This window comes from Paenibacillus polygoni (genome assembly GCF_030263935.1).
Taxonomy (GTDB): Bacteria; Bacillota; Bacilli; order Paenibacillales; family Paenibacillaceae; genus Paenibacillus; species Paenibacillus polygoni.
Map to the genome: position 1 here is coordinate 3,760,835 of NZ_CP127162.1, position 57,671 is coordinate 3,818,505.

Annotated in this window: 51 protein-coding genes and 1 other RNA gene (2 of these 52 running past the window's edge); 3 read left to right on the plus strand and 49 right to left on the minus strand. The window is 44.3% G+C overall.

Annotated elements, in window-relative coordinates:
• A protein-coding gene (locus QPK24_RS18025; protein WP_285743525.1) for a S8 family peptidase crosses the window boundary here: on the plus strand, positions 1–728 show its end. The gene continues 1,156 nt to the left of window position 1, outside the view; the window shows 728 of its 1,884 coding nt (coding positions 1,157–1,884); its start codon lies beyond the left edge, outside the window; its stop codon occupies positions 726–728.
• 69 nt (positions 729–797) lie between these two features.
• Here QPK24_RS18025 and QPK24_RS18030 read toward each other — a convergent pair whose 3' ends face one another.
• The 31 genes from QPK24_RS18030 to QPK24_RS18180 form a co-directional block, all read right to left on the minus strand.
• Positions 798–1,046, minus strand: a complete 249-nt coding sequence (locus tag QPK24_RS18030; RefSeq protein ID WP_285743527.1) for a hypothetical protein — start codon at positions 1,044–1,046, stop codon at positions 798–800.
• Between the two features lie 193 nt (positions 1,047–1,239).
• Positions 1,240–1,640, minus strand: an RNA gene (rnpB, locus tag QPK24_RS18035) — RNase P RNA component class A.
• 70 nt (positions 1,641–1,710) lie between these two features.
• Complete coding sequence (locus QPK24_RS18040) at positions 1,711–2,826, minus strand: Nif3-like dinuclear metal center hexameric protein (RefSeq protein WP_285743529.1); 1,116 nt, start codon at positions 2,824–2,826, stop codon at positions 1,711–1,713.
• Positions 2,802–3,569 (minus strand): tRNA (adenine(22)-N(1))-methyltransferase, encoded by a 768-nt coding sequence (locus QPK24_RS18045; RefSeq protein WP_285743531.1) that lies wholly within the window; start codon positions 3,567–3,569, stop codon positions 2,802–2,804. Before QPK24_RS18045 ends, QPK24_RS18040 begins: the two co-directional genes overlap by 25 nt.
• Before the next feature lie 212 nt (positions 3,570–3,781).
• On the minus strand, positions 3,782–4,912 hold the full coding sequence (gene rpoD / locus QPK24_RS18050; RefSeq protein ID WP_160034146.1) for an RNA polymerase sigma factor RpoD: 1,131 nt from the start codon (positions 4,910–4,912) through the stop codon (positions 3,782–3,784).
• Positions 4,913–4,956: 44 nt separating this feature from the next.
• Positions 4,957–6,777: a DNA primase gene (gene dnaG, locus QPK24_RS18055; protein WP_285743533.1), complete on the minus strand. Its 1,821-nt coding sequence runs from the start codon at positions 6,775–6,777 to the stop codon at positions 4,957–4,959.
• A 45-nt stretch (positions 6,778–6,822) separates the two neighbouring features.
• On the minus strand, positions 6,823–7,278 hold the full coding sequence (locus tag QPK24_RS18060) for a YaiI/YqxD family protein (RefSeq protein WP_285743535.1): 456 nt from the start codon (positions 7,276–7,278) through the stop codon (positions 6,823–6,825).
• 202 nt (positions 7,279–7,480) lie between these two features.
• Positions 7,481–9,556: a glycine--tRNA ligase subunit beta gene (gene glyS, locus QPK24_RS18065; RefSeq protein ID WP_285743537.1), complete on the minus strand. Its 2,076-nt coding sequence runs from the start codon at positions 9,554–9,556 to the stop codon at positions 7,481–7,483.
• Positions 9,549–10,436, minus strand: a complete 888-nt coding sequence (gene glyQ, locus QPK24_RS18070) for a glycine--tRNA ligase subunit alpha (RefSeq protein WP_160034137.1) — start codon at positions 10,434–10,436, stop codon at positions 9,549–9,551. The genes glyS and glyQ overlap by 8 nt, the downstream gene beginning before the upstream one ends.
• Positions 10,437–10,789: 353 nt before the next feature.
• A complete protein-coding gene (recO, locus tag QPK24_RS18075; protein ID WP_285743540.1) occupies positions 10,790–11,542 on the minus strand; it encodes a DNA repair protein RecO in 753 nt (250 codons plus the stop codon).
• 36 nt (positions 11,543–11,578) lie between these two features.
• Positions 11,579–11,731, minus strand: a complete 153-nt coding sequence (locus QPK24_RS18080; RefSeq protein WP_160034134.1) for a YqzL family protein — start codon at positions 11,729–11,731, stop codon at positions 11,579–11,581.
• A 135-nt stretch (positions 11,732–11,866) separates the two neighbouring features.
• Positions 11,867–12,769 carry a GTPase Era gene (gene era, locus QPK24_RS18085; protein WP_285743543.1) on the minus strand — a complete coding sequence of 301 codons (903 nt, stop codon included), beginning with the start codon at positions 12,767–12,769 and terminating at the stop codon, positions 11,867–11,869.
• 39 nt (positions 12,770–12,808) lie between these two features.
• Complete coding sequence (locus QPK24_RS18090) at positions 12,809–13,216, minus strand: cytidine deaminase (RefSeq protein WP_285743545.1); 408 nt, start codon at positions 13,214–13,216, stop codon at positions 12,809–12,811.
• Between the two features lie 37 nt (positions 13,217–13,253).
• Positions 13,254–13,619 carry a diacylglycerol kinase family protein gene (locus tag QPK24_RS18095; RefSeq protein ID WP_285743547.1) on the minus strand — a complete coding sequence of 122 codons (366 nt, stop codon included), beginning with the start codon at positions 13,617–13,619 and terminating at the stop codon, positions 13,254–13,256.
• Positions 13,619–14,113 carry an rRNA maturation RNase YbeY gene (gene ybeY, locus QPK24_RS18100; protein ID WP_285743549.1) on the minus strand — a complete coding sequence of 165 codons (495 nt, stop codon included), beginning with the start codon at positions 14,111–14,113 and terminating at the stop codon, positions 13,619–13,621. Before ybeY ends, QPK24_RS18095 begins: the two co-directional genes overlap by 1 nt.
• Positions 14,114–14,200: 87 nt before the next feature.
• Positions 14,201–16,429, minus strand: a complete 2,229-nt coding sequence (locus QPK24_RS18105; RefSeq protein ID WP_285743551.1) for an HD family phosphohydrolase — start codon at positions 16,427–16,429, stop codon at positions 14,201–14,203.
• Positions 16,430–16,446: 17 nt separating this feature from the next.
• Positions 16,447–17,418 carry a PhoH family protein gene (locus QPK24_RS18110; protein ID WP_160034122.1) on the minus strand — a complete coding sequence of 324 codons (972 nt, stop codon included), beginning with the start codon at positions 17,416–17,418 and terminating at the stop codon, positions 16,447–16,449.
• A 6-nt stretch (positions 17,419–17,424) separates the two neighbouring features.
• Positions 17,425–18,630, minus strand: coding sequence for a sporulation protein YqfD (gene yqfD, locus QPK24_RS18115; RefSeq protein WP_285743553.1), 1,206 nt, complete (start codon positions 18,628–18,630; stop codon positions 17,425–17,427).
• Positions 18,627–18,920, minus strand: a complete 294-nt coding sequence (gene yqfC / locus QPK24_RS18120; RefSeq protein WP_285743554.1) for a sporulation protein YqfC — start codon at positions 18,918–18,920, stop codon at positions 18,627–18,629. The genes yqfD and yqfC overlap by 4 nt, the downstream gene beginning before the upstream one ends.
• A gap of 125 nt (positions 18,921–19,045) precedes the next feature.
• On the minus strand, positions 19,046–19,567 hold the full coding sequence (locus QPK24_RS18125) for a hypothetical protein (RefSeq protein WP_285743556.1): 522 nt from the start codon (positions 19,565–19,567) through the stop codon (positions 19,046–19,048).
• Positions 19,568–19,580: 13 nt separating this feature from the next.
• On the minus strand, positions 19,581–20,591 hold the full coding sequence (floA, locus tag QPK24_RS18130; RefSeq protein ID WP_285743558.1) for a flotillin-like protein FloA: 1,011 nt from the start codon (positions 20,589–20,591) through the stop codon (positions 19,581–19,583).
• A 95-nt stretch (positions 20,592–20,686) separates the two neighbouring features.
• Positions 20,687–22,063, minus strand: a complete 1,377-nt coding sequence (locus tag QPK24_RS18135) for an NfeD family protein (RefSeq protein WP_285743560.1) — start codon at positions 22,061–22,063, stop codon at positions 20,687–20,689.
• A gap of 127 nt (positions 22,064–22,190) precedes the next feature.
• Positions 22,191–22,634, minus strand: a complete 444-nt coding sequence (locus QPK24_RS18140; protein WP_160034110.1) for a GatB/YqeY domain-containing protein — start codon at positions 22,632–22,634, stop codon at positions 22,191–22,193.
• Positions 22,635–22,649: 15 nt separating this feature from the next.
• Positions 22,650–22,823 carry a 30S ribosomal protein S21 gene (gene rpsU, locus QPK24_RS18145; RefSeq protein WP_005547957.1) on the minus strand — a complete coding sequence of 58 codons (174 nt, stop codon included), beginning with the start codon at positions 22,821–22,823 and terminating at the stop codon, positions 22,650–22,652.
• A gap of 144 nt (positions 22,824–22,967) precedes the next feature.
• Complete coding sequence (locus QPK24_RS18150; protein ID WP_213530118.1) at positions 22,968–23,327, minus strand: histidine triad nucleotide-binding protein; 360 nt, start codon at positions 23,325–23,327, stop codon at positions 22,968–22,970.
• 159 nt (positions 23,328–23,486) lie between these two features.
• On the minus strand, positions 23,487–23,906 hold the full coding sequence (locus QPK24_RS18155) for a hypothetical protein (protein WP_285743564.1): 420 nt from the start codon (positions 23,904–23,906) through the stop codon (positions 23,487–23,489).
• A 189-nt stretch (positions 23,907–24,095) separates the two neighbouring features.
• Positions 24,096–27,527, minus strand: a complete 3,432-nt coding sequence (locus tag QPK24_RS18160) for an AAA family ATPase (RefSeq protein ID WP_285743566.1) — start codon at positions 27,525–27,527, stop codon at positions 24,096–24,098.
• Entirely contained in the window at positions 27,524–28,708 is a 1,185-nt protein-coding gene (locus QPK24_RS18165) for an exonuclease SbcCD subunit D (protein ID WP_285743568.1), read from the minus strand. The genes QPK24_RS18160 and QPK24_RS18165 overlap by 4 nt, the downstream gene beginning before the upstream one ends.
• A gap of 30 nt (positions 28,709–28,738) precedes the next feature.
• Entirely contained in the window at positions 28,739–32,881 is a 4,143-nt protein-coding gene (gene addA / locus QPK24_RS18170) for a helicase-exonuclease AddAB subunit AddA (protein WP_285743570.1), read from the minus strand.
• Positions 32,878–36,390, minus strand: coding sequence for a helicase-exonuclease AddAB subunit AddB (gene addB / locus QPK24_RS18175; protein WP_285743572.1), 3,513 nt, complete (start codon positions 36,388–36,390; stop codon positions 32,878–32,880). Before addB ends, addA begins: the two co-directional genes overlap by 4 nt.
• A gap of 302 nt (positions 36,391–36,692) precedes the next feature.
• A complete protein-coding gene (locus QPK24_RS18180; protein ID WP_285743574.1) occupies positions 36,693–38,060 on the minus strand; it encodes a class I SAM-dependent rRNA methyltransferase in 1,368 nt (455 codons plus the stop codon).
• 131 nt (positions 38,061–38,191) lie between these two features.
• On the opposite strand from QPK24_RS18180, the gene QPK24_RS18185 reads away from it, so the two are divergent.
• Positions 38,192–39,157 carry a Na/Pi cotransporter family protein gene (locus tag QPK24_RS18185; RefSeq protein WP_285749418.1) on the plus strand — a complete coding sequence of 322 codons (966 nt, stop codon included), beginning with the start codon at positions 38,192–38,194 and terminating at the stop codon, positions 39,155–39,157.
• A gap of 104 nt (positions 39,158–39,261) precedes the next feature.
• On the opposite strand, the gene QPK24_RS18190 is transcribed toward QPK24_RS18185, so the two are convergent.
• The 18 genes from QPK24_RS18190 to gpr form a co-directional block, all read right to left on the minus strand.
• Positions 39,262–39,699 (minus strand): NUDIX hydrolase, encoded by a 438-nt coding sequence (locus tag QPK24_RS18190; protein WP_285749420.1) that lies wholly within the window; start codon positions 39,697–39,699, stop codon positions 39,262–39,264.
• A 95-nt stretch (positions 39,700–39,794) separates the two neighbouring features.
• Complete coding sequence (mtaB, locus tag QPK24_RS18195; protein ID WP_285743575.1) at positions 39,795–41,147, minus strand: tRNA (N(6)-L-threonylcarbamoyladenosine(37)-C(2))-methylthiotransferase MtaB; 1,353 nt, start codon at positions 41,145–41,147, stop codon at positions 39,795–39,797.
• Positions 41,148–41,149: 2 nt separating this feature from the next.
• A complete protein-coding gene (locus QPK24_RS18200; RefSeq protein ID WP_285743577.1) occupies positions 41,150–41,920 on the minus strand; it encodes a 16S rRNA (uracil(1498)-N(3))-methyltransferase in 771 nt (256 codons plus the stop codon).
• A gap of 190 nt (positions 41,921–42,110) precedes the next feature.
• Positions 42,111–42,788, minus strand: a complete 678-nt coding sequence (locus tag QPK24_RS18205) for a site-2 protease family protein (protein ID WP_285743579.1) — start codon at positions 42,786–42,788, stop codon at positions 42,111–42,113.
• A gap of 3 nt (positions 42,789–42,791) precedes the next feature.
• Positions 42,792–43,754, minus strand: a complete 963-nt coding sequence (gene prmA / locus QPK24_RS18210) for a 50S ribosomal protein L11 methyltransferase (protein ID WP_285743581.1) — start codon at positions 43,752–43,754, stop codon at positions 42,792–42,794.
• A gap of 166 nt (positions 43,755–43,920) precedes the next feature.
• The gene (locus tag QPK24_RS18215; RefSeq protein WP_160034086.1) at positions 43,921–44,118 is read right to left on the minus strand and encodes a YfhD family protein; all 198 of its coding nucleotides are present in this window, start codon (positions 44,116–44,118) and stop codon (positions 43,921–43,923) included.
• A 35-nt stretch (positions 44,119–44,153) separates the two neighbouring features.
• Complete coding sequence (locus QPK24_RS18220) at positions 44,154–44,516, minus strand: hypothetical protein (RefSeq protein ID WP_213530145.1); 363 nt, start codon at positions 44,514–44,516, stop codon at positions 44,154–44,156.
• A gap of 139 nt (positions 44,517–44,655) precedes the next feature.
• Positions 44,656–45,780, minus strand: coding sequence for a molecular chaperone DnaJ (dnaJ, locus tag QPK24_RS18225; protein ID WP_285743586.1), 1,125 nt, complete (start codon positions 45,778–45,780; stop codon positions 44,656–44,658).
• Between the two features lie 150 nt (positions 45,781–45,930).
• Positions 45,931–47,772: a molecular chaperone DnaK gene (gene dnaK / locus QPK24_RS18230; protein ID WP_285743588.1), complete on the minus strand. Its 1,842-nt coding sequence runs from the start codon at positions 47,770–47,772 to the stop codon at positions 45,931–45,933.
• Positions 47,773–48,073: 301 nt separating this feature from the next.
• The gene (grpE, locus tag QPK24_RS18235) at positions 48,074–48,670 is read right to left on the minus strand and encodes a nucleotide exchange factor GrpE (protein WP_285743590.1); all 597 of its coding nucleotides are present in this window, start codon (positions 48,668–48,670) and stop codon (positions 48,074–48,076) included.
• A gap of 196 nt (positions 48,671–48,866) precedes the next feature.
• The gene (gene hrcA, locus QPK24_RS18240) at positions 48,867–49,898 is read right to left on the minus strand and encodes a heat-inducible transcriptional repressor HrcA (protein ID WP_285743592.1); all 1,032 of its coding nucleotides are present in this window, start codon (positions 49,896–49,898) and stop codon (positions 48,867–48,869) included.
• A gap of 132 nt (positions 49,899–50,030) precedes the next feature.
• Positions 50,031–50,192 carry a hypothetical protein gene (locus QPK24_RS18245; protein ID WP_285743594.1) on the minus strand — a complete coding sequence of 54 codons (162 nt, stop codon included), beginning with the start codon at positions 50,190–50,192 and terminating at the stop codon, positions 50,031–50,033.
• 188 nt (positions 50,193–50,380) lie between these two features.
• On the minus strand, positions 50,381–50,845 hold the full coding sequence (locus tag QPK24_RS18250) for an N-acetyltransferase (protein WP_285743596.1): 465 nt from the start codon (positions 50,843–50,845) through the stop codon (positions 50,381–50,383).
• Positions 50,846–50,920: 75 nt separating this feature from the next.
• The gene (gene hemW, locus QPK24_RS18255; protein ID WP_285743598.1) at positions 50,921–52,102 is read right to left on the minus strand and encodes a radical SAM family heme chaperone HemW; all 1,182 of its coding nucleotides are present in this window, start codon (positions 52,100–52,102) and stop codon (positions 50,921–50,923) included.
• Positions 52,103–52,509: 407 nt separating this feature from the next.
• Positions 52,510–54,324, minus strand: coding sequence for a translation elongation factor 4 (gene lepA / locus QPK24_RS18260; protein WP_285743600.1), 1,815 nt, complete (start codon positions 54,322–54,324; stop codon positions 52,510–52,512).
• 124 nt (positions 54,325–54,448) lie between these two features.
• The gene (locus QPK24_RS18265; protein WP_285743602.1) at positions 54,449–54,808 is read right to left on the minus strand and encodes a hypothetical protein; all 360 of its coding nucleotides are present in this window, start codon (positions 54,806–54,808) and stop codon (positions 54,449–54,451) included.
• Positions 54,809–54,837: 29 nt separating this feature from the next.
• Positions 54,838–56,124 (minus strand): stage II sporulation protein P, encoded by a 1,287-nt coding sequence (gene spoIIP / locus QPK24_RS18270; RefSeq protein WP_285743604.1) that lies wholly within the window; start codon positions 56,122–56,124, stop codon positions 54,838–54,840.
• Positions 56,125–56,388: 264 nt separating this feature from the next.
• Positions 56,389–57,390 (minus strand): GPR endopeptidase, encoded by a 1,002-nt coding sequence (gene gpr / locus QPK24_RS18275; RefSeq protein WP_285743606.1) that lies wholly within the window; start codon positions 57,388–57,390, stop codon positions 56,389–56,391.
• Between the two features lie 198 nt (positions 57,391–57,588).
• On the opposite strand from gpr, the gene rpsT reads away from it, so the two are divergent.
• Positions 57,589–57,671, plus strand: the beginning of a protein-coding gene (gene rpsT, locus QPK24_RS18280; RefSeq protein ID WP_160034046.1) for a 30S ribosomal protein S20. Its footprint extends 187 nt past the window's final position; 83 of the gene's 270 nt are visible here — the first part of the coding sequence; the start codon lies at positions 57,589–57,591; its stop codon lies off the right edge, out of view.

A 57,671-nucleotide genomic window follows, 5' to 3' on the forward strand; every position in this document is an offset into this window, starting at 1 on the left:
CGCATGTCGCTGGTATCATCTCTGCCAAAGTGAATAACAATGAAGGTGTGGCAGGAATGACCTGGTACAATAAAGTAATGCCGGTCAAAGTACTTGACTCATCCGGGTCTGGAACAACTTATGCCGTAGCTGAAGGAATTATATGGGCTACAGATCATGGTGCAAAGGTCATTAATATGAGCCTCGGAAATTATGCGGATGCTGAATTTTTACATGATGCTATCAAATACGCCTATGATCGCGATGTCGTTCTTATTGCAGCAACCGGTAATGATAATACGGAACGCCCGGGATACCCGGCAGCGTATCCTGAAGTTTTTGCGGTATCTGCAACAGATGCGTCAATGAGACGAGCTGATTTTTCTAATTACGGAGATTATGTTGACGTGGTGGCACCGGGAGCAAGTATCGCAAGTACCTATCCTGGGAATCAGTATGCTGCCTTGTCTGGCACATCCATGGCAAGCCCACATGTGGCTGCTTTAGCTGGACTTATTCGCTCCGTTAATCCCGACCTCAGTAATGAAGAGGTGATGGATTTAATGCGTTCAAGCGTCATCGATCTTGGAGATCCAGGATATGATAAATATTTCGGATATGGACAAATTGATGTATATAAAGCGCTCGAAAAAGCAGGAGCAAATGTAAAGAAAGATAGTCCTCTTCAATTCTGGCCGCAAAACTTACGAAATAAAATGGAAGACACCGTGAAAAAATATGTAAAATAGCTCCATTCATAAATAAAAAAAGAGCAGACGAGGTAGCCTAAGCCTCTGGTCTGCTCTTTTTCATTCGTACTATCTACGGCGATTTCTACCGCAGCAATTACCAACGTTGCCCATTTGTCCTTCTTGATCAGTTTCTGCAACAGCCCATTCATGAACTGGAACAGGAATAACATGATGTTTGTTGATGATCTCTACAGGGTGAATGATCGGTTGAATCGCTTTGTGATAGTGATTTTTCACAACATGAACCGGTTCACAAACAATTGGCTTTAAGACTGGACAATGCTTTTTCATATGGTGATGACCTTGATAACTCATAACTCAACAACTCCTTCTCTTGTGATAATATAATCTATTCGAAATCATCTTATCGGATTGGATGTTTGTCTCCTAATGACAAAAATAGATGTAAAAATAAAAAAACGGCAGAATGTCAATCCTTTTTGCGGATCAACACTGCCGTTTGTATTTGCATCATGATTCTCATTGTTAATGTTAAGCTGTTGTCAGTTAGGAAAGTTTTCCGTAAGCCGGGTTCTGTACTCTTCGTGGTATCACGGGAACTACCCTCCCACTTCAAGCGACAATCATCTATCTAGGCCATTCATTGCTGAACAGCTCAAGCGACCAACCTAGACACACCTCGGGCTAAGGCCGTCACAAGTGACTGTGTCTCTTTAGGTCTTGCTCCAGATGGGGTTTACCAGGAACGAAGTCACCAGCGTTCCTCGGGGTCTCTTACACCTCGGTTCCATCCTTGCCTGTGCTGGCATAAACCAGCCATCGGCGGTCCATTTCTGTGGCACTATCCTTCAACTCGCGCTGACTGGACGTTATCCAGCATCCTGCCCTATGGAGCCCGGACTTTCCTCTCGTGGCAACAAGGCCACCAGCGATTGTCTGTTAAACTTTCCAAAACAACATTACATATTATACTCGGAACTCTTGCTTCATACAAGTACAATTCCTGGGATTTATCTGTTTACACAAATTGAAATGGTTCTGTGTTGATTTCGGAAGCATGTACTTTTGTTTCATATTGATGCTGTTCAAGTTTAGAACGCAGCCATTTGGCTGTATTAGGCTTCATAATTTTCTCTATATTATGTCCTGGATCAATAATTGCAATGCCTGCCATTAAAGCATCTTGAGCGGTATGGTAATCGATGTCTCCTGTTACAATTACGTCCGCACCTTTGAACAGGGCAAGGTTAACATACCGGCTGCCTGAACCTCCAAGCACAGCTGCTTTCTTCACAGTACGATTTAAATCACCGACCACTCGGACGGTACTGACATCGAATTGTTCTTTCACTGTATCTACGAGTGTCTGCAGCGAGACAGGTTCAGCTAATTTTCCTACTCTGCCTAGACCAAGTGATCTTCCCTTCAGATCCATATGGTAGAGGTCATAAGCTACCTCCTCATATGGATGGGCTTTTAACATTGCCTGAACGACTTTGCTCTTTACAGAAGCAGGAACGATTGTTTCAATCCGCACCTCTTCTACACGCTCCATTTGACCTTCTGAGCCAATAAAAGGCTTAGTTCCTGCTCCAGGTACAAAAGTCCCTACACCGTCTATATTGAAGCTGCAGTGGCTGTAATCACCGATCGCACCGGCTCCTGCACCAAGAATAGCCTGCAGTACTTTTTCATGATGCGTCTTTGGTACAAATACCACCAATTTATATAAGTTTTCTGTATGCAAATCCTCAAGAGGAGAACTATTTTGAATTCCGATCGCCTCAGCCATCCAGTCATTAATTCCGCCTTCAGCGACATCCAGGTTTGTGTGACTAATGTATACCGCAATATCATGCTTTATCAGCTTTTCATATAATTTACCCATCGGAGAATCGGTAGTAAGCGATTTTAATGGCCGAAATATAATCGCATGGTGCGCAATAATTAAATCAGCCTGAATGCGGATCGCTTCATCAATAACCTCTTCTGTTACGTCAAGAGCAACAAGAACGTTCTTGATTTCTTTCTGGAGCGTTCCTAGCTGCAGTCCAATTCGATCATCAGGGACAGCCAGGTGTTTTGGTGCGAGCTGTTCCATATATGAAATTACAGTTTGTCCTTTTGCATACATAACAGTACCTCCTCAATCCGCTTCAACCTATTTTGAATTTCTTCGGCTTTTTCTTTTGCAGCAGGTAGATCTGAGTTAGACAAAGATTTTAGTACATGCTTTAGCTTGTCCATTTCCCAGTGCCATTTTTTAATAAAGACAGGACCTCCTTGTTCTACTAAAAAAGGACCCATCGCAATTAGCTCTTCCTTGCTCAGTTCGATTTCATTTTCGCGAGTACCGATTAATTTTGGTTCATAAATCTCCTCATTAGCGATATGAGAGAAATAAGCGGGTACGGCAGCAATAACTTCATAAATTTTTCCGTCTTCTTCAATAATTCGCTCTGCTTCAACAACAAAATCATGTTCATATAACCATTTACGGAGTATATCTTCTCCAACGTTAGGCTGCAGAATAAGCCGAGTGACACCTTTCAGCCGATGAATGCCCCGATCTAGGATTGCAGCAATCAGCGCTCCCCCCATACCTGCAATTGTAACTGTATCTACTTCTCCTGGTTCGATGACATCAAGGCCATCTCCTCTGCGCACTTCAATTTTCGCAGAAAGTCCTGCGCTTGCCACTTGTTTCTTTGCAGCTTCAAATGGACCTTCGTTCAGCTCGCCCGCAATCGCCTTCACAGCTTGACCGCTGCGAACACAAGCTACCGGCAAAAGTGCATGATCTGAACCAATATCAGCAAGTATCCGTCCCGGGTCCATTAGATCATGTAATAACTGCAATCTTTTTGACAATTTCACTTCACAACACCATCCATATTTACTTGGTTTACAGTCCAAGAGGACCTTCGCAGTAATGCATTCTCATTTGCAATCAGACAAAAAAAGAGCTAAAATAATGTTTATTAGCAAATTCAATACATTAGTTCCAAAAACAAGAAAACTTGTTCGTATTATTTATAAATAAAGAGGACCTCCTGCCACATCACACAGCAGAAGGCCCACTATTTCAACTATTCAAGAAAATCTTTCAGGCGTTTGCTGCGACTTGGATGGCGTAGCTTACGCAATGCTTTTGCTTCGATCTGACGAATCCGCTCACGTGTAACACCAAACACTTTACCTACTTCTTCAAGTGTTCTTGTACGTCCATCATCAAGACCAAACCGCAAACGAAGCACATTCTCTTCACGCTCAGTCAGCGTATCCAGCACATCTTCCAATTGCTCTTTAAGGAGTTCATAAGCTGCTGCATCTGCAGGAGCAAGTGCTTCCTGATCCTCGATAAAGTCTCCCAAATGAGAATCATCTTCCTCACCAATCGGTGTTTCCAGTGAAACCGGTTCTTGTGCAATCTTCGTAATTTCTCTTACTTTTTCTACACTCAGATCCATTTCAGCTGCAATCTCTTCCGGTGTTGGTTCGCGCCCTAACTCTTGAAGGAGCTGACGAGATACACGAATCAATTTGTTAATGGTTTCTACCATATGCACGGGAATACGAATGGTACGAGCCTGATCGGCAATTGCACGAGTGATCGCCTGGCGAATCCACCAAGTTGCATACGTACTAAATTTGAAACCTTTGTTGTGGTCAAACTTCTCAACCGCTTTGATTAGTCCCATGTTACCTTCTTGAATGAGATCTAGGAAAAGCATACCACGGCCCACATAACGCTTCGCAATACTTACAACGAGTCGTAAGTTCGCTTCTGCGAGGCGGCGTTTTGCTTCTTCGTCTCCATTCATAATACGCTTAGCGAGTTCAACCTCGTCATCTGCGGATAGAAGTGGAACACGGCCGATTTCTTTCAAATACATACGCACCGGGTCATTAATTTTGATACCTGGAGGTAAGCTTAAATCATCATCAAAACGGAAATCATCGCTATCATTGTTTTCGGAGTCTTCACTTGGACGAAGCGGGTTCTCCTCATCATTTTCATTCACTACATCGATTCCCAAATCACTGAGCTGTTCATAAAACTCATCCATTTGTTCCGGATCTTGATCAAATGGAGAAAGTTTCTCCATGATCTCTTTATAGTTTAATGACGCCCTCTTTTTACCTTGTTCAATCAGTTGGTCTTTTACTTGATCCAGCGTCAATTCTGTCTCTAGTTCAGTATGCTGATCATTCGCCATATTCCGACTCCCTCCTCCCTAGAAACATGCTATGCTAAAAACAATCACTGTCTCTCTAGGGTTATAATCTCACTTGCAATTTGTGCTGCACGCAAAAAGTCTCCGGATCGTTCGGCAGCAATCATTTCTTCTTTCTTCTGATCAATCTGCCTGAGTACAGGGTATTTAAGAACCTCTCGTATACAATCATCAAGGGCACTCTGATCCCACTGACCAGGAGCATCCATCATGGTGATTGAGCTCACTGTTTTTTCCAAGCGATCATCCTGAAGGGATAACATAAACAGTCCTGTATCCGGCGCTTTTCCTTGTGCGTAATAAGCATATAGATAAGCAGCAATTGCTGCATGATCGTTAATGTTAAAAGCCTCGCCTAAATGTTCGTTGACGTACCTTGCAGCTTCTTCGTCTTGAAGCATCCAGGATAGAAGCCTTCTCTCGGCCGCATGATAGGCAGGAAGAAGATTCGGTGTAGGAATCTGCCTATTTTGTTGCCTACCATTATTCCACCTTTTATCAATATTATCCCCAAAATGCTCGTTTTTTTGTATTTGTTGTCTTTCGAGGTTACATTCCTGCTTTAGAGTCTCGAAATCAACATCTACTTCAGATGAAAGTTCCCGAAGATATACTTCCCTTTCTGTTGGTGAAGAGAGGGGAGCTATCAGTTTGATGGCCTCCCTTGAATAAGCAATTCGACCACCTTCTTCTAGCAGTATATGGTTTTTCTTCAGGTTTATAAGCTTAAATTTTATCGGAGACACTGCACCCTCAATAATTTGATGGGTAAAGCGGTCACCGCCATGCTTTCGAATGAATTCATCCGGATCAAGTCCATCCGTTAGAAGCGCAATCTTGACGACAAGACCAGCGGATTCTAGGATAGGCAAGTTTTTTAGTGCAGCAGCTTGTCCGGCTTTATCACCGTCATAACAAATAATTACCTCATCACTGAGTGATTTAAGCATTCGTGCTTGGTTTTCTGTTAATGCGGTTCCCATTCCGGCCACACCATTAAGAATATCATGCTCCCACGCGGAGATTACGTCCCCGTATCCTTCAAACAAAATGGTCTGCCCTTTCTTACGAATGGACGACTTCGCATCATACATGTTATAGAGGATCCGACTTTTATTAAATAATCTCGTTTCGGGTGAGTTTAGATATTTGGGCTGGCCATCTCCCATGGTTCGTCCCGCAAAAGCAATAACCTTGCCGCTGCTGCTTTTAATTGGAAAAATAATACGATCTCGAAAACGGTCTACATATCCCCCGCCTTCATGTCGAGAAGAAATGAGTCCGCCCTTCTCCATTTCGGGAAGAGAGAAAGAACGTTTCTCAAGAAATTGAACCAGTGTATTCCATCCTGCAGGAGCATAACCAATCTGAAAATGATCAATTGCCTTATCGTTCATACCCCGACCACGCAAATATGTTATCGCTGCTTTTCCGTACTCCGTATTTTTGAGTAGATAATGGTATAATTTCGCAGTAAGTTCGTTCGCTTGCAGCAAACGCTCCGTTTCCGGATTGTGGTGCGCAACATCACGTCCATGCCAATCCCCAAGAGGGATATGACTTTCTTCTGCCATTGACTTTACAGCCTCGGGGAAGGTTAATCCTTCGATTTCCATCCTAAATTTGATGGCATTTCCACCCTTGCCGCAACCGTAGCAATAGAAAATCTGGCGTTCTGGTGTAACTGTAAACGAAGGGGTATTCTCTGAATGAAACGGACAAAGACCCTTCATGTATTTGCCCTGCTTGGTCAGATGTACAAATTTACTTACCGTGTCTACGATATCATGTTGCTGAAGAACTGATTCGATAACACTTTCCGGTATGTTACCCTGTCCGGCACTCATCCTAACCACCTTCATCTCTTAACACGTAAATATAATTCGCTAAACTCACACAAACTCCTGCAAATCTTTCAAAAGTTTTGTCAGTTTATGTTGAAATGTCCTGCGATCCTCATCTGTCAGCGGCTTTGGACCTTTCCCATAATGACCCCTTTTTCTTGCTTTTGCATGAGTATGTCTAGAATCAAGCAGAAAATCAATGTCCTGATTATCAATTATTTTTCCTCGAAAAGTAATAACACTGCAGTTCTTGGCTAGAGCCAGTGCAGCAAGTCCATAATCTTGAGTCACAACCACATCATGTGCACGTATATGATTCGCAATGTATAGATCGGCACTCTGATCGCTGCGATCTACTTGAATTACCGTTACCCCTTCTGCTGCCTCTAATCGGTGATCAAATGAAGATACCATCAGCACATGCATGTCAAACCTAGGAGCGGTTTCTGCAATCTCACGCTTTACGGGGCAAGCATCACCATCGACAACAATTCGCCTTTGCATATCTCCATCACCCGTCTCTTTTTAAATTCAGTCCGGGATATTATTATATACGCCTGAGACCATCCTAATTCCTGCCCAGGCATCAAATACAGCAAACAAAGAAAATAACACAGGACAGCGATATACGCTGCCCATTAATATATCCTTTTTTCCTATATCTTGTTTTGATAATCTCAACGTTCAGTATAGACCCTGATGATTATTACCAAACCAATTTGGAGAAATCAGCGAATGATTTCAAGTCTTGATCGATAGACGCGAGTAAGCCTAAGCGATTCGCACGAACAGCTTCGTCTTCTGCCATAACCATAACCGAATCGAAGAATTCGGTGATAGGCTCTTTCCAGGAGCTAGCCAAACTTAAGGCCTTCTCTGCATCATGACGAGCAATCGCTTCTTGGTAAGCAGGAGAAGTCGCCTTCCATGCATCATATAGTTTACGCTCTCCATCTTCCACAAATACCTCTTCACTAACCGAAGCATTAGAAGCTTTGGCAGCCAAATTACCTACACGGTTAAAGGAGTCTACTGTTGTTTTGAAATCTTCTTCAGAGACAACAGCATTCATCAAAGCAGCTCCGCGGCGCGTAACGGATACGATATCATTGTACTGAGCACTAATTACCGCATCCACTACATCATAACGCATGGTTTCAGACAAGAGCTTTTTGACCCGCAAACCAAAGAACTCCTGTAAGTCTTTACGTATTTCATCAGCTGGACGTTTCATCACTCTCATACTTTCGTGAACTCCGATGCCAATCTCAAAAATAGCATCCAAAGTTATAGGCAGTTCATGTTCATAAGCGATCTGTACGATACCTGCTGCTTGACGACGCAGAGCATAAGGATCTTGTGAACCCGTTGGAATAATACCGATCGAGAAACATCCTACGATGGTATCTATCTTATCAGCAATACTTACGATAGATCCAATCATCGATGCCGGAACTTGGTCAGAAGCTGATCTTGGCTGATAATGTTCAAAGATTGCTCTAGCTACCTCGGCGCGTTCCCCTGCTTTCAAAGCGTAATCTTCGCCCATAACCCCCTGCAATTCTGGGAATTCATAGACCATCTGTGTAACAAGATCAAATTTACAAATATCAGCTGCTCGGCTTACCGATTCCACCTGATCTGCCGGGATATCCAGCTTCGCTGCGAGTGCATCAGCAATTTTGCGGATGCGGCGGACTTTATCACCAACCGTACCCATCTCTTCTTGGAAAACAATGCTCTCAAGTTTGGATACTGCATCTTTAATTTGTAATTTTTGATCTTCTTCGTAAAAGAATTTCGCATCGGACAAACGTGCACGAAGCACTTTCTCATTCCCTTTTGCAATCACATCAAGCGATTCTTTTCCGCCGTTACGTACTGTGACGAAGTAAGGAAGCAATGTACCTTTATCATCAAACACAGGGAAATAACGTTGATGTTCACGCATCGAAGTAATCAGCACATCCTGCGGAATATGAAGGAATGAAGATTCAAACGTTCCGTATAACACTGTTGGCGTCTCAACGAGGAACAAGATTTCTTCAAGCAAATCTTCTTTTACACCAATGGTCCAGTTCTTCTCTTTAGCGAGCTCTTCAATTTGTTTCACAATCATTGCACGACGCTCTTCAATATCGACAATTACATGCTCAGAACGTAATGCTTCAACATAAGCAGAGGGCTCTTTAATCTCGATTTCTTTTCCTAAGAAACGGTGTCCTCGTGTAATATTGCCCGAAGTAACGCCCGCAACTTCTATAGAGACTACATCTGACCCAAAGAGTGCAACCATCCAGCGGATCGGACGAACAAATTTGAAATCATAAGAAGCCCAGCGCATAAATTTAGGGAATGTCATCGCATGTAAAATTTGCAGCAATCCTTCAGCAATCACTTCAGAAGTTTCCGTGCCTTTGCTGCTTTTCGTTGCGTAGATATACTCCACTCCGCCCAGTTCTTTAAACGTAAACTGCTCTGGAGAAACACCCTGGCTTCTCGCAAAACCAAGCGCTGCTTTGCTCCAATTTCCGTTTTCATCAACCGCAATTTTGCGTGAAGGTCCTTTTACTTCTTCTTCAATATCCTCTTGCTTTTCAGCAACGTCTTTAATAATGACAGCCAAACGACGCGGTGTCGCATAAGCTTCTACAGCACCATGGTTTACCCGAATACTGCTAAGCCATTTTTCCATCCGGTCCTGCAGCTGCTCAATCGCTCCGCGCACAAATCTTGCAGGCACTTCTTCCAGACCAATTTCAAATAGTAGATCTTTAGACATGATCCGCACCTCCTTGCTTAATCAATGGGAATCCGAGCTTCTCGCGCTCCGCTAGATACGTTGCAGCGACTTGACGTGCGAGATTACGTACTCTCGTAATATAGCCCGTCCGTTCCGTTACACTAATTGCTCCGCGGGCATCCAGCAGGTTAAACGTATGAGAGCATTTGAGCACATAATCATAAGCTGGGAATACCAGATCCTGATCCATTGCCTTTTTTGCTTCTTCTTCATACATGTTAAAGAGCGTAAATAACATACGAACATCCGATACTTCAAACGTATATTTAGAATGTTCCACTTCCGGTTGATGGAACACGTCCCCATATTTCACATCGCCTACCCACTCCAGGTCAAATACATTGTCTTTGTCCTGGATATAGGATGCCAGACGCTCCATACCATAGGTAATTTCAACAGAAACAGGACTTGTTTCGATCCCGCCGACTTGTTGGAAATAAGTGAACTGTGTAATTTCCATACCGTCGAGCCATACTTCCCAGCCGAGACCCGCACAACCAAGAGAAGGATTCTCCCAGTTATCTTCTACAAAACGGATATCATGCTGATTCGCATCAATACCGAGGGCCTTAAGACTGTCTAAATACAGTTCCTGAATATTGTCAGGAGAAGGTTTGATAATGACTTGGAACTGGTGATGTTGGTACAAACGGTTCGGGTTTTCTCCGTATCTTCCATCCGAAGGACGTCTTGACGGTTCCACATAAGCTACTTTCCATGGTTCAGGTCCGATGGAACGAAGGAAAGTCATTGGGTTCATTGTACCTGCGCCCTTTTCCGTATCATATGGCTGAACAATAATGCATTCCTGGCCTGCCCAGAACTCTTGCAGCGTTAAAATCATTTGCTGAAAATTCATGTACTTCTCTCCTTTTTCATCAGCTGTAGGACAGCAAAAAACCCCCGCCCTACGCCTGTTTTATACAGACGTAGGGACGAGAGTTAATCCCGCGGTTCCACCCTACTTGATTACCTCAAAGCTCAGAAGGAGCTTTAAAGCAATCCACTTTTCCGTATCATGTTCTGCTCACGAGTGCCGTTTCCTAAACAAAACCTGCCGGACTCTCACCTGCACCGACTCGCTAGTTAAGGTTTGTCTGTTCAGTACTTTCTCGATCAACGCATGTCTCAAAGAGACTATTATGGTTCATAATAACTTAGTGACAATGCGCTTGTCAAGGAAACATCCAGAATGGACTTTTGAATCACATTCTATAAACCGTACTTTTCCATTTGATCAAGAAAATGACGTGATTTTAATTTCAAGGCTAATTGTTGATCCATAAAAGCACGCATGATCACTTTAATTTCAGCCTTTGTCTCTTCACGTACAGAGATATTGCCAAGCCGCTGTAAATCCAGCGCTGAAAATAAGCGTAACAGTTTTAATGCCCTAGGGGTTATGTTCATGGCCGGTGGATCAAAGTGTTTACACGCACGGCATAGAACGCCTCCAAGACCCGGACTAATAAAATATTCTTCGTCCGGCCTCTCCCGTCCGCAGGAAATACAAGCTTGGAGCTCAGGTGCATATCCAGTGGATTGTAATATTTTCATTTCATAAAGATGAATAATAATAGCCGGATCTTTATCTTCTTGAAGAGCCCCGAGGCAAGCCTTTAATTGTTTGAACCAAAAGGTCCCTGTTTCATCATCCTGCAGCACACGATCTAATAACTCACAAGCATAAGAGGCAAATGCTGCCTTTATAATATCCTCACGGAGTAGATGGTGAGATTCAATAATTTCGCCTTGATTTAAGGTGCCCAGTCCCTGATTCCGAAAAAACACATATTCCCCATACGTAAACGGCTGTGTCAGGGCAGCATGACGGCTTTTTGCCTTCTTAGCTCCACGAACAAGAACTCCTACTTTACCTCCATTTTCGGTGCAAAGCGTAATAATCTTGTTCCCTTCGCCGTAGTCCATACTGCGGATGACGATCCCTTCCACCCTGTATAGCATGTTTCGTCCTCCACAAGCCACTCCTGCCGCACTTTACTAAGATTCGATCTGAATCGCATCAAAAGGTTCAACCTCCCCTTCAGCTTCGATTCCTACCTCATCCAAGGCAGATGCACAAGCTTCTTTGTACAGCAAGTAAGCATCAACATCTCCAGTCTTTGCAAAATACGTCCACGAAAAATCTCGCATAAGTATTCATCCTCTCTTGTGGAAATGACTTGATAAGCATCTAAGAGATAGGATGATACAAGGGAGATCTTTCTATGCACAAAACAGCACTGGAAGTGTACGGCAGAAAAGGCATTTCTCAAATATTCGAACTATTTACGCGTCTCGATGAAAACCTAAATCACGGAGAACACGGTCTTGATTCCGCCAGTCTTTTTTCACTTTTACCCAAAGTTCCAAAAATATTTTGGAACCGAGAAGTCTTTCAATATCTTGACGAGCTCGTTTCCCTACTTCTTTAAGAAGAGCGCCTTGTTTACCGATAATAATCCCTTTTTGAGAATCACGCTCCACATAAATCACAGCAGATACATACACTGTCCCGTTTTTCTCAGCACGCATATCTTCAATGGTAACAGCAATGGAGTGAGGAACTTCTTCACGTGTCATATGCAGAATTTTTTCACGAACAAGCTCAGCAATGACAAACTGTTCCGGATGATCTGTAATTTGATCTTCAGGATAATACTGAGGACCTGCCGGCAAATACTTCTTAACTTGATCAAGAAGTGTATTTACGTTATTGCCAAGCTTGGCTGAAATCGGTACGATCTCGGCAAACTCATGCAGCTTGCTGTATTGTTCAATTAGAGGCAAAAGAGCTTCAGGCTCAATTTGATCGATTTTGTTTAACACAAGGATGACAGGCGTTTTTACATCTTTCAACTGTTCGGCAATAAAGCGGTCGCCGCCGCCCATTCCATCTGCAGCATCCACCAAAAATAGAACCGCTTCTACTTCTCGAAGCGTATTAAGTGCCGTCATATTCATGAAATCGCCTAGTTTAGATTGACGTTTATGAATACCTGGTGTGTCTAAGAAAACGATTTGCATATTGTCTGCGGTATATACCCCATGAATTTTATTTCTTGTAGTTTGCGGTTTATCAGACATAATGGCAATTTTCTGCCCGATGACTTGATTCATTAAGGTGGATTTACCTACATTCGGTCTGCCGATAATGGCTACAAAACCCGATTTAAATTCTTTTTTTGACATATTTCCTCCACATTAGGGCTATAGCCCTGTACATTGATTTTATACTTTCGCAAGATCTTGAGGGCCGAATGCACCTGGCAGTAGTTCGGAGACGGTTGTTTCCATCATGTCACCCTTCAGGTTTCCTAAATAAACAGGCATATCTGATTCACACAATTCAAACATCACCTGACGACATATACCGCAAGGAGAGATCGGACCTTCTGTATCTCCTACGATTGCTATTGCTTTAAACTTTCTAGGCGCATGGCCGCTTGCGATGGCACTAAACACAGCCGTTCGCTCTGCGCAGTTACTTGGACCGTAAGCTGCATTTTCAATATTACAACCATGATAAATATGGCCATCTTCCCCGACCAGTGCAGCACCCACTCCAAAGTGAGAGTACGGGATATAAGCTTTCTTTCGAGCTTCAATGGCTTCTTTCATTAAACTTTGCTTATCCATATATCTTACCTCTTTCTAGAACGAAATGTTATTTATTTTAGAAAGCCCATGTTATCAGCGGCTCCCAAAAAACAAATATTGCAATAATGACGGCAAAAACCGCCGCCAGCAGCACAGCTCCAGCAGCGGTATCTTTAGCGGATTTTGCGAGCAAATGAAACTCAGGGGAGGCAAGGTCTACGACCCGTTCAACAGCGGTATTCAGCAGCTCTGTAACCATCACACCAGCAATTGCCACACAGATGAACATCCAGTCTACCTGCGAGATATGAAAAAACAGGCCTGCAACAACGGCAAGGAGAGCACAAGCCGCATGAACACGCAGATTTCGCTGCGTTAGAAAACTTTCGATTAAGCCCTCCACTGCGTTACGAAATACATCACCCCATGAGCGCTTCTTCATTACCGACTGAGCCCCACCTCAGCAAGAACTTTTTCCTGTTTTCCCATCATTTCCGCTTCACTAGCTTCGTCCTGATGATCATAACCTAACAAATGAAGAAAACCATGCACAAACAAAAATCCGATCTCACGATCAATAGAATGACCGTATTCCTTACTTTGAGCAATCGCGGTCTCCACTGAGATTATAATATCTCCAAGGATTTCAGGGAGATCTATAGCTTCATTCTCACCAAGATCATAAATAATATCCAGTTCTTCATCAATCGATTCGTTCATCGCAAAAGAAAGTACATCGGTAGGACGATCGATTCCCCGATACTCCTTATTTAGCTCATGAATCTCCTGATCTGTTACAAAAGTGAGGGCTACCTCACCATCTGTAATCTTCTCCATCTCGGCAGCTTTTTCAAGCAGTTTTTCTAAAGTCCCAATCAATTCTTCCGTAATCTCAACAACTTCTTGGTTATTGTTCCATACGAGCTGCACACTCATTTTCGTATGCTCCTTATCTTTATACTCTATTGTTATCTTAATAAGCGGTTAAGTCTGACGCTAAGACTTTTCAATGCTGGCTCTGACTTAACTTTTTGGTTTCTTTATTTCTTCCGGATATTCGATTCGAGAATGGAAAATACCCATTACCGCTTCTTTTAACGTCTTCGCCACAATATCCAGCTCACGCATGGTCAAATCGCAATCATTCAGCTGATGATCATCGAGCCTGCTTTTGATAATCTTCTCAATCATCGTTTCTACCTGTTCTACCGTCGGTTTCCGTAAGGAACGAACTGCGGCTTCCACGCTGTCTGCAATTCCTACAATAGCTGCTTCTTTGGACTGAGCTTTAGGACCTGGATATCTGAAATCTTCTTCCGTAAAATCAGGTTCTACTCCTGCCTCTTCCGCCTGCTTTATCGCCTTTTGATAGAAAAAGTGCAAGAAGGTTGTTCCATGATGCTGCTCTGCAATATCTCGGATTCGTTTAGGAAGTTTATATTCTTTTTGCATCTCCACACCATCTCTTGCATGAGCGATAATAATGGACTTACTCAGCTTAGGATCGAGTGTGTCATGCGGATTCTCCATATTGTTCTGATTCTCGATAAAATAAATCGGCCGTTTTGTTTTTCCAATATCATGATAATAAGAGCCCACTCTGCATAAGAGTCCATCTGCGCCGATCGCTTCAGCAGCTGCCTCAGACAAGTTACCTACCATCACACTGTGATGATAAGTTCCCGGTGTTTCTGTAAGCAGTTTGCGTAATAACGGGTGATTCGGATTCGACAACTCTACGAGCTTCAAAGCGGATAAAATTCCAAATGTAGATTCAAAAAACGGCATGAGACCAATGGCAAGAATCGCCATCAGAATTCCACCTGCAAAAGCAAAACCTACTCCGTACAGCGCATTCGTACGATCCCAGTCACCATCTCCAAGAATCGAAAGCATGAAGACCACAAGAGATCCGATCAAAGACACCATAATACCGCTTTTCAGTAAAGTGGAGCGCTGGCTTGCCTTGTCTGTAGCAAAAATAGCAACAAAGCTGACAATGACAGTAAATAATCCAAAATTAAAGTCGAAATTTTCGTTTTGCTGCGTATTTAGTATGATACTGGCCACAATCCCAAAAATAATAGCAGAAATATAGGCCAAAGGTATATCGAGCAGCAGGGTAATTAACATGACGCCAATCCCTACCGGAGCCAAGTATCCAACAAATACTCGACCATCTGTCTGAAGAAAAGCAACTAAATGCATACTGCCTATCGTAATCACAAATACACATAACAGCATGAGCAGTTGTGCATTATTGTACTTAAATTCTGGATTACTCATTTGCTGCATGTACATAAGGATGCCTAATGACAAAAACAGCGACAGTAACAATAAACCAAACTGCGGCCAATAATTCACTTCATCACGCAAAAGTTTATTATCCGAAAGCAGCTTGTACACTTCTTCGGTAATAATTTCCCCTTTGGCTACAAGCGTTTCCCCTTCTTCGATGTACACAGGCGGCGTATTCTCCCGCGCTTTCGCTTTGGCTTCTTTCGTCGCTTCTTCATCGTAGAATTTATTTGATGTAATCACAAATCGGGTAAGTTCCTGTACCACTTCACGAGAGGTACGATCATTAAGCGAGCTTGTATTAACCATTTCCGCTACTTTTGCACGTGGAATAGATGCATCCGTAATCTGGTCCACCATAAGCCGAGAGACAAGTTCTCTTGCCACAGGTTTCATCTCTTTAATCTGATCCGAAGACAATCTGGCTATTTTGATATAAGTCTCTTCTGGAATACGGTAAGACTGACTTTCGGTTACTTTACGAATTTCTTCAAGCAGCGGATCGGAATAAATACCGGAACTTCGATTATTGTTAATAAAATTCGTTACGGAGTCCCTGAGTCGCTGCGGAATTTCTTGCTTATAGATTTCAATCTTATCGTCACTTGATATATCATCCTGATTTAAACGGTCAATACGATCAAGTATGGATGTAATTAAACTTTCATTACGTAAAGAGACGTATTGGTAGATCGGCTGAACACTTTCAGCCGCCTGTTCCTGTGCGAGCGCGCGTGCTTGATTATCTTGGATCTGCATCGGCGCTTTAATTTCTTTTTCACTACGTGTTCCCTGCTGAATATCATAACGCTCAGGCAACAGACTCGGAGACAAACTAACATAGAACAGAATGAGCATAAACAAAAACAGAAGATAGCGGGCTCCCCTGCTATTCTTCCATCCCATTTTCTTATTCTGAAAAGACTTGTCTTTAGACAATTCCTTAGGGGTCACCAGGAAACAATCCCTTTCTATTCTTGATTTTCTGCAGCTCGGTCGTAAGCAGTGATGATTTTTTGCACAAGGGTGTGCCTTACCACGTCCGTTTCAGCAAAGTAAACAAATCCAATCTCTTCCACACTCGATAGAATTGATTTTGCTTCTATGAGTCCTGATTTCTTACCTCTAGGCAAGTCGATTTGTGTTACATCTCCGGTGATTACCATTTTGGAACCGAAACCGAGACGGGTCAAAAACATTTTCATCTGTTCCGGTGTGGTATTCTGCGCTTCATCCAAAATAATAAAAGAATCATCCAGTGTACGGCCGCGCATGTACGCCAGTGGTGCAATCTCTATGAGACCGCGTTCCAAGGCTTTGGCCGTTTGATCGGGACCCATGACATCATACAGTGCATCATACAGCGGACGCAGATAAGGGTCGACCTTTTCCTGAAGATCTCCCGGCAGGAAACCGAGATTCTCCCCTGCTTCGACAGCAGGCCGGGTTAATATAATTCTCTTCACAGAGCCTTCTTTTAACGCGGCTACCGCGAGAACAACAGCAAGATAGGTTTTCCCTGTTCCCGCAGGTCCGATTCCAAATACGATGTCCCGTTTCTTGATGGTTGTAACATAATGTTTCTGCCCAATCGTCTTTACACGAATGGGTTTACCGCGAAAGGTAGTTGTAATTTCACCTTTAAATAAGTCAAGCAGCTGATCGGCTCTGAAATCTTTGGCAAGTTCGGTTGCGTACTGGATATCTCTTTCGGAAAGAATGTATCCATTACGAATTAATTGCAATAATACTTCAAATAGCTGTTCCATTTTCTCAACTTCATTTCCGTCGCCCCGAATGGTGATTTCGGCTTCACGTGAATCAATCGTCACTGGAATTTCGGACTCCATGAGTTTAAGGAAAGTGTCCTGTGGTCCAAATAGAGATTGTCCTTCACCTGCGTTCTGAAGAGAGATGCGTATGCTGCGATTATGTTCTGTCAAATAATCTCATTCTCCTTGATCTTCAACTTGGTTATAAACGAGCGGTAATTCCACCGCGATACTTTCTTCTACTTCGAAAAGCACTTTCATATAAACTTTACCATTCTCTTTCTTCTCATGCAAAATTTTTTCGCTAATAATCTTCGTACCTTTTCCGTTTTTCGCTAAAATATCATTTCTTGCTGCTTTCAGACCTTGCTCTTTCACAAACTCTTCACCAAGAGACTGCTCTTTATACAATGTTTCACGGTCAATTTCCGTCATCCAGCCCACCGGAAGTTTAAAAGAGCGCCATTTCAGCGGGTCCACTTCGGTAATGGTCTCGAATTTGCTGTATGGAGTATCTCCATAGCCCCAGAACTGGATTGCTCGATTGCCGAGCACAAGGAAACGACGTTCTTTGGACTCGCCTGTATAAGTGATCTGCTTTTGCAGCAAAGGTACTTCAATATTATATTCATGCCAAACCAGCCCCTTTACTTCTCCTTTGGCTACGACACTCTGCGTGTTCTCTTCATCTCCAAGAATACCTGATATAAGTACAGCACCCTTCTTGACGCGCATATCCTTCTGAACTACGGGTCTGCCTTGCTCTGCATAAATTTCTGTGATTACTGCATCCGTCTTACTGATCAGGTGTCTTGGACTCATCAGCGGTTTCTTCTCCGGTTCGTCTGCTTCAACGACCTGTATTGTAACTTTAGTTCCTTCCCGGTTTACCCCGATCCACGAAATTGCAGGGAGCTGCTTTACCATATCCTTGGCCAGCTCGTCCTGTTCCGGTAACCGAAATGAGAATTGAAAAGGATATAACCCTTCTTTGCGAGCTACTTCCAAAATTTCTTCTTCTGGTATTTTGATATTCCCTTCTACTTTGACGTCCCATATCAATGATGACATGCCATACAATAAAACGAAGAATAAAATGGCCCCCGTTACAAACAGTTTCCGTTTCAGTACTCTTGCCATGAAAAAAGGGAGCCCAATACGCTGCTTTACCCGTACCCGGCAGCCTGTCCGTTTTAGAAGCGGGCGAAGCTCAAAGAAATCGTTCACCAGAATATTCATACTGGCACTGCGATTACCTATTGCTTTGATCTCCCATACATTCAGTCCATGCTTCGCCATTTCATTAATCATGGCTTCGATGTCGCCCCCGAGAAGTACAATATGAACAGTTCCCCTAATATTGGCCAAGCTCGGTGTTCTCACTTGACATCCTCCGTTCCTATATACTGAATATTTTTAATATGGCCTTCTACCGCTACTTCTTCAGGCATAATATTCCGAATGACAAGCTCTGCACCGCTTACCTCAAGACGTCCTACAGACAGGTCGAGTACAAGTTTATCGTTGGAAAAATGTACAACACCGCGATGGTTCTCTATGTATAATTGCTTACTTCCGATTAGGGTTAGCCTCGGCATGTCAAAAAGAACATCCTGCGGCAAATCGAGTACTTCGCTGGTCCATTTGCGCAAATTGCGACTGATCCGGGTCATTGAGCTGGTCTTCCCCCTTCCTGTACTCTAATTCATATGCAGGAAAAGAGAGCTTTATGAGGATTTCATGACAAAAAGCCGCCTTTCTCCATAAAGAGAAAAGACGGCCTTTAGGTAAATCAATTTTAATACTTATTGCGAGAATGATAAGGACGTTTTGCCCGCGGCGGTCCTAATACTTCTGCCCAAATTATCCCTTTACGAATATCAGATGGGTCAGCAAATAACTTTTCCTGTTCATTCGGTTTCTGAGCAGATTGTGCCCTGGAAGCTGCAGCACGCCGTGCGGCTCTTGCTGCTCTCTCAGACTCTTCTTTTATTCTTTCTAACCGCAGTCTCTCTGCTTCAAACTGTCTGCGCTGTTGCTCCATCACATCATGCTGAGATAATTCTTCATCGAAAGTATCTTCTGCAGCATTAGGGAAGTGTGAAGAGGGAGAGTCCGCAGCAGGAGTATCATAAGGATTGTGATACTCTCCATCACGGGAATCAACAGGATCGATAGGAAGTGTAAACTCTCTTGAAGAAGGTCTTTCCGATCTGCCATTTCCTCTCGATTTATTCGCTTTATTCAAAAATGAAATGAGCGCAAAGCCAATCACAAATACGAAGTAGATGTTGCTAAATAACCAGTCCAGAAGGTTCATCTATTTCACCACCTTATCTGTTTTGGTTATGATCATCCTGGTTTCTCTTGCTTTCTTCCGGCTTCGCAATAGCACCGCGCATCTCTGTATCTGCCTCGATATTGCGATAGTTCATATAATCCATGACTCCGAGTTGTCCGTTTCGGAAAGCTTCTGCCATCGCGAGCGGCACATCAGACTCTGCTTCTACAACACGTGCTCTCATCTCAATAACACGCGCTTTCATTTCTTGTTCTTGAGCAACAGCCATCGCACGTCTTTCCTCTGCTTTTGCCTGCGCAATTCGTTTATCTGCTTCTGCTTGTTCTGTCTGCAGATCAGCCCCGATATTTTTACCAACACTTACATCGGCAATATCAATAGAGAGAATCTCAAATGCAGTACCTGCATCCAGGCCTTTCTCAAGTACGGTACGAGAGATACGGTCTGGATGCTCAAGTACGTCTTTATGTGAAGCAGAAGCACCGTTCGTACTTACAATCCCTTCGCCTACACGCGCAATAATGGTTTCTTCACCTGCACCACCGACGAGGCGATCAATATTAGCACGAACTGTTACACGAGCTTTAACTTTCACTTCAATTCCGTCTTTTGCTACCGCAGAAACGACAGGAGTCTCAATTACTCGTGGGTTAACACTCATTTGAACCGCCTGAAGCACATCACGACCTGCAAGGTCAATCGCTGCAGCACGTTCAAATTCAAGTGGAATGTTCGCACGCTGTGCAGCGATCAAGGAGTTAACCACTCGGTCTACGTTACCGCCTGCGAGATAGTGACTTTCCAGTTGGTTGATATTAAGACCAAGTCCGGCTTTTGTAGCTTTAATGAGCGGGTTTACAATTCGGCTCGGTACAACCCTTCTCAGTCTCATAGCAACGAGGGTAATAATGCTTAATCGGACACCGGACGCAAGCGCCGAGATCCAGAGCATTACAGGGAAAAAGCTAAAGAACACACTTAATATGATGACCGCAACAACGGCAATTAACAGAATAGCTATCCAACCTGATTCAAATACCATGTAGTAAATTCCTCCAACAAATTAATTTTTTAAAACAAACTCATGCCATCTTATCTTACAGTTACAGATATTTAACAGCAGTTTTTTAACAGCAGTTATTTGACGACGTTAAACTCTCTTTCACTTTGTTTCTTCACCACAACACGCGAACCTTCCACCTTGTACACATAAATAGGTTCGTTTACAAGAATATATTCCCCTTCTGTTACCACATCTACACGCTCTGTCCCAATGACAGCCGTACCCGAAGGGCGAAGCGGAGTCACACTTGTACCTTCCATTCCAATCAGGTCTTCTCTAGTTCTAACCGAAGAATATCCTCTATCAGCCGTCATGTTATCATTCAGAATAAAACGATTCCATATTCCTCTCTCCTTGAACACAATGGCGACAATGATCACAAGTGCAATCGCAGCAGCTGCCGCAATCCCTAAGGAAACAAGTGCGGTACTTGTATCGTACGCGGCTCGTACGACCCCTGTAATAAGACTTCCGGCACCAAGTACACCCAAAATACCAAAGCTTGGAACAAATAGTTCAGAGATAAGGAGTGCAATCCCGATGATAAATAGGAACCACGTTTCTGATCCGCCGATCCCTGCCACATAACTTCCACCGAAATAAAGGACAAAACTCAAGAAACCAACAATACCCGGTACTCCAAATCCAGGAACAAATAGTTCAATCAGTATTCCAGCGATCCCAATGAATAATAGAATTGTTGAGACAACAGGATGCGTAAGGAAACTCGAAATCTTCTCAAATGTCGTCTGTTCCATCGTATAGATTTGATCCGGCGAGTAATTTAGCCATGCAGCTACTTCGGCAGGCGATGAGACGATTTTGTCAGCATAACCCACTTCGAGCGCTTCCTTCGCTGTTAGAGAGATCACTTCGCCTTTTTCTTTGGTTCTACTAATTTCAGGCATTTCAACAACCATATTCAGATCGGTCATCCCGCCTGCAATCTCTTTTTTACGATCATTCTTTTCAGCTGCCGCCTGCATGTTTGACTTCCAGGTAGCTACGAGTTTGGGATCATCAATATAATTATTGCTCCCATCAACCAAAGCTGCCGCACCAATCGTACTTGCCGGAGACATTGCAATATAATCCGAGACTAAAGCAATATAACTGCCTGCTGAGGCTGCATCTCCGTTAATAAAAGCTACGGTAGGAATCTCACTTGCCTGAATCATATCTCCAATTTCTTTTGTCGTTGCAACGAGTCCGCCAGGCGTATTAATCTGAAGAACAATCAGGCCTGCCTGTATTTCTTCCGCTTCCTTGAACCCGCGTTCCATGAATTTTTGAAGCCCGCGTTCAATAGGCTGATCTACAGGAATGACATATACCGCACCATCTTTCGCAGCAGCCTGAATTCCCTGTGGTTGAACAAAAGCAGAGACGAGAGTAACAAAGAAAGCGATTAAAATAACAACCGGAAATTTCCAATTTTTGATTTTATTCATTATTTGTTGTACCTCCCTTCTATACCATCCTATAATACCCAACACATAATGTATATTACGTATGTAAACCATTTACGTTTCAAAAAAGAAAAAACACTCCCTGAGTTAGGGAGTGTTTACGGTTATGTTATTGCAGAAATTGTTGAACTGCTTGGCTCACCAGCTTGCCATCTGCTTTGCCTTTTACTTTCGGCATCAGGGCTGACATGACTTTCCCCATCTCGGCTTTCGAAGAAGCACCGGTTTCCTGGATGGTCTGCTGTACAATGACTTTAATTTCTTCTTCGCTAAGCTGTGCGGGAAGGTACTGACTGATTATATCAATTTCCGCTTTGGCATTCTCCGCAAGTTCTGTGCGACCCGCTTTATCAAATTCTTGGAGGGCATCTTTGCGCTGTTTGATTTCACGACTGAGGATATCAAGCACTTCGTTGTCATCCAAAGGTCTTTTCAAATCTATTTCAAGATTCTTAATCGTCGAACGAACCAATCGAATGGTGGAGAGTTTGAACTTGTCCTTACTCTTCATCGCTTGCTTCATATCTTCGTTCAATCGTTCGCTAAGATTCATGTTGTTATAATCCTCCTAAAACTTTCTCTTACGAGCAGCCTCGGACTTTTTCTTACGCTTTACGCTTGGCTTTTCATAATGCTTACGTTTCTTCACCTCAGCCAAAACACCATCTTTAGCGATAGAGCGTTTAAAGCGACGAAGTGCAGCATCAATAGTCTCGTTTTTACGAACTTTAGTTTCAGACACCAGTTTTCCCTCCCTCCGACCAGACCGTCCAAGAGCATATAACACGGTTCATCAAACTTAATTATAGGTGAAAATTCGTTAACGTGTCAACCTATATACCAATATCGTTTAAAAACAAGGTTTTTATTCGCTTGATCTACGAATTTAACTGTGAGAATTGGAAATTCCAGTGAGTGCACCAAGACGCGCTCCGCCTAGCACATGGTAATGAAGATGATGGACAGTTTGTTCTCCATCTTTCCCGCAATTATTAATTAAACGATACCCAGATTCTGCAATTCCAAGCTGTTTAGCAGCTTCTTGTGCAGCCTTGTGGATCTCAGCAACGAGTCCAAAGTCTTCTCCCGCCACTTCATTCATGGAAGCAATATGCTTTTTCGGAATAACCAAAACATGTACTGGAGCAGCCGGCTGTATATCATGAAATACAACCACATGTTCATTCTCAAGCACCTTATTAGAAGGAATGCTGCCCTCTACAATTTTGCAAAATAAACAATCCATTTTCATTCCTCCTTTTTTATCACACAAAGTATGTGAATCAATTTCATAACTTATTAAGTACCATAATTTTATCATAACGGATTATAAAACCATTCGCCAGTTGAAGAGGAGCATAAAAATGCCCCTTCCATAAAGAAAGAGGCATTTTTACGAATTCACTTATAATAAAGGCAGTAGAGACAATGCAGTTATACCCACAAGCGGAAGTAATAAACGTCTGAATCTACGTCTGCCTGGATAATATCCGCCGCCATAGTTCGGATAACCTCCGTACCCGCCGTATCCTCCATATCCTCCTCCATACCCGCCGTATCCACCAATTGGCAGAAAAGCACGTGTGTCTCCGCATGGCGGCGGAGGACACCCGCAAGATACGCCTTGATGGACATACATTGATGAAGTTTGCATAGGAGCGAACATCTCATTCATATACTCACTTCCTACAGGTATGGCGAGACTAAGATACTCTTCATCCATATTTTCGATAATTCCATCATGCATAGAACCATCTTCCATCCACACACATACATAACGGTGCATATGATCTTGACACATTTTTTTCACTTCTGTTTTTTCCATTCCTGTTCCTCCTCGGCTTCTGGGCTGATACCCTATGTTATTCACTGCAAGAGGAAGTGCCACAGCGTTAAGAAGTTTTTTTCTTCCCGCCTTTGAAGGAATGCCGAATGGGAAATGTGTGAAAATAAGTGAAACGAGTGAAATGGGCAAAATGAGTGATTAAAAAATAAAGATGAACTAACTAGCAATTTATAATTGTTCCATCATGACTTTGGAACCGCCGCCTGCATCTTCAGCCGGTACGACCACCAGTTTTCTGGCAAGTCGTGCTCTAAGTTCAGGCACGTGACTAATTACACCGACAGCAAGCTGATCATTATGCAGTTTTTCAAGTGAAGTGATCACCGTATCCAGCAGTTCTGGGTCAAGAGTTCCGAACCCTTCATCCAGGAAGAAGAATTGAAGCGGATATTGACCCCGCAGCTGGATTTGTGCTGACAATGCAAGTGCAAGTGACAAGGAAGTCAGGAATGTCTCGCCGCCGGACAAGGTAGATACCGGTCTTTTCACCCCGCCGTTTGCATCATCCACAATGACAAATCCGCCGCCGGAATCTACCTCCAGCGCATACCGCTGTTTTGTTAGATAACGAAGTCGAGAAGATGCCGTTCTGCTGACCTGCATTAATTGTTCTTCCGCAATATATTCAACAAACGTGTTACCTCGGAAAACGGATTGCAGTTTGGATAACTGTTCTGCATACAAAGCGAGTTCACTGCGTTTTTCCTCGAGTTCCATCCAGCGCTCATGACGACGCGAGATGTCTTCTAGATCGCGTTCCGCTCTTGCTTTTATCCGCATCGCCTCTTCGTCTTGCGCCCTCAGTGTCCGCAGCTTGTGACTTGTATGTTCCCACTCTTCCTCTGTAATGATTGATCCCTGAAGCTTCTCATCCAAATCTTTTAGGCGAAGTTCCACTTCTTTTTGTTTGTTTCGATATTCCGTTATTCTATACTCTGCTTTGGCAACAGCCTCCGGTTCCAAATACGCACTTCGCACATCGTCATCAGAGTCAAAAGGTGATTTCGACCGCTCCGCTTCATAACGTGAAGTGATCCTAGTAAGCTGATCCTTCGCAGATTCAAGCGATTGTTTAGCTAAACCGACCTGCTGTAAAGCATTCTGCTTCTTCTCTTCTGCTTCTTTCATCGCCAGTTTTGCTGCCTTTGTCTCTTCCCGTATGTGGTTCAGTGAGGAAGTTGCTGCTTTTAGCAAATCTTCTGCCCGATCTTTTCCTACCCAGGAACGAAGTCGGTTCTCTTTCTCTTGCAACAATTCCTGTTTGCCAGCATGTTCTGTATCCAGCTGGGTACGGCGCTTATCAATAAGCGCTAACTGTTGCTGCATGTCTGCGATCACACTTGCTTTTTCTTCTAGGAAAATAACGCTCTTTTGGAGCCTTTCCTTCAAATCTTCGGCAAGTGTATCGCGCTCTTGGAGCGACTCGTACTTTACTGTCGCCTCCTCCGGTGTGATGCCGGGCAGCTCCTCAGCCCAGCTTGCGCGCAGCGCAGCCACCTCAGCCTGGTGCGCATGGACGCGCGCCTTGGCTTCCGCGTGCTGTTTAGTGCACGCGTCAACGTTTGCGGCAGCCAGCATTTGGCGCTGCCGCACTTCCGCTGCACGCGCGGTCAGCTGTGCAGCTTCCTCGCGCAGCGGGGCTATAGAGGCGGCGAGTTGCCCTGCCGCCTCTTCGAAGGACCGGGTGGCTTCCGCGTAAGCGCGCACCCGGTCCGGAGCAGGCACGCCTGGCGCAGCGGCAAAGCCTGTGGTCTTCGCAGGCGCGGCTTCCGCCTGCGAGAGTGCCGCTGCCTGCGGCTCGGCACTTTGGCCTTGCTGCGCAAGCTCAGCGCGCAGCTCATGCAGCTGCTGGCGGAAGCCAAGCCGCAGCTCGGCAAGCTCAGCACGCAGCCTAGTGAGCTGTACGAGATCTTCCTCACTTGCCGTACTAGGCGAGTGAGCATGCTCCTGCGGATTCGGGTGATGCACCGAACCGCATACCGGACATGACTTCCCGTCGCTAAGTTCTGCAGCAAGCCGTGCAGATAATCGCTGCAGTTCTTCTTCCTTCAGCTGGGCACGAAGGCGTTCCTCTTCCTGGTCTAAGGAAGTAACCGCATCTTGAGCATGGATGTCCATCCGAATAAGCTCTGCTTCTGCGGTCTTCAGTTTAGTTCCTAGCTGCTGCTGTGCAGCAAGCAGTTCCGAAGCTTCCTTCTCGGCTGAGTGCCGCTGCTGACTAGCTTGCTCAGACTCTGCCTGTATTTTTTGTTCCAATAGCTGAACTTCTTTCAGCTTGTCGAGTGCAGTATCCAACCGATGTTTCCGCTGAACGGCATCCAGCAGGATACGTCTTTCTCCAGACTTTACTTCACAGCCAGACAGCTGCTCTTGCAGGTCTTTTCGACGATTCGTCGCCCTCACCTGGAGATCTTGTTCTTTGAGCAGAAGCTCATGTGTGCTCTGATACTGTTTTGCTGCTGCCTCACAATCTTTAGCAAGCTTTTGCACCTCACTTACAAGCCGGTCCGTTTCTTTCTCCAGTTCCCGCGCTTGTTCGAGTTGCTCAAGACGCACAAGCAGCTTAGGTTCTTCTTCTGCCAGCATCTGTTCCTTTTCTTGTTCGAGCAGAGCACACTCACGAGAGATCTTCTCCCTTTGTGCAAGCTCTACTTCCGCAGACTCCGCAGCGAAACGTCTTCTTGTCAGTTCTTCTTTTGCTTTATTCTGTTCCTCAAGTATAGGGATTAAAGAACTTGCAAGAATAGACCGTTCCAACTGCTGTTCTAATTGACTGATCTCGTCCTGCTGTTGTAACAATGTTTCCAGCTGCCCGCTAAACTTCGTGCGCTCCACAATCAGCTCTCTCGTCTTCGCCATTCCTTCAGCTAAAGCCATCACCTGCTCAAGTTGAGCACGGATCTGCTTGGCTTCCTTCTCCGCTTGCTTATGCTGAAGCTCCGCTTCTTTTAAAGCTTCCTTACTTGCCAGACCCAGTCCCTGCTGTTCTGCTTCCAGAGCTTTTAGGGTACTATCATTCTCTTTTACTTTGCGGCTAAGCTTAATTGCCAGCTGATCTCCGTATTTCTCTAAGTGAAATAGACGCTGTAACATCTGTCTGCGTTCCGTCCCTTTTAGAGATAGAAACTCAGCAAACTTTCCTTGCGGTAAAACGACTGCCCTCGTGAAATCATCCATCTTCAGGCCAATCTTATCCTCAACCGCACGATTTACCTCGGCAAGTTTATCAGCAATTACTTCCTCTCCTTCTTCCGTTACGGCAATAAAACGGCTCACCGAGTTACTGATCGAGACTTCTCCGGTCCGCTTAAAGCGGCGTTCGACGCGATAAGTCTGTACTCCTTGTTCAGACTGGAGTTCGAAAGTGAAAGATACAAACAATGTATCCTCTGCCTGATTCATAATTCCCTGCGTACCATTCACAGCTCTTTCCACTTTCCCGTACATGGCAAGCGTAATGGCATCAAGAATGGTTGATTTTCCGCTGCCGGTTGGTCCGAAAATTCCAAACAGTCCTGTTTCCGTCAGCGTTCTGAAATCAATCTCCTGTACTTCCCGGTAACTTTGAAGTCCAGATAATTTAAGTTTGACCGGTCTCATTCAGAGTCACTCCCTTCCCCTGCATGGCCGTCGTCTTCATTAACTAGTTCCAAAAACAACTTTACCAGCTGGTCGTCCGGAACTGCCCCGCCAGTCTGCCGCTGGTAGAATCTTCGAAAAACTTCATGCACCGGCAGTTCGGACCTTGCTTCATTCATCTCGGCAGTGATTGTTTCTGGATAAACCGGCCGAATATGAAGAATGCCTTCCCTGCTTTTACGGAGTTTCTGAATCTCTGCAATCGACATGGCTTCTTCCAGAGATATCTCCAGATCAATGTAAGCTGTCTTGTCCCGTTCTTCCTCAAGCCAGCGGTATACTTCAGCAAGACCTCCGCGGGCTTTCCACCGCACTAAAGGTCTGCCGCTGCTTAAATACACTTCATTAGCTACAGCCGGCTGACCAGGTGAAACATCAACCATCACTACTGATTTCGTCTGACCTGCCTCTGAAAAGCTATAGGATAAAGGTGATCCGCTGTAACGAATCATCCCCTCTCCTTTCACCAGCTGTGGTCTGTGAAGATGTCCAAGCGCCGTATACTGCGCTCCAATAGACAAGGCAGAAGGATCCACTGTATAAGCACCGCCGACTTGTATGGGTCTTTCTGAGTCACTCTCAAGTCCCCCAAGTACATAAATATGACCCATAGACAGGTTTACCGTACCCGGATGAAAGCTATTCCCTAAATGCCTCATGAGCTGCCCCACTCGTTCACTATAGGCAAGCCGCATTCCCTGCTCGTCTCCATCCTCCGTAAACAATTCATTAAGTCTGGATTCAGAGGGATAAGGAAGGGCCGCAATTTTAGCGATTTCTCCGGTTCTTTGGGCGTGAATCGTAATAATGTCGGAAGTGGGCAGTCCGACCAGTGTAATTCCCCGTCCATCTACGAGCGGGGATACCGAAGCTACCCGTTCAGGCTGATCATGGTTTCCTGCAATAACGACGAGTGGTCTTCCTTCAGAGGTCAGCCTGGCAACAGCGTCATAGAAGAGCTGCTCAGCAGCAGCTGGAGGATTCACTGAATCATATACATCGCCTGCCATAAGAATCGCATCTGCTTTTTCCTCATTCGCAAGTCGAACCAGCTCGTCCACAAACTGCTCCTGCTCTTTTAACCGACTGCGGCCTTCCAGTGTTTTTCCGAAATGCCAGTCTCCCGTGTGCAATATTCGCATTTGTTAATTACTCCTTTTGCCCTCATTTTCCTAGAGCTTTACTGCCGTATCTGCATCAAAAAAATAAAGCCATTTCTCATCTATCTCATACCCCAAGATGTCTCGTAAAGCTCTTGCATAAAGATCAAGCTGAAACTCATAGCCCTTTGCAAGGGTATCGATTCCGCCCCGATGCTCAAGAACTCTATCGGTCTTGTAATCTAGTAAAATTCGTTTGCCGCCCACTTCAAATAGACAGTCTACAATCCCTTGAATGAGTACTGTCTCTCCGTGGAGGATACTCTTTTTCATCCGATTCTCTTCGTCTGTAGACGAGTGATGATGAAAATCAAGCAGAGTCTCATCTGCAGGAAGCCCGTAGCTAAACGGCATTTCTCTTCTCACCCAGCCCGTCTTCTCTGCTTCTATCAAAGCCATACCCGGTTCGCTTTCGAAAAAACGTACAATTTGAGAGGGATCAATCGCTTCTGCCTGATTAGGAAGCAAGATATGACGGTCTACCAAACTAGCAATGACTGCCTTAGCTGTGCTGACCGTTAATCCCGGTTCAGCGGGTACATGCTGCATTAAGGTATGATATACCGTTCCGCGCTCCGTCCCCGTTAACCTGGATTCTTCCATAAACTTCGGTCTGCGCAAATGCAAAGTAAATTCATCATTTACAGCAAGTCTGCCCTCTTCGTCATGAAGAACCTTTTCTTCTATTAGCCCCAGCGGCGGATGCTCTTGCATCGCAAGGAGTACTTTCATCTCCGTCACCGATGTACTTGCTGCTGTATGGGCACTAGCCGTATATGGATAAGTCCAGCTAAGCACCTCATCAATTTTCCTTTTTTGGTTTTCAGACTCTTCAGAAACGGACGTCTCAACAGGTGACAGATTCATTAGCGCACGCGTGACCTGCTGCCAATCTTCATTTATTTCATCTGCGGCTTCGTTCATAGAAGCATCCAAAGAAGAAGATACAGATTCTGCAGACAATACGGAAATACGCCATCTTGAATCATCTTGTACATCAAACAAACCAGGCTGTCCTAAATCTCTGCCCGTTTCCTCATCTTCGATTCCTGCAAGCGCACGCAGATGCCATGCATCTGGATGCCTGAACACAGCGGGTCCGATCCAGTCCATATAACTGCGTCCTGAAGCCAGCAGTGTTTCTGGAAGCAGAAGCGCCTGATGATTTTTAATCTGAGACCAGTTCATTGCTTTTTGAGCTGCATCTTTTACCGTGCCGATAAGAATCATTTTTTCCTTAGGACGTGTCAATGCAACGTAAAGCACCCGCATTTCTTCAGCTAATAACTCCGCATGAGCCCGTCTACGGATAGCAAGGCTTGCGAGCGTAGGATAGCTCACCCTGTTCTCCTCATCCACAAACCTTGGGCCAAATCCAAGCTCTTTATGCATCATAAATGGTGCATTCAAGTCTTGTTGATTGAACATTTTGGACATGCCCGCGACAAAGACGATGGGGAATTCGAGTCCCTTACTCCGGTGAATGGTCATAATGCGGACTGATCCTTCTGTATCCGCTGCAATACCTACTGCGCCGAGATCTCCTCCGTTATCCTTGAGTCTTGAAATAAAAGTAAGGAAACGGAACAATCCTCGATTCGCTGTGGAATTCTCATATTGTTTTGCACGATCATAGAGAGCTTTCAAATTACGACTGCGCTGTACTCCGCCCGGCAAACCGCTGACCCAATCTAAGTAACCGGTATCTCGGTATATACGCCAGATTAATTCGCTCAAGCTGCCGCTTCTCGCCTCATGTCTCCACTCTTCTAGAAAATCAGAAAATGCAGTTAGTTTGCGAAGCAGATTTGTTTTGAATAGTAAAGAATCAGACTGACTCTCTTCTATATGAACATCAGTCCTTGGATCGCCTAGGGTATCGATCACTTCAAGTGCTGCGCTTGCTTCCTTTATCCCGAGGTCAAGAGCCATCTGTGCCTCTAATTGCTCTATATCATCCGTTTTATTACTGGATATGTGCCCGGTGCTATTAAACTCACTTGTTTCCTTCTCCAGATTTGTTCCGGTTTCTTTCTCCAAATTTTCGATAGTGCTGCGCATAGCATCATAAAAAGAAAGCCGTTTACCCGCAAGCCGAATGACAGCGAGTTCCTCTTCATCTAGACCTACAATCGGAGAACGAAGTACAGAGGCGAGCGGTATATCCTGCTGAGGATTGTCCACGACTTGCAGTAAGGAAAGCATGATCTCAATTTCAGTTGCCTGGAAAAAACCTTTGTTTTGATCACCGATTACGGGAATACCTACCCGCTTCAGTTGTTCCATAATAAGCGGAGTCCACAGCTGAGCAGAGCGCAGGAGAATGACGATATCGCCATATCTTGCAGGTCTCATCTCTTTCGTGTTCTTATCATAGACAGGAAGCGGATTACCAGTATTGCCAACCATCTCATGAATACGGGCAGCAATGACCCTTGCCTCCAGCTCTGCTGTCTCCATCTCAAGCTGTTCTATCACTTCACTCGCAGCTCCATCTTCCCCCGCATTCTCAGGCTGTTCCGGCACTTCCGAACCGGCCCTGTCAATCATGATAAGTTCGGGTGTGTATCGCCCGTCCACGGGTACATCAGGAAAAGAGGCGCCAAATGATAAAGCAGCTGCATCATCATATTCAATTTCAGCGACGCCTACATTCATGATCTGTCTGAACAGCATATTTACGGCGCTTACAACTTCAAGCCGGCTGCGGAAATTCCTTGCCAGATCAATTCGCAGACCATCACCTTGTCCCTCCGTATCATAACGGCGATACTTATCCAGGAAGAGTCCTGGCTCGGCTAGCCGGAAACGATAAATACTCTGTTTCACATCCCCCACCATAAACCGGTTTCCGGGTTCTTTACGAGAGATTAAGCTTACGATATCTTCCTGTACTGTATTTGTATCTTGATATTCATCAAGTAATACTTCATCAAATTGCTGCTGATACTCTAGTGCTGCATCCGATGGAATGGTCTGTTCTGGTGTAGAGTCAGCATCTCGTAAGATTTGGAGCGCGTAATGCTCTAAATCACTGAAATCGACCACGCCTCTTGCTTTCTTCTCTTCCGTAAATACACGAGCAAATTGATTGACGACAGATGCCAGCTCTTCCATAAGAGGTGCCGCTTTATTCATTTCATCAAAAAACTGTTCGGGTGTACGACCAAATAAAGCCGTTTTTAGTTCTGTAACTGTCTTTTTGGCAGCTTCTCTGCGCTCTTTTGCTCTCTCTTGCAGACTAGGATCTGCCTGTCCTTTTCGGACTGCCTTCAGCTTGCCGAACTCCGATTGATGGAAAACATCATATAGTTCATCCCAAGCACCATTTTTCACCCTGGAAAGTAGTTCGTTCACCATTTCAAGATCGCTGTTAAATGTCTCTGCATAAGCTGCAGGACCCTCCGGTTCCTTAGCAATATGCAGTGCCTGCTCAAGCAAAAGGACCGCGCCGCCAAGAGCAAGTTCCGCATCACGCATAATGCTCTTCACCCAAGTCGACTGACCCAGCTCCTCCACTGAATTCACACGGAAAGAAGCTGCCATTTCTTCAAGCCAATAAGATGGCCATGAATGACTCCGCGAGAAATCGTACAACTTTTGCACAAGCCGGTACATTGCATCATCACTGCGCTCACCGCTGAACCAATCCACGAGCCTGCGGAAGGTACTTCCTTCGCCTTCTTCACTGTATTTTTGTTCAAACAGATCCATCAGCAGTTCTTGACGCATCAGCTCTGCTTCATATTCATTCAGAATACGAAACCCAGGGTCCAGCGGAATCTGCTGATAATATCGGCGAATAATCTCCATACAGAATGAATGAAGGGTTGTGATTGAAGCTCGGCCGAGCAGACTCAGCTGACGACGCAAGTGTTCATTCTCTGGCTGTTTCTCAAGTGCGGTTTCCAGTGCATCTCGGATCCGCTCGCGCATCTCGGAAGCCGCTGCCTTGGTAAACGTAGCTACGAGCAGACGGTCTACACTAAATCCCGCATTCTCATCTGATATCTTACGAATGATGCGCTCGACAAGCACTGCTGTTTTCCCTGAGCCGGCAGCTGCAGCCACCAGCATATCTTCTCCGGACGAAGAGATTGCTTTCCACTGATCATCACTCCAAAAGCTCCCTTCCGGTTTAGGTATACTTCTCATTCTTCTTCTCCCCCTTCATGCTGAAATAGATCCCATGCCTGCTGTTTAGCAGGCTTTCGAATGAGATGATATTCGTTCCCAGGCAGACCCTCGTCAAACTGACACACGGATTTGAATGGACAAAATGTACATGCCGTTTCCTGCTGCATTCGGAAAGGTTCTATCCCAACCTCACCTTCGGTAATTCTTGATCCAATTTCTTGAATTGTATTTCGTACAGAGCCCAGCAGTATGCCCCACTGCTCTTCGGTTGCTACGGAAGCACTGCTGTAGAAACCTCCATCTGCCTTAACGGCCACAGGTAAAATAGAGGAGTATCCTTTTTCCAGCGTGTTGTCCATCTTCGCCACCACATCACGGTCGGCAAGCAGCAGCCCTTTCATTTTGAATCGTTTCAAAAGCTCTTGTTCTGCCTGCTCTTGTGCCAGCGCATTGGCTGAAGTCAACAGAGGATTATGCACATGGAAATAAAGTACTCCTGCAGGATGAGCTTCCGTTCCAATCCACTCTTCGGCATAGGTTAACAGCACATCAAGATACGTAAGCATCTGGAGCGATAATCCGTAGAATACTTCATGTAGTTTCAGATCCGTTTGACTGGATTTATAGTCAATCACTCGAAGTAAAATATCTCCGTATTCTCCTTCTGCTACATCTACACGGTCAATCCGCCCCACGATCTCCATGACAACTCCATTGGCCAATTCAAATGTAAGCGGCGGCAGCGATTTATCTGGTCCAAAATCGAGTTCGAGTGCCAGCGGCTCAAAATTCCCGCGTTTCGACTGTTCTCCTAAGATGATGGAGGCTCGGCTGACAATGTTTTTCAGCTTTCTAAAAATGTATCCGTACCGAGCTGAACTCAGTAAAATTTCACCTTGCAGCTGAGGTGCAAGTATATCTACCGTTGCTTCTGCTTCCTGTACACATTCCTCTTTGGTCAGTGCGCCCCAATTTCGATTTTGCTCTTTCAGCCGGCTTGCCATCTTGCTCAGCGCCGCATGGAACAACTGCCCGATATCCGGTGCTTTCAGGCGATAGACTTGACGTTCTTTCAGCTTCAGTCCATGTGAAGCAAAGTGAGAGAATGGACACATTGCAAAACGTTCCATACGAGAAACGCTTGTCTTCAGCTTGTTACCGTATAACTTTCTGCTGGTAGCCTTAGTTAGAGACCTTGTCCGGTTCTCATAGAAAACAGATCCAAGCATTCGCTCGAGTCGTATCTGCTTGTCCGGCTGATGTAGATACCAATTATATACATCCCACCAAAATGCCGGGATTGCCTGACCCCTACGCCATTCCCGAAGCTGGCTGATCAAATGAGCCATGGTCTTATCTGAATGTGTTATATACTGCTCATGTTCTTCCGATGGATCGCTTGACGCTGGTTCGTCCAGCAATGTCTTCTCTTTTAGCTCCGGAAACATCCGTTTCAAATAACGAATCATTTCAGAAGGATGAAGTGCCTTTCCGTCCTCATCACTTTGAGGATAACTTATCCATAATTTATGGCTTGGCTGAGTAAAAGCACTGTAGATAAGAAAACGTTCATCTTGCATCTTCCGATTTATATCCGGGCCAAGCTGCATTCCATATTCAGTGAGAGCTGCCCGTTCGGTTTCCGTAAGGACGCCCTCCTCTGTTTGTATTTGCGGAAGCACCCCATCAACTGCTCCAAGGATGAAAATATGACTGACGTTTCCTGTGCGGGATCTGTCCATGGAACCTACGAGAACTTGATCCAAAGCAGGCGGAACTAAACCGAGTTTCAGCTCTGACAAGCCTGTTTCCAAAATGCCGGCAAAAAGTTCTGCATCCATTTTTTCTTCGCCCATCATTTCTACGACTTGATCTAAAAGTTCAAGCACCGCTCCCCACATCCCGCGATGTTCTCGTGCTTTTTCCGGCTTACCTGTCTTGAGCGCCTCATGACTTCGTGCATCAAGTTTCTTTGCAATTTCCGCCTCTTCCAAAAGCAAAAATAGAGCCGAACAGAACTCTTTTGCTGTTTTTGCTTTTTTGACTCTTTTCTCAAAAGCAAACAGCGGAGAAGTAATCACCTCTCGGCACCTCTCAAGCATCTGAACCGTTTCACGGCTTGCCTCTTCACGCTGAGCCTCTGCCCCTTCTTCTTCTTCCAAAGATAAGCTTGGGGCGGCTCTCCACGGTTTCCCATCCGTCCAACGATAACCAGAGATCCCGCTTGCAAGCACATAATTCTCAAGTATGTCCATATGATAACGGCTGACTGAGCCATCAAGTGGAAGAAGCAGGTCGGTCTTGACCGCACGGAATACATCCTCATACCGCCAGCGATGCCGCACAATGTCCATTGCTGATCTCAAGAATTCTGCTAATGGATGATGAAGTTCATCTCTGCGTTTATCAAGAAAATAAGGAATATCGTAATCTTGGAAGAGAGGGGATATTATATTTTCATACGCTTCTATATTTCTAACCAGGACCGCGATATCGCGGTAACGGACATTCTCTTCACGTACAAGTCGTCCTATCTCTCTTAGCATCCCTTCCACTTCAACTCGGCTGCTTGCAGCACTGCGAATCTCAATCCCGCCGTCATCCTTGCCTGCTGGCATCACTCTTCGCTTCTCAAATCCTGACTCCAAATGAGCCAGTGCAGAAGAAGCAAAACGCGGCGATATCTCCGGTGCAAGTATCGTCGTACGAGTGGATTCACCAAGCTCTGATGCGATCCCGTTCAGCTTGATATAAGCGGAAGCCGACGGATAAAACAGGTTTAACTCTTGTGGTTGTTCCCCTTCGCCATAAGGACGGTCCAGGGTTAAGGCAATGGTTACGGATCTAGCATGAATAATCAGCTGCCGAATCACCGCAAGTTCCTGCGGAGTAAAACTGCGAAACCCGTCGATCCATATATCTGCCTCTCTCACATAATCCGACTCAGGAAGCTGATGACCGAGTTTCACAAGCGTATCCTCTTCATCCATATGAAAACGAGATACTTCGTCCTCAAAATCACGATAGATGGCAGCAATATCATGCATTTTATGACGTAAAATCGTTCCTGCTCCTGGAAGCTGTTCTGCATTTTCAAGCTCTTCTTTGATGGCCCGTTCCGGTTCTCCGTAGCGTTTCAGTTCGGCAAACAGATTATTTAAATGCCCTACAAACCCCATCTGACCACCTGATGCGGTGAAAATTTTGAGCTCGTCTTTGCGCCGCTGTACAATTTTGTACAGCAGCATTTTCTTACCTTCTGAACCAACAGGAATCAGTGCCGAACCGTTCGTTTCCTGCATAACCCGGTAACTAAGTCTGCGAAAATCGAGTACCTGAGCCCGGACTGAACCTTTAATCTCATGGGAGCGAATCAGTGTTGTCTCTGTCTGAAAGGAGGCTTGTTCAGGAACAATCAGAATGATAGGTTTCCCTCCAGGATTCTGACGAAGTTCTTCCGTAATCTCCTTGATGATTGTACTGCTTTTTCCAGTGCCTGCACGGCCTATAAGCATATGAAGAGGCAATGGTTACCCCTCGCTTTCTCTCATTTTTTATGTGTGAAATATAAATTATTCATCTCTATCCGATCTATAAAATATCTATGAAAATATCTATGAAAACAGGAGAATATCTCTCAATATGCTCCCTTAACTTTCTTTTAACATTCTGTCATTTCAGTATACCATACCTCTGCGAATAGGAACATGCGTTTGGTAATAGAAGCCAGTAAAGCAGGCTTCATGCAAAAAAAAGCACCTGCTGCTCTTAGAAATAAAGAGTGAACAGATGCTTTTTTCTCATCTTACCGCTTACGGCTGATTCTTATTTATGATTTGGAACGCACTTCAAAAATGGCGAATTTCAGATAATGACCTTCTTCTACGCCTAAAATTTGCGGATGATCTTTACCCGCTGCACGCCATTCGAGCAGACGCAAAATTTTGCCCGCATCTGCAGCTGCATCTTGAATGGTTTCAAGGAACAGATCTGGGCGCATATGATAAGAACAACTTGCAGTGACAAGATATCCGCCTTCGTTGACAAGCTTCATTCCGTGCAGGTTAATATCCTTGTATCCACGAACAGCACCTTTTACTGCGCCTCGTGTTTTCGCAAAAGCTGGAGGATCGAGAATAACCACATCAAAAGTTCGTCCGCCTCCTGCGGTCATTGCTTTGGAAGTGTCGACTTTTTTATCCCCTTTTGCACGTTCTGCACGTTCTTCAAGCCCTTTTACTTGATTTCTCAAGTACTGGAACGCATCGTCCACCACGAATTCAACTCGGTCTTCAAATCCATTCAGCTTTACGTTTTCACGTGCACTCTCAATGGCATGCTCTGATATATCAAGACAAGTCACTTGTTTTGCACCATATTTACAAGCATTCAGCGTAAAGCTGCCTGTATGTGAGAAACATTCGAGAACCGTAGCACCATCCCAATAAGGGAAGGTGACTTCTTTTCCACTTTTATTCACAGGTACGCGTGTCATTTCCCCGTCTTTTTCTACTTCTTGCAAAGTAATTCCACTTCGATGACCCCAGCCCTTCATCAGCGGCTGAATGGCAGCTCTATTCTCGCGTTGATCAAAGAAATACCCCGTCTTCTGTCCTTGCTCGATGTCGACTTTGATAAGCAGTCCATTCTCAGTTACGGTTACATGCCGCGGACATTTCCCGTAGAGGAGCCCTTTGACTTGCTCCAATCCTTCCAGCTCTCGAACACCTACATCGCTGCGCTCGTAAATTCCTTTTGGTTTCACTACTTCCACCAAAGCTTCTACGATTACGTCACGACACTTGTCCATAGCAAGCGTCAGCAGCTGTACAACAAGTACATCTCCAAATCGATCAACGGTCAAGCCGGGTACAAAATCAGCTTCGCCATAAATCAAGCGATATGCGTCGCCGCCCGTTACAAAACGTTCCCGGTGCTGTAATGCCTGCTCAAATCTACTTACAAAAAAGTTTTTGTCCATCGCTGTAATGGGTTCATAAGACACTACCCTCACGGTAATTTGTGAAGCCGGATTATAATAACCGGTAGCAAGATAACGGCCTTGATGATTCTTTACTTCTACCAGTTCGCCTGGCTGAGGCTGACCTTCTACCGACTCAATTTCATTTTTAAATATCCAGGGATGTCCCTGTTCAATACGTTTCTTACGGCTTTTCGTAAGGACTACAGATGCCAAAATACGTACAACTCCTTTTATCAATCAAAACTAGATCTCACGGGAGGTCTCCCTGCTTGTCATGGTCGTCCCTTATTGTACATAAGATGGAAGAAGAGACAAGTTGTGCGAGAGAAGGTGCAATACCCCCTATGATTAGATCTGTTGTGTTTCCACTCATTTATGGTCTTATCCTGTTCTTCGCAGGGATGAAACTGATGGAAGCCTCCCTTCATAAGGCAGGCGGACGTTCTCTTGCCACTTCTTTGGAAAGGGCTACTTCCACTCCCCTTAAGGGTATGCTGTTCAGTACAGGCATTACGGCTGTGCTTCAAAGCAGTACCGCCGTCACGGTGCTGACCATTGGTTTAGTTAACGCGAGACTCCTTAGTTATGCAAGAACACTCAGCATTATTCTCGGAAGTAATATTGGTACCTGTATTACCACAGAACTGCTAAGTCTCCAGATTGGAAAATACGCTTTACCGATGTTACTTTTCTTTTTGGGAGCATGGGCTGTAACCGTCATGCTAGGAGAAACAAAAGCAAGCAGACGTGTTTCTGCTTCGATATGGAATATCCAGTATGTGCTTCTTGCAGGGGCAGGTTTTTCCCTTGTTATGTTAGGTATATTCGTTATGCAAAAAGCAGGCCCCGCCTTGGAACAAGGAGGGCTTTTCCCTTGGTTTATTCACCAGGCGAGTCACAGTGTCTGGTGGGGCGTGATCGCGGGGGCATGCCTCACCGCCATTGTACACAGCAGTGCAGCAGTGATCGGCATGGCCATTGGACTTGCCAGCTCTGGTGTACTCCCCCCAGAAGTGGGTATCGCGATTGTACTCGGTTCCAATGTCGGAACCTGTGTTACCGCGGTCATGGCCGCAGCTGGTGGAAGTAAAGCCGGTCATTTTGTCGCTTGGTCTCACGTCCTGCTAAATGTCTCAGGAGCACTGCTGTTTATCCCGCTGATTCACTGGCTTTATGCAGCAGCTGCTTATTTCACCAGTGATCCCGGTGCACAGATTGCACATGCTCAGACCATTTTTAATATCGTATGTTCCCTGCTCGCCCTGCCGCTCTGTTATCTAAAAATATGGGATCGTTTAGAGCAAAAATAAACACACCTGGCATTTCTTTTGCACCCAGAAAACCTTTTGCCAATAAAAACATCTTACAGGTGAAAACATTTTGCACCCCAAATATACAGCCTGATTTTATCAGCCTACTTTACTTCAATACCAAGCTTTTGAAGGGCCTGCTTCAAAATTTTATCGTTGTTATCGTAGCCATTTTGCTTTTGCTTTTCCCAAGCTTCCAGCGGTTTATACCATGCTACACCTTTAATTTCTTCAACCTGCGGCTGCAAATCTCCACTTAGTGCTTCCACGAGGTAATAGTGAACTTCTTTATCCACGGTTCCAAGTGAAGAATGTTCATACGTATATTTAATGACATCTACAGGTTCAATGATTTTTCCGATCATGCCTGTTTCTTCCTGGATTTCACGCAGTGCCGTCTCTTCAATCGTTTCCCCTGGCTCCATTTTTCCTTTTGCCAGTGAGATTTTAGCATATCTGTCTACGATTAATTGAATTTCAAGACCTTCTTCTGTATTTCGGTATACGACTCCACCCGCTGAAATTTCTTTAGCTGCCATAATGTCGATTCCCCTCTCTTTGGACAAACAAGGATTTCAGCAACCTAGGGATCGAGGTTAGTTCCTCTTCCTAAGCAGTGAAATCCTTGCCATCTTTTTTATATTATAATCTTAGCTTGGTTTTCTTGGTTTTCCATGACACGTACGAGTTGTCCTTCGCTTGCGTCCACGCCAGCCTTCGTCATTTTGACACGGCACAGCTGGCCTACAAGTTCTTCGGAACCGTCAAACTCCATTTGGATGTAGTTATCACTATATCCATGCAGTCTGCCGCTGACTCTGCCTTCTTTAGCGTTTCCTTCCGGAATAACTTCCAGCACCTCGCCCACAAATTTCTGAGCGTAAGCCAGCTTCATGGAGTCAGATAATTGTAAAAGTTCCTGAACGCGTGCATTCTTCACTTCTTCATCTACTTGATCTTCCATGCGAGCAGCCGGAGTACCGGTACGTTTGGAATAAGGGAACACATGCATTTCCGAGAAATTGATGGCTTTCATAAGTTCGTATCCATTTCTGTACATCTCATCTGTTTCCCCCGGGAATCCAACGATTACATCCGTTGTAATCCCTACTTCCGGCATGGCTTCACGAATGCGAAGCATTTTGTTATAGAACTGTTCTGTTGTATACTTACGGCGCATCCGTTTCAGGACGTTATCATCCCCCGCTTGGAGCGGAATATGAAAATGGCGGCACATTTTTGATGAGCGGTTTAGCACATCGAGCATACGATCGTCGATTTGGCTAGCCTCAATGGAGCTGATCCGAATACGTTCTAATCCGTCTACACGGTCTAAATCCCATAAAAGGCTCGACAAGTCATAATTGTCCAGATCATCACCATAGCCGCCTGTATGAATACCAGTTAACACAATCTCCTTGTATCCGGCTTCTACGAGCTGATGAGCCTGCGTAATAATACTCTGCGAATCACGGCTGCGAGATAAACCTCTTGCCCATGGGATAATACAGAACGTACAGAAATTGTTGCACCCATCTTGAATTTTCAAAAATGCCCGGGTACGGTCTGCAAAATCAGGTACGTCCATTTCTTCAAACACACGCGTTTTCATAATATTCCGTACTGCATTAACCGGCTCACGAGTTTGCTTGATTTGGTTGACGTACGGGATGATTTTATCACGGTCCTGGTTACCTACAACAAGGTCTACTCCGGGAATATCCATAATCTCAGCTGGTGAAGTTTGTGCATAGCAACCTGTTACTGCAATAATAGCATTAGGATTACGGCGAACAGCGCGGCGAATAATCTGCCGACTCTTTTTGTCGCCTGTGTTCGTAACCGTACAAGTGTTAATCAGATAGACATCTGCTGTCTGAGAATCAAAATCTACTTGCTCGTATCCTGCATCTTTAAATTGTTGCCAAATGGCTTCAGTATCATAAAAGTTAACTTTACAACCCAAGGTGTAAAACGCCACGGATGGCATAATTACATTCCTCCCATTTCCTCAGTTTCATATAAGATACATGTTAAAGCCAGCATCCCGGCCGTTTCTGCTCGCAAAATTCGTTTACCTAGTCCAACTGACTTTGCTCCCGCTGCTTCCGCTGCTTCAGACTCCCCTGTAGTAAATCCGCCTTCTGGGCCCACGATCACAAGAACACAGGGATCTATACTTGGATCTGCTTTCAGTTTGTCAGCAAATGGCTTCACCACATCGCGCAGCTGCAATCCTTGTTCTTTTTCATAACAATAACATACGAGATCATAGTCTTCAAAAGAAGCCAAAAGTTCTTTCCATGACTTTGATTCCGTGATCTCCGGAACTTTGTTGCGATGGCTTTGCTCGGCTGCTTCTTTGGCAATTTTCCGCCAGCGCTCCAGACGTTTGCCTTCTTTCTTGGCATCATACTGCACGATGGTTCGCTCCGAGACGAAAGGAACAAACACGGCAGCTCCAATTTCAGTGCATTTCTGGATAACCAGTTCCATCTTGTCCCCTTTAGGCAAGCTTTGGGCGATGGTTACCGAAACTTTAGGTTCATGGTCCATAGGCAGCCACTCTAGGATAGACACCGTTACTTGTGAAGCTTCGATCTCCGAGATTTCAGTCAGCGCTTCCCGGGAAACTCCGTCGCTTACGATCAGCTTATCCCCTGGCTTGCCGCGCATTACCTTTGTAATATGTCTTGCATCGTCGCCAGTAATGATGGCTTGATGTTCCTCCAGCTGATTTGGTTCAATAAAATAACGCTGCATGGATCTATGATCACCTGTCTTTTCATATCAATGGTTTAGATTAAAATACAGTGCTTGTCATGAAAATGACCACATTACATGTTACAACTTTTCATGCCTTCTGACTACCCTTAAAAGACTGGCAGCAGAGACTTCCTGGGCTGTGTGCCCATTGATCCCTGCCACCCCTCTTTTTATGATTGTTCTACGATTAAGCAAAAATCGTCATGATCATATGTGCAATGCCCACATACCAACTCATTGACAGCTCATATAAAGGAGTAATGGTGTAACGGCTCAGCGGGGTAATAACAAGAATCAAGAAAATCAACATAGACCATTGTTCCAATTTGTGCAGACTCATTCGCGCGGAAGGAGACACAAGTTCCTCAACAATTCGGTACCCGTCAAGCGGAGGGAGAGGAATGAGGTTAAAGAAAAACAAGAAAAAGTTCGTTACATTAAAAATAGAGAAAAAAGTGGAGATGGCAAAAACAATTCTTTGATTCTCGATGGATTCCATAACTCCAAACTGAACAAGAAGTGCATACGTAATCGTACCGAGAACAGCAAGAAGCAAGTTACTCAGAGGTCCAGCCGCTGATACAACCACACTCATCATACGGCGTTTCTCGAAGTTATCTCGATTTACCGGGATGGGACGCGCCCATCCAAATCCGGCAATGACGAGCAGCAGCAGTCCAAAAAGATCAAAATGAACTGCTGGATTGAGTGTCATGCGTCCAAGCAATCTTGCGGTTGGATCCCCAAATTTATTAGCAAAGTACGCATGAGAAAATTCATGGACCGTAAATGCTATAATAATCGTCAGAATAAAGAAAGGAAGACGATCTAGGTCATAGAAAAAAAACTGATTAAGAACCTCCATTTTTTATTTCCTCGACACAAAAGCGAGCCAATCATCTTCACGGTGAATATCAATGATGTCGAAACCGGCTTCTTTCAGTGCTTTCTCTACAATTTCTTCTTTGTTCTTCCAGATACCGGAAGCGATATATAAACCGCCTGGTTTCAAGCCCTGATACACATCTCCGATAAAGAGCAAAATCACTTCAGCAAGAATGTTAGCCACAACTACATCAACTGGCATACTTACTCCAAGTGCATTATCCTGTTTGTCCAGTATGGACAGCAGATCACTTTCATAGACGGTAATGTCGTGTTCGAGTCCGTTCAGGCGGCTGTTCTCTTCAGCACTTTGCACGGCAACCGGATCAAGATCAAGTGCTAGCACATGTTTTGCTCCAAGTTTTACCGCGCCGATCGCCAGAATCCCTGATCCCGTTCCTACGTCGATGATTTCCTCCCCGCCTTGAAGATATTGCTCAAGCGCACGCAGACATAGAGAAGTCGTTGGATGTGCTCCTGTTCCAAAAGCCATCCCCGGGTCAATCTCGATAATTTTCTCAGCAGGGCTTGCCGGTACATATTCCTCCCATGTAGGCTTAATGACCAGCTGATCTGATACTTTTAGCGGTTTGAAATATTGTTTCCACGCATTTGCCCAGCTGTCTTCATCTACTTGCTGTACCGAAATATCTGCCTTTCCAGCATCAATATTAAACTCCTTGAGTTCTTCGATGCGAGGATGAATGGCGTTCATTACTTCTGTCATATTCACTGTATCTGCAAAATACCCTTTAATTACAGCTTCGCCTTCAGGAATATCATTCAGCGGTTGATCATACAGTTCTCCATACTCCGTTGATCTCTTTTTGTTCAGTGTCCCTGATTCTTCAATGGATACACCGCCTGCACCTGCTTCGTGCAGAAAATTGGAGATCATCTCCACGGCTTCTTCCGTTGTATGTATTGTTATTTCATTCCAAATCATAAGTTTATAATTTCCTCCCCTGTCTTCATCTTTCCCATTGTACTATATATCCTGCAATGAGCACAAAAACTCTGTGTTCATCATGTTCACAGTTATGTCCAGGTGCTTATCCGATTATAGCAGCACATAAAAAAGCACCGGCCTTGAGCCGATGCTTGCACTTCTTCTATTTCTGTCCAAATCTGAAATCATGTAAATCTTTAGTCTGACGACGGTCCGCAGCTGCACTGCGGTTCAAAGCTTCAATATCTTCAAGGTCCGCTTCTATACTGCTGAATTCCACATCTTCCACCTTAGAGGATTGTAATTCTTTTATTTTTTCGGTCTTTGTCTTCACCTTATCAATCCGTTTATTATGTGACATTTGATCTTCCTCCTTACAATGAATTTAATATTGTATTAAATAAATCCACCCGACTGCTCGATAATGGCAAGCGCCTCATGATGGGAAGACTCATCAACTACAACCGTTAACAGAATATCTTTTCCTGTTGGTCCGCCTCCGCCTCCATCACTCATTCCGCTCGCTGTAACGTCGGCAGCGGCAAGTACTCCTGCATCCTTTGTAAACGTGCCATCCTGAGTCACAGAAGCGAGGCTGCTCATGGTACTTGTCAAGATCGGATCATTACTGCCTTCACCCGCATATCTGCTGAAACGGTCAATTGACATATGTTCCACTTTTAATCCTTGCAGCTTTGCAGCAACGCTCTGAGCTTGTTCAGGGGTATTGAAGTAAGCAAGAATATTTTTTTCTGTCACGTCAGTACACCGCCTTTTTTTCATCTCATAAGAAATCCAATGATCAAGTAAAGTTCAAGTTTAGAATACCGCACAACCTGTTTTTTTATACGCAAAAAAGACTGCTCATTCTTAAGATGAACAGTCTTTTTTCTGCCTATTAGTCTCCACGGAACGCACGTTTTACACGATCAAAGAAAGATTGCTCATTCTCATGCGTTTGTTCTCCGTTCAGCGCAGCAAACTCACGAAGCAAATCTTTTTGCTCTTCGCTTAGTTTGCTTGGAGTGACAACAACAACCTTAACATGCTGATCGCCCTGGCCGCTTCCGCGAAGATGCGGAACCCCTTTTCCTCTAAGTCGGAAATAAGTTCCGGTCTGCGTACCTGCCGGGATTTTCAGTTTCACTTTTTCTCGCAAGGTTGGAATTTCAATCTCATCACCAAGTGCCGCTTGCGCAAATGTCAGTGGAATTTCACAGTAGATATCATTTCCTTCTCTTTCGAAGAAGTCATGTGATTTCACACGAATTACAATATATAGATCGCCCGCAGGACCTCCGCGTAATCCGCCTTCACCTTCACCGCTCATACGCAGCTGAGCACCATCATCCACACCTGCTGGAATTTTGACGTGAATCTTGCGTTGTTTCCGAACTTTACCGCTTCCTTGGCAAGTCGTACATTTTTCCTTAATGATTTTCCCAGAACCACCACAGTTAGAGCAAGCACGGCGATTCACCATACGTCCGAATGGTGTATTCTGAACCACTTCTTCTTGACCGCTGCCATGACATACGGAACAAGTTTCTGGTTTCGTTCCTGGTTTTGCACCGGAACCATGACATGTATCGCAGCTCTCTGTCCGCGGGATCGTAATATCGGATTCTTTACCGAATACCGCTTCCTTGAACTCAATAGTCATCGTGTACTGAAGATCGTTACCTCGCTGCGGTGCATTTGGATCTCTGCGTCCGCCGCCTCCGCCGCCAAAGAACATATCGAAAATGTCGCCGAATCCACCAAAATCTTGAGCTCCGCCAAAGCCGCCCATTCCTTGATTCGGATCGACATGACCATATTGATCATATGTTGCCCGCTTCTGTCCGTCACTAAGAACGTCATAAGCTTCTTTTACTTCCTTAAATTTCGTTTCCGCATCGGCTGCCTTGTTCACATCCGGGTGATATTGACGGGCCAACTTACGGTATGCTTTTTTAATTTCATCTTCACCAGCGTTTTTGCTAACGCCTAGTACCTCATAGTAGTCACGCTTATCAGCCACTCTTCCACCCCCATACCTTTTACAAACATAACTATAAACATAACGTATATACGTGACAAAAGGAAGAATCAAAGCACGAAATTACTCCGGCTTTGACCTTCCCATGCTTGTCACTTGTAAGGCTTATGATCGTTTTTTACAAACGATTATTTATTTTTTATCCTCATCTACAACTTCATAGTCAGCATCAACGACATTATCGCGTCCGCCTGCATTTTGCTGTGCGTCTGCACCTGCACCTTGCGCTTCAGCTGCTTGCTGAGCTTGCTCATACAGTTTTACAGACAATTGCTGAACGATTTCAGTAAGTTCCTCTGTAGCAGCTTTGATCTCTTCAACGTTGTCGGATTCAAGCGTTTTTTGCAGTTTTTCTTTCGCTGCATTTGCTTTTTCTACTTCTCCTGCGTCTGCTTTTTCACCGAGGTCTTTAATTGTTTTATCTACAGAGTAGATTAATTGGTCAGCCGTATTTTTCACTTCAACAAGTTCTCTGCGTTTTTTATCTTCTTCTGCATGAAGTTCAGCGTCTTTCATCATTTGTTCAACTTCTGCATCTGTCAAACCGCTGGAAGATGTGATTGTGATTTTTTGTGTTTTATTTGTACCTTTATCTGTAGCAGATACGTTAACAATACCGTTCGCATCGATGTCAAAAGTAACTTCGATTTGAGGTACACCGCGTGGTGCTGGAGGAATATCTCCTAGCATAAAGCGGCCGAGTGTTTTGTTACCCGCTGCCATTTCGCGTTCCCCTTGAAGTACGTGGATTTCAACGCTTGGTTGGTTATCCGCATAAGTAGAGAACACTTGGGATTTACTTGTTGGGATCGTTGTGTTACGTTCGATCATTTTTGTAAATACTCCGCCTGCAGTTTCAATACCAAGGGACAATGGAGTTACGTCAAGAAGAACAACGTCTTTTACATCACCAGTAAGTACGCCGGCTTGTACTGCTGCACCAAGAGCAACAACTTCGTCTGGGTTAACGCCTTTATGAGGGTCTTTACCAGTAAGTCTCTTAATTGCTTCTTGTACTGCTGGGATACGAGTTGATCCACCAACAAGTACTACTTTGTCGATATCGTTAGCTGTCATACCTGCATCACTCAAAGCTTGACGAGTTGGGCCGAGTGTACGCTCTACCAGGTTCGCAGAAATTTCTTCAAATTTCGCACGAGTCAAGTTCATTTCTAAGTGTTGCGGTACGCCGTCTGCTACAGTAATGAACGGAAGGGAAATCGTTGTTGTCAGTACGCCGGACAACTCTTTTTTCGCTTTTTCCGCAGCATCTTTCAAACGTTGTACTGCTGCTTTATCTTTGCTCAGATCAATACCTTGATCTTTTTTGAATTCACTTACCATGTAATCAATGATGACTTGGTCAAAATCGTCACCGCCAAGGCTGTTGTCACCGCTAGTTGCTTTTACTTCGAAGAATCCATCACCAAGTTCAAGGATCGATACGTCAAATGTACCGCCGCCAAGGTCATATACCAGGATCGTTTGATCTTCGGATTTTTCAAGACCGTAAGCAAGTGCTGCAGCTGTTGGCTCGTTGACAATACGAAGAACTTCAAGACCTGCAATTTTACCAGCATCTTTTGTTGCTTGACGTTGACCGTCATTAAAGTAAGCTGGAACTGTGATAACCGCTTGAGTTACCGGTTGGCCAAGATAAGCCTCTGCATCAGCTTTCAATTTTTGCAAGATCATTGCAGAAATTTCTTGAGCGGAGTAATCTTTTCCATCGATTGTTTCTTTATGGCTTGTGCCCATATGACGTTTGATAGAGCTGATCGTACGATCAGGGTTTGTGATTGCTTGACGTTTTGCAGTTTCACCTACAACACGTTCACCATCTTTTTTAAAACCTACTACGGAAGGGGTAGTACGTCCGCCTTCTGGGTTAGGGATAACGACAGCTTCGCCGCCTTCCATAACTGCTACGCAAGAGTTTGTGGTTCCAAGGTCAATACCAATAACTTTACTCATGGATAATATCCTCCTTCTGTATGTGCAGGCTTTCAAGGCCCTTTTATTCAATGTATATCATTCGTAGAAAGTCAGTGACTTACCCCGAATTATTTATTGGAAATCTATAATCATGTATAACGTTGAACACGTTAGAACATCTAAGTAATACATGTATGACATGACATTCAAATGTTATAACATTTAAACACAGAGTATAAACATTTCATGCAGTCTTTTCGACTGGCACCGAAATGTTCATACCTAAGTTTATGTCAATCCATGATTTTGCCCTTCTTTCGAATGGCTTGGATCATGGATTTTACATGCTCACTTTAACCATCGCTGGGCGAAGTACTCTATCTTTAATCATGTAGCCTTTTTGTACTTCCTCCACTACGATACCTTCCTCATACTCATCACTTTCAACCTGCATGATCGCTTGGTGGAACTCCGGATTAAACGGCTGACCCACCGTGTTCATAACAGTAAGACCCTCCGCTCCGAGGACACCCTCCAGTTGTCGGAAGATCATGTTCACTCCTTTAATAAAGGAGTCAGCATCTGTATTTGAATCAGCAGTGCTCATCGCACGTTCAAAGTTATCAATGACTGGTACAAGTTCAGTGATTAGCTTCGTCGTAGCATATTTCGCTAGGTCTTCCTTCTCCTTTTGAGTACGGCGACGGAAGTTATCGAAATCAGCTTGCGTACGTAGATAACGTTTCTCGTTCTCTTCAGCGAGTGCTTTGAATTTAGCAGTTTCAGGATCAAGTACCTCTGCTTCCGTTTCCTCTTGTGCTGATTCAGCAGAATCATTCACCGGGTTTTGTTCTTCTGCAGCTTGATCAGCTTCATTCACTACGTTTTCTTGCGGAGTGTTTTCTTCTTTATCTACAAATGTTTGTTCATCTTTCAAGATGTTCACCTCCTTAAAATAGGAATAAATCCACTGCTCTAATAACGCGGCCCTCTATTCATTCCACATCAGTGTGATACAGACCTGCGTTTGTCCATAGATTTCATTATTAATCGAATCTTGTCTATTCTAAACACAGCCTGTATTTAAAAAAAGACATGATTTAGAATGACCAACTGACTATTTCCGGGCACAATTATTTAAAACGATGCGTTAACACGGCGGTCAAATCTTTAGATAGTACATTAAGAATACTAATTACTTTCGCATATTCCATACGAGTCGGGCCCAAGATTCCAATGGTTCCAAGTGCCTCACCTTCTACAGAATAAGTTGCTGTAATCAGACTGCAATTGGAAAATGCCTCATGCTTATTCTCGGTTCCAATCCGAACCTGTACACCTGTTGTGCCCATCTTAGGTGTCATCATTTTCAGCATAGTTGGAGTCTCTTCCAAAAGATCAAAGATATCTTTTACTTTCTCCACATCTCTAAACTCCGGCTGGTTGAGCATATTCGTTGTGCCGCTGAGATAAAGACGATGTTCCGATTCTCCATCGAGTGCCGAGTCAAGCAGGTGCATGAAACCTTCGTAATGAAAGATATGTTTCTCCATCTCTTTTGCAATCTCAGTGTGCAGTCTAGCTTTCAATTTATATAAAGGTACTCCCACCAGTTTGCTGTTCAGCAGATTCACTACTCGCTCCATTTCTGATAATGGAATGCCAGGAGGAAGACTTACTGTCTTATTCTCCACTTGGCCTGTGCTGGTTACAATAATCGCCACTGCTAAATTCTCACCCAGCGGTAAAAGCTGAAAATGACGAAGCGAGGTATGAAACACCTCTGGACCCAGCAGGATCGAAGTATAACTGGTCATATGGGATAAGATGGTCGAAGCATGCTGTATCACTTGTTCCATCGCATTTAATTTTTCAGCAAAAAAAGATTTGAGCTGTTGCAGCTCAGAGGGCTCCGTTTCATTCCAAGGAACCAAATGGTCAACATAATAACGATATCCTTTATGTGAAGGAATGCGGCCGGCAGATGTATGCGGCTGCTCCAAAAATCCCATTTCCTCCAGGTCAGACATTTCGTTACGGATTGTTGCCGGACTATATCCAACATCGCCCCTTTTTGAAATGCTACGGGATCCCACGGGTTCCGCCGAACGGATATAATCGTCAACAATAGCATTCAAAATCAGTCGTTGTCGCTCGGTTAACATACGTGTGCCCCTCCCTAAATTAAATGTGGTGTTTTTTATCGTTAGCACTCAACTCTAACGAGTGCTAATCAATAATACAAAAATACCAAACAGACCTGAACGTTGTCAAGTCGGTTTGGACTTTTCAGCTGCTTAACTCACGCCTATACCCGCACTAATTGCAAAAATAGTGATAAACACAAGCAGACCAAGTGTAAGCCATTTTTTATTCCATTTTTGCAAAATCATTGATAATAAGATGAAAAAGAAAAAAATAGCACTGCCGATCAGACCAATATATGCAAGCATCTGCATAGAGCGTTATCTCCTTTTCAGACGGTATTAGTAAACATACCCTCCTACTATATCAGCCGCTCGTAAGACGTCTGTTACATTTATCACAGTTTCATCTTGAACCAAATGCAGACTTTAAAATACATAATAGCCGCGAAGGAGATCAGAATAAAAATGTTTCTTTCCCCCCGCAGCTCATTGATTCGCTTCTATTCACTTAGTACTTTTAATACGGCAATTTCGTCACAGCAGCTCTGTTTACTACAGTGAACGCAATCCGTCCATACCTTTTCCGGAAAAATCTCTTTGCTTACGATAACGAAACCATTCTTCTCGAAAAAAGACACCTCATACGTAAGAGCCATGATTTTCGGTATTTGAAGTTCTCTGGCTTCCTCTACGAGTTTGTCTAACAGCAAGGAACCGATCCCTTGGCCTTTGTGGCCCTCCGAGATTCCAAGCGATCTGACTTCCACCAGATCATTCCCCAATTGGCATAAAGAGCCGCATCCAACGACGTTTCCATCGACTTCAGCCACAACAAAAAGATCAATCTGCCTCTCGAGCACGTCTCGCGAGCGGGGAAGCATAATTCCTCTCTCTGCATAGCCTTTAATCATCAGGTATAATGAATCAACATCTTTGGGCGACGCTTTTCTGCATACCGCGGTCATGATTTTCTCTCCTCCTATGTATGATCCATCAATATTTGTATAAATATACAACATGACGCATAGAAGTTCAAGATATTATTTAACGGTTATCGCACCTATGAATTCAGCAAACACTTCATTCCCGTACAGGACTCCCTGGCTGCTTAAGCGATACATGTCACCTTCCGCTTCCAAGAGTCCTGCATGCAACATTTTATGCAGCGGTTTTGCAAATATGTCTTCCAATTTCACATGAAATTGCTGTTCAAATCGTGTACTTGAGACACCCTCCAGCATACGAAGCCCTACCATCAAGAAATCTTCCATTGCTTCTTCTTTAGAGATCGTAAAAGTTTCTAGGCGCGGCAGTCCTTTTTCGGTCGCTTCATTATAAGGATTAACCCCGCGAATATTCATATGACGCTGTCTATGGACGTATCCATGCGCTCCCGCTCCAAGACCATAATAATCTTCATTTCTCCAATAGGTGATATTATGACGGCTTTCTTTGCCTGGTTTGGCAAAGTTACTAATCTCATATTGATTGTATCCTGCTTCCTTCATACGTTCCATTAACAAGAGATACATTTTAAGTTCATGATCTTCACTTGGCAGCGGCAGCTGGTTCTTTTGGAACATCGTGTGGAATAAAGTATTCTCTTCTACTTTAAGTCCATAGATTGAATAATGAGGAAGATCTAGTTCGAGCGCACGTGTAATACTGTCAGAAAGCATCTCTACCGTCTGATTTGGCAAACCAAACATTAAATCTATAGAGAGGTTAGTCAGACCGGTTTTGCGTGCATTCTCAAGACTGCGATAGACATCATCTGTATTATGGATACGGCCAATCCCTGTTAATAGTTCATTTTGGAAAGCTTGTACTCCAAAACTAACCCGGTTAACTCCGCCTTCTTTCATTACTGCCATTTTTTCTAGATCCGTCGTACCTGGATTTGCTTCCATTGAGAATTCAATGTCATCTGACCAGTTAGGGAAATACGTACGAACTGTTTTCAAAAAATAAGCCATTTCATCTGGTTTAAGTACCGTCGGCGTACCTCCCCCGACAAAAATCGTTTTAATCTCACCCGGAGGCGTTTGTGTTACTGTATATTCCATCTCCCGCTCGAGCGCTTCTAAATATTTCATAACCGGCTGATCTTTCAGAACATACGAGTTGAAGTCACAGTAGAAACATTTATTGGTGCAAAAAGGAATATGAATATACACCGCTTGAGGTGCGGATTGTTGCCCAGCTAGCTTCTCATGAGTCACGCGGGTATACCCCCTTATATTTATACATCGTGTAAGGAATCATTGTATCGTTATTATAGAAAAAAGGAAAGCCAGAGCGGCTTTCCTTTTGAATGCTTAACTTGAAAAGACTTCAATCGTACAATTATTTATTCATGCACACTTTTCGTGGTGCAAGACTGAAAGAATTGTTCAATCAACCATTCACGCGCACTGTTCATGGCGCCGAATGAACCAATCGTACAATCAACCATACATGCACACTTTTCGTGGAGCAACGAATGAATCAATCGTACAATCAACCATTTATGCACACTTTATCGTGGTGCACCGAATGAACCAATCGTACAATCAACCATTCATGCACACTTTTCGTGATGCACCGAATGGTTGATTGTAGGTCAAATGAAATGTCTTAAAATTGATGATTAATCATCAATTTTTAAGACTGCCATAAACGCTTCCTGCGGAACCTCTACGTTACCAACCTGCTTCATCCGCTTTTTACCTTCTTTTTGCTTCTCAAGCAGTTTCCGTTTACGTGAGATATCACCGCCGTAACATTTAGACAATACGTTTTTACGCATCGCCTTAATCGTCTCCCGCGCTACTACTTTCGTACCTACGGAAGCCTGAATTGGCACCTCAAACATTTGACGTGGAATAAGTCCGCGCAGTTTCTCACAAATAACACGGCCGCGTTGATATGCACGTTCGCGGTGAACGATAAAGGACAGCGCATCAACCTGCTCTCCGTTCAGCAAAATATCCATCTTCACGAGGTTCGACACGCGATACCCGCAAACTTCATAATCGTAGGACGCATATCCCTTAGTGCTTGATTTCAACTGATCAAAGAAATCATATACAATTTCCGCAAGCGGAATTTCATACGTAATTGTTACACGGTTCGCATCGAGATACTCCATGTTGACGTATTCCCCACGTTTGTTCTGACAAAGTTCCATAACTGTACCTACATAATCATTCGGTACAATAATATCTGCCTTTACATATGGTTCTTCGACATGATCAATTCGTCCGATTTCCGGATAATTGGATGGGTTATCAATCTCGATCACTTCACCATTCGTCAGCTTAATGCGATAAATAACGCTTGGCGCTGTCGTAATGAGTGGAATGTTGAATTCACGTTCAATCCGCTCCTGAATAACATCCATATGAAGCAGACCCAAGAATCCACAACGGAAACCAAAGCCAAGTGCGCTGGATGTTTCCGGTTCAAAGCTGAGAGATGCATCATTAAGTTGCAGCTTCTCTAATGCTTCGCGTAGATCATTATAGTCCGATGTCTCAATTGGGTAGAGACCGCAGTATACCATCGGATTGATTTTACGATACCCAGGCAACGGTTCCGGTGCAGGATTCTTCGCATCCGTGATTGTATCCCCGACACGTGTATCTCCGACATGCTTAATTCCTGCAACAACAAACCCTACATCACCCACGTTAAGCTCGTCCACAATCGTCATACGCGGCATAAATGAGCCAACTTCAATGACTTCAAAAGTCTTGTCCGTTGCCATCATTTTGATCTTCGAACCGGCTTTGATCTTCCCGTCAACGACGCGAATATATACGATAACCCCTTTATAAGGATCATAGTGCGAGTCGAAAATAAGTGCCTTCAGCGGCTTGTCTGGATCGCCCGTAGGTGCAGGAACCCCTGTAACCACTTGCTCCAGAATCTCTTTAATGCCAATTCCTGCTTTAGCAGAAGCAAGAACCGCATCACTTGCGTCAAGACCAATTACATCTTCAATCTCCTGTTTAACCCGTTCCGGGTCTGCACTTGGAAGATCGATCTTGTTAATAACCGGTAGGATCTCCAGGTTATTATCAAGTGCCAAATACACATTTGCCAGCGTCTGGGCTTCAATGCCCTGTGCCGCATCCACCACTAGAAGCGCGCCTTCACAAGCAGCAAGACTTCTTGATACCTCGTACGTAAAATCGACGTGTCCCGGTGTATCAATCAGGTTAAGAAGATATTCTTCACCGTCATCTGCTTTGTAAGTAAGTCGCACTGCTTGCAGTTTAATGGTAATTCCGCGTTCCCGCTCCAAGTCCATCTGGTCAAGTACCTGCTCCTGCATTTCGCGCGAAGTCAGTGCACCCGTGTACTCCAGAATACGGTCAGCCAAAGTAGATTTACCATGGTCTATATGTGCAATAATACTAAAATTTCTAATTTTTCGTTGTCTTGCTTGAATGTCTGTCATGCCTTACCCCCACAAACAGCCTAATGTCAATCATCTCATTATAACAGTAAGCGGAACAGCCTTCAATAAGAGGAGAGCCAAAGTTGTTCTTATCAGGAAATTCTCCTGTTTTTTCCACGATTATCTAATCGGTTATGCCGTTAAAGAGCGAAACGACCCATCGAATCCCGCTTTGGGAAGCTTGCTGCAAGAGTCCGGCGGTCTTTTCTGCAAATCGGTCAACTGCCGGTTCTTTTCCCGGTTCAGTTACTAGTACCTCTCTCGGGGTAATGACCTGTGGTTTAGTCTGTACTATTACCGGTTTTTCCTCTAATAATACGGTTTCCTGCTGCAATACAGGCTGTGTTAATTCTCCGGAAGACGGCAATTCTGACCTCTTCTTATCCGACGTATTAAGACTTTCCCCTGCGATCTGCATTCCAAGCAGTATTCCAAATAGGATAAGTACCATAAACATGAATAATCTTTTGGTAAAAGACGACATGCTATTCCCTCCGTCCATGAAATCGTGGTCTAGCCCTTATTTGAACTGCTTGGATTCTGATCCGTACTTGCTTTATCGATCGATTGGTCTTCCATATATACTTCCGCGATGATGTCTGCCAAAGCTTCTGATGTACGTTTAAGCTCTGCATCGGTGTTATCAATACCGCCAATCTCAATCAAAATACTTTTCTCGGACAAGGACTGGTTATATTCACCATTGTTTCCTCCTCCGCCATTCTTACCCCATACCCCTCTTGAAAGGCCTGGATACAATTTCTCCATTTTTTTATGAATTTTGGCGGCAAAAGCTTCGTTTTTCTCCCAATTGGGATTATCATGACCAATGATAAAAAAGACTTTCGCATAGTTCTTTCCGTTAATCGTTGCTGTTGATTTATCATGCCGGGAAGAATCCCGATGAATATCGATGAGATACGTGAGATCCTCATTTGCAGCCATTGCTGCTTTGATGGTTTCTCTTGAATATTTATAAGAATAATTCCAGTTATAATCTTTTTTTGTAGACACATAATCTTCCGTCTCATGCAGAGCACCGATCCCCTGTGACTCGAGACGCTTCGTAAGATAACTTCCCGGCAAGAACACATTAGCACTCGCTTTCGGGGAGGAGGGGTTATTGCTCTTCGTTCCCAGCAGCGGATTATAGGCTTCATGCGGGTGAGTATGATAGATAAGCACTGTTTTCTTTTTCACTTCGGCAGGGCTTTGATTTTCCGTAACCTTACCTGGTACTTCCGTGGCAGGATCGGTGTTGCTAGGAGCCGGTGACTCACCTGGATCAGGACTCGGTTCAGGATCAGGTTCTGCTTGGCCTGGTGTTTCCCCGCTGGACTCAGCAACGTACCCTGGATCAGGCTGGTAGTCTTGCGGAGCCTCTGCCTTTTCGTTGCCTGAACCAATACGCAGCAGTACCGGTTCATTCGTCCCCATACCTGGAACCTGACTTGCAATAAGGCTTTTCGGATTCAGTGGATCTACACCTGTCAGCATTTCAAACACAAAGGAAGTGATTTGTTCCCCCGTTATTTCGGATTGCTGTTTGCCCTGAGCAAGATGAGGCAGTTCCATTCCGAGCATATCCATGAAAATTCCGCTTGATATGGAACCCGCAAAACCTTTCATAGACGATATGGAGGAGGTGCTCAGTTTTCGCTCTGCCATCCCTCCAAGACCTAACACAACAAAAAATAAAGCGGAAACCATGATAAGCAGCATGAGTGCTTTTCCTGTTGCTAACATCCTAAGAACGCCAGCTCTCCATTTTGCTACATTCCATGTTTGTATTTTATTCATTTGAACTTGTCCACCTCCGTAAGCACTTATAGCCGAAGTACATCTATGCTTCTCGTGATAAGCGTAAGAGATTCACTCCTCTTTCTTGCAAATCTCTCATACTTCAAAACTATGAACCGGAGGAAACAAGTAGAACTAAAATAATAGAAACAAAAAAAGAAGACCGATAGATTCGGCCTTCTTTTTTGATCTTCTTGCTTAGTCTTCTGATTCGATCTTCGAATTCGGTCTTCAGATTCGGTCTTCACTTCACGGCATTCTTTGTTAGTGGGTATAAGAAGCTACGTTACTAAGATCAACGGCTTCATGAAGTGCCGCATTTAATCCGCTTGCAATAATATTCGCGATATCTTCAATAAAATCATCAATTTCTTTTGGAGTAACGATCAGATCATGACCAAGCGGCTCAAGTACTTCTTTCACAAGCCCCAGTCGTTCCTGTTCACTTATATCATTAAGTACACCAAGAATTTGACGACCGGATTTTGTTTCTTTGGCAAAATGAGCCTTCATCAGCTCAAACGTTGTATTCACGATAGTTGAAGCGTAACAAACCGTTGGCACGCCAATGGCTATACAGGGAACACCCAAAATTTCCTTTGTAATTCCTTTGCGTTTGTTACCAATTCCGGACCCAGGATGTATGCCGATGTCCGCAACCTGAATCGTCGTGTTGATGCGTTCGAGTGATCTAGAAGCTAGCGAGTCAATCGCAATGATCAGATCAGGCCTTGTACGCTCTACAATGCCTTGCACCGTCTCGCTGGTTTCAATCCCCGTCAGGCCAAGCACCCCTGGAGCAATCGCACTTACATTTCGGTACCCGGGGGAAACCTGGTCTGGCATGAGTTCAAAGTATTGTCGAGTCACCATTGTATTCTCAACAACAAGCGGACCCAGTGAATCCGGGGTGACATTCCAGTTACCTAACCCCACGATCAGGACCTTCGCCGTTTTCGATATTCCAATTTTCGCAATAAAATCTTCCATTTCTTTTGTAAAAGTAGCTGTAACTTTCTCCTGAAGTGTCGTATCACCATTGCGAAGTTTTGGAACTTCGAGTGTGACATAGTGTCCAATAATACGTCCGATTCGATTTGAACCTTCTTCGTTTAGTACATCTAGTCTGGTAACTTTAATATCTCCAAACTGCTCTACTTCTTCCTCTACGCCTGGAATGGGGGAACGATCCTGCATTTGAGCCAGTTCTCTAGCTTCCACTGCTAAATCAGTGCGCACGCCATATTTTTGCAAATCCAGTGTCATTTGGTTATGATCCTCCCTCAAAATACAGATATCTTGTAGTTTGTGACAACGGCCTTTAATTATTCAAATGTTTTTCCAATTTTGTTTTGCAGGCTTGTCTCATGTTATCCTTGCTTTTTAAGGGGTCTCGTGCTAGAATATTTTAAGTTGTGAAAGGTTTGTATTTCATAAGTATTGCCTTAACAGGAGGTGAATGTAATGCCAAACATCAAATCCGCTGTAAAACGCGTGAAAACAAATGATAAACGTCGTGCTTTGAACGCTTCCCAGAAGTCTGCTCT

Coding starts and splice junctions, on each gene's coding strand:
- QPK24_RS18095 (WP_285743547.1), bottom strand. CDS start 13,619: ATGAAGAAGCGCTCATGGGGTGATGTATTTCGTAACGCAGTGGAGGGC.
- QPK24_RS18265 (WP_285743602.1), bottom strand. CDS start 54,808: ATGTCGTCTTTTACCAAAAGATTATTCATGTTTATGGTACTTATCCTA.
- QPK24_RS18200 (WP_285743577.1), bottom strand. CDS start 41,920: ATGCAGCGTTATTTTATTGAACCAAATCAGCTGGAGGAACATCAAGCC.
- QPK24_RS18160 (WP_285743566.1), bottom strand. CDS start 27,527: ATGAGACCGGTCAAACTTAAATTATCTGGACTTCAAAGTTACCGGGAA.
- QPK24_RS18030 (WP_285743527.1), bottom strand. CDS start 1,046: ATGAGTTATCAAGGTCATCACCATATGAAAAAGCATTGTCCAGTCTTA.
- rpoD (WP_160034146.1), bottom strand. CDS start 4,912: ATGGCGAATGATCAGCATACTGAACTAGAGACAGAATTGACGCTGGAT.
- ybeY (WP_285743549.1), bottom strand. CDS start 14,113: ATGAGTGTGCAGCTCGTATGGAACAATAACCAAGAAGTTGTTGAGATT.
- QPK24_RS18135 (WP_285743560.1), bottom strand. CDS start 22,063: ATGAATAAAATCAAAAATTGGAAATTTCCGGTTGTTATTTTAATCGCT.
- QPK24_RS18205 (WP_285743579.1), bottom strand. CDS start 42,788: ATGGAGGTTCTTAATCAGTTTTTTTTCTATGACCTAGATCGTCTTCCT.
- dnaG (WP_285743533.1), bottom strand. CDS start 6,777: ATGAGTGCCGGACAGGGTAACATACCGGAAAGTGTTATCGAATCAGTT.
- yqfC (WP_285743554.1), bottom strand. CDS start 18,920: ATGACCCGGATCAGTCGCAATTTGCGCAAATGGACCAGCGAAGTACTC.
- QPK24_RS18250 (WP_285743596.1), bottom strand. CDS start 50,845: ATGACCGCGGTATGCAGAAAAGCGTCGCCCAAAGATGTTGATTCATTA.
- glyS (WP_285743537.1), bottom strand. CDS start 9,556: ATGTCTAAAGATCTACTATTTGAAATTGGTCTGGAAGAAGTGCCTGCA.
- glyQ (WP_160034137.1), bottom strand. CDS start 10,436: ATGAATTTTCAGCAAATGATTTTAACGCTGCAAGAGTTCTGGGCAGGC.
- QPK24_RS18185 (WP_285749418.1), top strand. CDS start 38,192: ATGATTAGATCTGTTGTGTTTCCACTCATTTATGGTCTTATCCTGTTC.
- addA (WP_285743570.1), bottom strand. CDS start 32,881: ATGAGAAGTATACCTAAACCGGAAGGGAGCTTTTGGAGTGATGATCAG.
- hrcA (WP_285743592.1), bottom strand. CDS start 49,898: ATGTTAACCGAGCGACAACGACTGATTTTGAATGCTATTGTTGACGAT.
- QPK24_RS18150 (WP_213530118.1), bottom strand. CDS start 23,327: ATGGATTGTTTATTTTGCAAAATTGTAGAGGGCAGCATTCCTTCTAAT.
- prmA (WP_285743581.1), bottom strand. CDS start 43,754: ATGATTTGGAATGAAATAACAATACATACAACGGAAGAAGCCGTGGAG.
- QPK24_RS18040 (WP_285743529.1), bottom strand. CDS start 2,826: ATGTATGCAAAAGGACAAACTGTAATTTCATATATGGAACAGCTCGCA.
- QPK24_RS18060 (WP_285743535.1), bottom strand. CDS start 7,278: ATGCAAAGGCGAATTGTTGTCGATGGTGATGCTTGCCCCGTAAAGCGT.
- mtaB (WP_285743575.1), bottom strand. CDS start 41,147: ATGCCATCCGTGGCGTTTTACACCTTGGGTTGTAAAGTTAACTTTTAT.
- QPK24_RS18090 (WP_285743545.1), bottom strand. CDS start 13,216: ATGGATAAGCAAAGTTTAATGAAAGAAGCCATTGAAGCTCGAAAGAAA.
- floA (WP_285743558.1), bottom strand. CDS start 20,591: ATGGTATTTGAATCAGGTTGGATAGCTATTCTGTTAATTGCCGTTGTT.
- QPK24_RS18125 (WP_285743556.1), bottom strand. CDS start 19,567: ATGAACCTTCTGGACTGGTTATTTAGCAACATCTACTTCGTATTTGTG.
- QPK24_RS18245 (WP_285743594.1), bottom strand. CDS start 50,192: ATGCAGATGCTTGCATATATTGGTCTGATCGGCAGTGCTATTTTTTTC.
- QPK24_RS18155 (WP_285743564.1), bottom strand. CDS start 23,906: ATGGAAAAAACAGAAGTGAAAAAAATGTGTCAAGATCATATGCACCGT.
- lepA (WP_285743600.1), bottom strand. CDS start 54,324: ATGACAGACATTCAAGCAAGACAACGAAAAATTAGAAATTTTAGTATT.
- recO (WP_285743540.1), bottom strand. CDS start 11,542: ATGCTATACAGGGTGGAAGGGATCGTCATCCGCAGTATGGACTACGGC.
- era (WP_285743543.1), bottom strand. CDS start 12,769: ATGTCAAAAAAAGAATTTAAATCGGGTTTTGTAGCCATTATCGGCAGA.
- spoIIP (WP_285743604.1), bottom strand. CDS start 56,124: ATGAATAAAATACAAACATGGAATGTAGCAAAATGGAGAGCTGGCGTT.
- QPK24_RS18140 (WP_160034110.1), bottom strand. CDS start 22,634: ATGAATCTTAGCGAACGATTGAACGAAGATATGAAGCAAGCGATGAAG.
- dnaK (WP_285743588.1), bottom strand. CDS start 47,772: ATGAGTAAAGTTATTGGTATTGACCTTGGAACCACAAACTCTTGCGTA.
- gpr (WP_285743606.1), bottom strand. CDS start 57,390: ATGACACTGGATTTGCAAAAATATGGCGTGCGCACTGATTTAGCAGTG.
- QPK24_RS18165 (WP_285743568.1), bottom strand. CDS start 28,708: ATGCGAATATTGCACACGGGAGACTGGCATTTCGGAAAAACACTGGAA.
- QPK24_RS18080 (WP_160034134.1), bottom strand. CDS start 11,731: ATGCGAGATTTTTCGTGGACGTATTTTGCAAAGACTGGAGATGTTGAT.
- QPK24_RS18215 (WP_160034086.1), bottom strand. CDS start 44,118: ATGTCACATAATAAACGGATTGATAAGGTGAAGACAAAGACCGAAAAA.